Genomic DNA, 57671 nt, shown 5'->3' with positions numbered 1-57671 from the left:
TTCCCCCCGCACGCAGTCGCAGAGCTTCTTCGAGACGGGCTACGCCAAAGGCGTCAGCATCGGGGAGCGTTCGCGCGGTCTCAAGAAGACCGTGACCATAAGCGTTCGCTTTCACCACCGCAACCATTTTACTGGCAGGAGCCAGTTCACGAAGACGTTGCAGGTTGTGTCGCAGAGCGCGGCGGTTAATCACAACAGTTGCCGCTTGCATTTGTGTTCCTTGATAAGTGTTTGCTTTAATTACCTAATTCATAAAATAATTATTATTCGTCGTCGTACTGCGGCCCCGCATAGTTGTCGAAGCGCGACCATTGACCGTTAAAGGTCAGGCGTACCGTCCCGATTGGGCCGTTACGTTGTTTACCGATAATAATTTCCGCGATGCCTTTTAAATCACTGTTTTCGTGATACACCTCATCACGATAGATAAACATGATCAAGTCCGCATCCTGCTCGATAGAGCCAGATTCACGCAGGTCGGAGTTGACCGGGCGTTTGTCGGCACGTTGTTCCAGAGAACGGTTCAACTGGGACAGCGCCACCACCGGCACGTTCAATTCTTTCGCCAGTGCTTTCAGCGAGCGGGAGATTTCTGCAATTTCCAGCGTACGGTTATCGGAAAGCGCCGGTACGCGCATCAGTTGCAGGTAGTCGATCATGATAAGCCCGATGCCGCCGTGTTCACGGGCAATACGGCGCGCGCGGGAACGCACTTCCGTTGGCGTCAGGCCGGAGGAGTCATCGATATAGATATTACGTTTTTCGAGCAAAATACCCATGGTGCCGGAAATGCGCGCCCAGTCTTCATCATCGAGCTGCCCGGTACGGATTTTAGTCTGGTCAACGCGCGACAGCGACGCCAGAGTACGCATCATAATCTGTTCTGATGGCATCTCCAGCGAGAAGATAAGTACCGGTTTATCCTGCAACATCGCCGCGTTTTCGACGAGGTTCATCGCAAATGTCGTTTTACCCATCGACGGACGCGCGGCGACGATGATCAAATCCGACGGCTGCAAGCCAGCGGTTTTTTTGTTGAGATCGTCATAACCGGTGTTTACCCCGGTAACGCCATCGTGTGGCTGCTGAAACAACTGCTCAATACGCGCCACCGTGGCGTCGAGCACATCAGCGATGTTCTTCGGCCCTTCGTCTTTGTTTGCACGACTTTCGGCAATTTTAAAGACGCGGGATTCAGCCAGGTCCAGCAGATCTTCGCTGGTGCGCCCCTGCGGATCAAAACCGGCTTCGGCAATCTCATTCGCAACCGAAATCATCTCGCGAACAACGGCACGTTCACGCACGATGTCCGCATAGGCACTGATGTTCGCTGCACTTGGCGTATTTTTTGACAACTCTGCCAGATAAGCAAAACCACCGACGCTATCGAGTTGCCCCTGGCGTTCCAGCGATTCCGCAAGGGTAATCAGATCGATAGGACTACCGCTTTCCTGCAAACGCGCCATTTCAGTAAAGATATGACGGTGTGGGCGGGTGTAAAAATCGTCTGCCACCACACGCTCGGCTACATCGTCCCAGCGTTCGTTATCCAGCATTAAACCGCCCAACACCGACTGCTCCGCTTCGATCGAGTGCGGAGGCACTTTCAGCCCGGCAACTTGTGGATCGCGTTCGCGGGGTTCAGCCTGCTGTTTGTTGAAGGGTTTATTTCCTGCCATAGTGAATGGAGTTACCGAGATAAAGAATGGGTCGAAACTTTACCATATGAAGCAGACCCTGACGATACGTTCTGGAGGACACATGGCAACACGAATTGAATTTCACAAGCACGGTGGCCCGGAAGTACTTCAAGCCGTAGAGTTCACTCCTGCCGATCCGGCGGAGAATGAAATCCAGGTCGAAAATAAAGCCATCGGCATCAATTTTATCGACACGTATATCCGCAGCGGCCTTTACCCGCCGCCATCACTACCCTGCGGATTAGGCACCGAAGCGGCAGGCATCGTGAGTAAAGTCGGCAGTGGTGTAAAGCATATTAAGGCAGGCGATCGCGTAGTCTATGCGCAGTCGGCGTTAGGCGCTTACAGCTCTGTGCATAACGTTAATGCGGATAAAGCGGCGATTCTGCCTGCGGCAATTTCTTTTGAGCAAGCTGCAGCATCCTTCCTGAAAGGCTTAACGGTTTATTATCTGCTGCGCAAAACCTATGAAATTAAACCTGATGAGCAGTTCCTGTTCCACGCAGCGGCTGGCGGCGTTGGCTTAATTGCTTGCCAGTGGGCAAAAGCCCTTGGGGCGAAACTTATCGGCACCGTGGGAACCGCGCAAAAAGCGCAGAGTGCGCTAAAAGCGGGCGCATGGCAGGTTATTAACTATCGCGAAGAGAATCTGGTCGAGCGGTTAAAAGAGATCACCGCTGGCAAGAAAGTGCGCGTGGTGTACGATTCCGTGGGCAGAGACACCTGGGAACGGTCGCTGGATTGCCTGCAACGCCGCGGCTTAATGGTGAGCTTTGGCAACTCATCAGGTGCGGTTACCGGTGTGAACTTAGGCATTCTCAATCAGAAAGGCTCGTTGTATGTGACACGCCCTTCCCTGCAAGGCTATATCACCACGCGGGAGGAATTAACCGAGGCCAGTAATGAACTGTTCTCTTTGATTGCCAGCGGTGTGATTAAGGTCGATGTCGCCGAGCAGCAGAAATATCCGCTGAAGGATGCGCAGCGTGCGCATGAGATTCTGGAAAGCCGGGCGACGCAAGGTTCCAGCCTGTTGATTCCATAAAAGAAATAGGGCTTCCACCTGGGAAGCCCTTTCTTTTTATAGTTCGGCTGTATGTAGGGTACAGCACGATGAATCTGTTAGAGGCGCAATAGTGACAGATTTGATTATCAATTCCTATTTTGTTCTAAGGATAAAACCTTAGGTTGTGATCATCCGCACAATCCCTTAGTAACGCCAGCGGTCATAACGCTGATATTTAGGCACTTTTGGTGCTTTAATCGCCTTAATAACCCACACCACCGCAATCGCCAGTAGTAACCACGGCAGCAACTTAATCATCAATGCCAGCATACCGCCGAGGAACATAATGGCCGTCGCCACAACCAGCGCAGCGATAATACCCAGCAACGAAACGCCGGTGACCATCAGCATGACAAAAAAGCCAATCACAAAAAGTAGTTCCAGCATGATGCTCTCCCAAATATGAAATCTCTTGCTGGCATTACAAGAATCATGCCAAAAATAATCTATTGATTTAACAGCAAAACGCCCCGCGACGGTGCGCAGGGCGTGGTGAATTTGACTACTTTTTGGTGAAAAGTTAACGCTTATCTGCCACCAGTTTGAGCGCGTGTTCCAGCACATTAATGTCTGCACCCGCTTTATGGGCATTTTCACTTAAATAACGCCGCCACTGCCGCGCGCCAGGAATACCCTGGAACAGGCCCAGCATATGCCGGGTAATATGGCCAAGATACGTCCCCTGGCTGAGTTCACGCTCAATGTACGGATACATGGCGCGCACTACCGCCACCGGATCGGCATCGGTATCCGAAGAACCAAAAATCTCTCGGTCTACCGCCGCCAGAATACCCGGATTCTGATACGCTTCGCGCCCGACCATCACGCCATCCATATGTTGCAAATGCGCTTTAGCCTCTTCCAGCGACTTGATACCACCGTTAATCGACATTGTCAGATGCGGAAAGTCACGCTTCAGTTGATACACACGCGGATAATCGAGCGGCGGGATTTCACGGTTTTCTTTCGGGCTTAACCCCGAAAGCCAGGCTTTACGTGCGTGGATGATGAACATCTCACACTCGCCTTTGCCGGAAACGGTGTTGATGAAATCGCAGAGAAATTCATAGCTGTCCTGGTCGTCGATGCCAATACGCGTTTTCACCGTCACCGGAATCGACACCACATCGCGCATCGCTTTCACGCAGTCGGCAACCAGCTGCGCATTACCCATCAGACACGCCCCAAACATGCCGTTCTGCACCCGGTCAGACGGGCAGCCGACATTCAGGTTGATCTCATCATATCCGCGCGCTTCTGCCAGCTTCGCACACTGCGCCAGCGCCGCCGGATCGCTACCGCCGAGTTGCAACGCTACCGGATGTTCTTCTTCACTGTACGCCAGATAATCACCTTTACCGTGAATAATCGCCCCTGTGGTCACCATTTCGGTATACAGCAACGTATTGCGGGAAAGCAGACGCAAGAAATAGCGGCAATGTCTGTCCGTCCAGTCGAGCATTGGTGCAACGCTAAACCGACCACTCCAGTGAACGTCAGTTTTTTCAGGCATTGCGCTGGTTTGGTTGATTTTTTGCATTTCAGAATTACCGTGCATTTTCAAATGTAGAGATTATTTTATCGATATATCATTGAGTTATGTTATTCAGCATCACAGTTCAGGAGGCTCAATAGCGGGGTACTATACCATAACAACAGGAAGCGCCTGTCTCATTGCAAAAGAAAATTGAGATCCTCTCAAGGCATGAAGTTCTCACGAAGTGATGGAAATAATCTTATTAGCCGTTAGCTTTGTTAAGGCCAATGATAAACAATCCAGGTTCGACGATAAATAAAAATCACACATTAAACTACGGTGATATCTCTCCCTGCTAATAGCACTGATAGAGAAAAAAGAACCCAATCAATATTGGGTTCTTTTATGTAAAAACTTCTATGCTATAGGGAAAATTCACATTTTATTTTTCTAACTCAGTACCTAATAGGACATAAATGAACTTAATAATATCTTCGTTAATTAGATCGTTGTCATTTATATTTTTGTTATCCATATCTTTACCAATTATAATTGGTCCCGTTGAGTCCGGGTCAAATGATTGAATAAATTTAATTAAAGTCTCACCTGCAGCCTGCATTTTTGTAATGTTTTTGATGTCTTCTTTTTCTTCTCCGGCCTGATTTTTCATCTCCTGCAGAATTACATTAAAATCCAATTCTTTTTTATCTATCAAGTCTTTCATCTCCGCCAGGTTTTTTTTCATCACTTGACGAGATAATATTTTTATCTGACTTTTTATGTAGTTTTCACAATCATCATTAACTCTCTGTGCTGCTCCTATGATATCTGCTGATGCACTATCATATGAAAATGAAAGTAAAAGGGAGGCCAGGGGTTTTAAGCGAGTATCTTTCTTTACATTATATGCATTTTCCAAATTTAAAAAGCCTTCGCTTACTGTTTTTAGATGTAATGACGCTACAGGTGCTTTACAATAGGATTTATCATAAAATAGCTGAATCGTGGAGGGAAGGCCATTATGATTTATTACGTCGAAAGTACACTTGTCTATTAGAGTTACATCACTATTTTCCATTGGATTACAAACAAAATTCATCGCGTAATGAAAAATCGCCCGATCCACAAATGCAGAAATATAGTCACGATCACCTAATTGCTCATTAGTGCACTGATCAATACACTCCTCAACCCAATTTTTGAGAGCATCTATTCGCTTAATTAAGGAAACATTATTATCACTTGCAGTCCATAAATTATGGGTAATTCTCTGAATAAACAAATCTATTTTTGCAATAATCGCAGCGCGATTACTCATCGTTGCATAATCAACCGATTTATTATATATATCCTTTATTTTTTCTTTGCTCGCATCTTTAATTTCGTATTGATTTGAATGGAGTGTATTATTGAAGAATTCTGTTGCACTTGAAATTATACCTGACATGATATACGCACCTTTTTTGTCGTACCGTGTCCTCCTTATAATTCTTTTGCCATCTGCTCACTATCAAAAATCGCTCATATTTTTCTGAACTGCGGGTATGCGATCAAACCCAGTTAAATAAATAGCGAGTTAACTTGAAGCAATTTATTTAAAAATGAATTATTAATTATTATCGTGTAGATAATGGTACTACCAGGCAACACAACACCTTACCGACAAATCAAAAAATCAACATTACGGCAACATTAAGGGTTCTCGGTGTTTTTCCTGGAACATGGTAAAGTAAGGACATTCTTAACCCCCACTTTGAGGTGCCCGATGGAAAAGACCACAACGCAGGAGTTATTAGCGCAGGCTGAAAAAATCTGTGCGCAGCGTAATGTGCGCCTGACCCCACAGCGCCTGGAAGTGTTGCGCCTGATGAGTCTGCAGGATGGCGCTATCAGCGCTTATGATCTGCTTGATTTGCTGCGCGAAGCTGAACCGCAAGCCAAGCCGCCAACGGTTTATCGCGCGCTGGATTTTCTGCTTGAGCAAGGTTTTGTGCATAAGGTGGAATCCACCAACAGTTATGTGCTCTGTCATCTGTTCGACCAGCCCACTCATACTTCAGCCATGTTTATTTGCGATCGCTGCGGCGCAGTGAAAGAAGAGTGTGCAGAAGGCGTGGAAGACATTATGCATACGCTGGCGGCAAAAATGGGGTTTGCCCTGCGGCATAATGTGATTGAAGCACACGGGCTCTGTGCGGCATGTGTGGAAGTAGAAGCGTGTCGTCATCCTGAACAGTGCCAGCATGATCACTCTGTGCAGGTGAAAAAGAAACCGCGTTAAGAGGGCGTACATCCTTGTACACGTCGGGCAGGAGGGATTAATTACCAGCGATATTCATTGCGGGTTTCCCAATCCACGACCTCTTTTTCTGCCTGATCTTTCTGATAACCATAACGTTCCTGGATTTTACCGACCAGTTGATCACGTTTACCTTCAATGATCGTCATATCATCATCGGTCAGTTTGCCCCATTGCTCTTTCACTTTACCTTTAAACTGTTTCCAGTTACCGCCGGCTTCATCTTTATTCATAATCAAGACCTCATCGTTAGGTTGTGAATGAGAGTACGTTCACTTTTCTTCTGAACGTGAGATTAAGTGTAGTCAGCAATTTGGCTTAGGATTATTTATTCAGAATTTTTAACCGTCACGTTGCGGCAAACCAGGTACCGTTGCGCCAGTGACGCCGCCAGATAGCCGCCAGAGAAAGCCCGCGCAAAGCCAGAAAGACGGTTAATGCCAGCCACAAAGCATGATTGCCCAGCCACGGCAGCGTAAGGAGCGTCAGCGCAAAACCTGCGGCGGCCACCGCCATACTGTTACGCATTTCGGCGGCGCGCGTTGCACCTATAAACATGCCGTCGAGCAGATAACACCAGACGCCGACCAACGGCAAAATCACCTGCCAGATAAGATAGCGGTCGGCCAGCTGCTGAATCTGGGTTAACGACGTCAGCAATGCAATGATGTGTTCCCCTGCCAGCAAATAAACCACCGAAAACAGTAACGCTACAATCCCCGACTGGCGGCACGCTGCCCGCCAGACATCCAGTAACTGGCTACCGTCGCGCGCACCGTACGCCTGACCAGAATGTGCTTCAACCGCGTAGGCAAAACCATCCAGCGCATAGGCGGTAAAGGTGAGTAACGTCATCAGAACCGCGTTAACAGCGATAATGTCACTCCCCAGTCGCGCGCCAAGTACGGTGATCGCGCCGAAACAGAGTTGCAACAACAGCGAGCGCAGCATGATATCGCGGTTAAGCGCCAGCAAGCGACGGAAGTTTCCTCGCCAGGCAGTTTTCAGCATTTCGCCGGATATTCCGCGAAGTTTGAGGATTTTACGCACCATTAGCAGACCAATCAGCAATGTTGCATATTCCGCAATAACCGTCGCCAGCGCCGCGCCCTGCACGTTCATATGCAGCCCCATCACCAGCCAGACATCCAGCACAATGTTGAGGATATTGCCGACCACTAACAAAATTACTGGTGCACGGGCATATTGCACGCCGAGTAACCAACCAAGTAATACCAGATTCGCCAGCGACGCCGGTGCGCTTAACCAGCGGATTTCAAGAAAGCGACGCGCCTGTTCTAGCACCGCTTCGCTGCCGCCAACAATATGCAGCGCCAGATCGATAATCGGCGTACGCAGCAGCGCAATTAACGCCCCGGCCCCCAACGCCAACAGCAACGGTTGCACCAGCGCACGGGCTAATGCCTGAGGATTTTTGGCACCATAAGCCTGCGCAGTCAGCCCGGTGGTGCTCATGCGCAAAAACAGCAACAGCATAAAGAGAAAGCTGGTCGCCGTTGCACCAACCGCCACGCCGCCCAAATAAACCGGGCTATCAAGATGACCAATTACCGCCGTATCGACCAGTCCCAGCAACGGAACGGTGATATTGGAGAAAATCATGGGTAAGGCGAGATGCCAGAGTGCTTTATCAGATGAAGTGAGGAATGCCATGCAGACAAGCCTGATGAAGAGAGATGAAAAACAAACCGCGACGCCTGGCGGCATCGCGGTCTCAGAGATATGTTACAGCCAGTCGCCGTTGCGAATAACCCCAACCGCCAGCCCTTCAATGGTGAAGCTCTGCTGACGAAGGTCAACGACAATTGGTTTAAACTCGCTATTTTCTGGCAACAGTTCGACTTTATTGCCCTGTTTTTTCAGGCGCTTAACGGTAACTTCGTCATCAATACGTGCGACAACGACCTGACCGTTACGTACATCCTGAGTTTTATGCACTGCCAGCAAGTCGCCATCCATAATGCCGATATCTTTCATCGACATCCCGCTGACGCGCAGCAGGAAATCAGCATTCGGCTTGAATAAGGAAGGATCGACCTGATAATGACCTTCAATATGCTGTTGCGCCAGAAGCGGTTCACCGGCAGCCACACGACCTACCAGCGGCAACCCTTCTTCCTCTTCCTGCAACAGACGAATCCCGCGTGATGCGCCGGAAACAATTTCAATAACGCCTTTGCGTGCCAGCGCCTTCAGATGTTCTTCAGCCGCGTTTGGGGAACGGAACCCCAAACGCTGCGCGATTTCCGCACGCGTCGGCGGCATACCTGTCTGGCTGATGTGATCACGGATGAGATCAAACACCTCTTGTTGCCTGGCCGTTAACGCTTTCATTCCGCCCCCTGGGTGTATATACAGTTATGCTGTGAGTATATACAGCAAAAGGCGATTTTGGAACCATAAACTGCACAATAAACCAGAGATTTATCGAAATCTGGAAGGGTTATCCAAAATGCGACCATAACAGGATGCACCAGGTAATCACGGCGACGATAATCGCAATCAGCACCGCGGCGGATCCCATATCTTTAGCGCGTCCGGATAGCTCATGGTATTCAGAGCCAATTCGGTCAACCACTGCTTCGATGGCGCTATTGAGGATTTCCACAATCATCACCAGCATCACGGAGCTGATAAGCAGCACGCGGGTAATTGCGTCCACATCCATCCAGCAGGCGATGACCACCGCCAACAATACCGCTACGCCTTCCTGACGGAATGCCGCTTCGTTGATCCATGCAGCGCGTAAACCTTTCCAGGAATAGCCAGCAGCTTTGATAATTCGGGTGAGTCCAGTGGTATTATTGGCCATTGAAAGAACCTTTTTACATTATGAGCGTCAATATCAGTGTACCGTTAAATCCGATGATTCGGGTTTGCGTAACGCCGCGCGAAACATGAGCGGATACCACAGAATTTCCCATGACTTTCTGCTATCCTTGCCGCGCATTTGCATTATTAACCAGAGGCTTTACATCGTTTATGTCCGGCTGGCCACGAATTTACTACAAATTACTGAATTTACCATTAAGCATCCTGGTAAAAAGCAAGTCTATTCCGGCAGATCCTGCCCCGGAACTGGGGCTGGATACCTCTCGTCCAATTATGTACGTTTTACCGTACAACTCGAAAGCAGATTTGCTGACGTTGCGCGCCCAGTGTCTGGCACATGACCTGCCTGACCCGTTAGAGCCGCTGGAAATCGACGGCACGCTACTGCCGCGCTATGTGTTCATTCACGGCGGGCCGCGTGTATTCACCTATTACACGCCGAAAGAAGAGTCTATTAAGCTGTTCCACGACTATCTCGATTTGCACCGTAGCAACCCAAATCTGGATGTGCAGATGGTGCCAGTGTCGGTGATGTTTGGTCGCGCGCCGGGGCGTGAAAAAGGCGAAGTGAACCCGCCGCTGCGTATGCTTAACGGCGTACAGAAATTTTTCGCTGTACTGTGGCTCGGTCGCGACAGTTTTGTGCGTTTCTCACCGTCAGTTTCGCTGCGCCGTATGGCGGATGAACACGGCACGGATAAAACTATCGCGCAGAAACTGGCGCGCGTGGCGCGTATGCACTTTGCCCGTCAACGTCTGGCTGCCGTAGGCCCACGTTTGCCTGCTCGTCAGGATCTGTTTAATAAGCTGCTCGCCTCCCGCGCCATTGCCAAAGCGGTAGAAGATGAAGCGCGCAGCAAAAAAATCTCCCATGAAAAAGCGCAGCAGAACGCGATTGCACTGATGGAAGAGATTGCGGCGAATTTCTCTTACGAGATGATTCGCCTGACTGACCGTATTCTGGGCTTCACCTGGAACCGACTTTACCAGGGTATCAACGTCCATAACGCCGAGCGCGTTCGCCAGTTGGCCCACGAAGGTCATGAGCTGGTGTATGTGCCTTGCCACCGCAGTCACATGGACTACCTGCTGCTTTCTTACGTGCTGTATCACCAGGGGCTGGTGCCGCCGCATATCGCCGCCGGGATCAACCTGAACTTCTGGCCGGCCGGGCCGATTTTCCGCCGTCTGGGTGCGTTCTTTATTCGCCGTACGTTTAAAGGCAATAAGCTCTATTCCACCGTTTTCCGTGAGTATCTCGGCGAACTGTTCAGCCGTGGTTATTCCGTCGAGTATTTCGTGGAAGGCGGTCGTTCCCGTACGGGGCGTTTGCTGGATCCGAAAACCGGTACGCTGTCGATGACCATTCAGGCGATGCTGCGTGGCGGCACGCGTCCGATTACGCTGATTCCGATCTACATCGGTTATGAGCACGTCATGGAAGTGGGTACTTACGCCAAAGAACTGCGCGGTGCAACGAAAGAGAAAGAGAGCCTGCCGCAGATGCTGCGCGGTTTAAGCAAGCTGCGTAATCTCGGTCAGGGTTACGTCAACTTCGGTGAACCAATGCCGTTGATGACCTACCTTAACCAGCACGTACCAGACTGGCGTGAATCTATCGATCCCATCGAAGCGGTGCGTCCGGCATGGTTAACGCCGACGGTCAATAATATTGCTGCCGATCTGATGGTACGCATTAACAACGCAGGCGCGGCAAACGCCATGAACCTGTGCTGTACTGCGCTACTGGCGTCACGTCAGCGCTCACTCACCCGCGAGCAGTTAACCGAGCAACTCAACTGCTACCTGGATCTGATGCGCAACGTACCTTACTCCACGGACTCTACCGTTCCTTCAGCCAGCGCCAGCGAGCTTATCGATCACGCGCTGCAAATGAACAAGTTTGAAGTTGAGAAAGACACTATCGGCGACATCATCATTCTGCCGCGCGAGCAAGCGGTGCTGATGACCTACTATCGCAACAACATTGCGCATATGTTGGTGCTGCCTTCGCTGATGGCGGCAATTGTCACCCAGCATCGCCACATCTCCCGCGACGTATTGATGGAGCACGTCAATGTGCTTTACCCAATGCTGAAAGCGGAGCTGTTCCTGCGCTGGGATCGCGACGAGTTGCCGGACGTTATTGATGCACTGGCAAATGAGATGCAACGTCAGGGGCTGATTACCCTGCAAGATGATGAGTTGCATATCAACCCGGCGCATTCTCGCACGCTACAGCTGCTGGCCGCAGGCGCGCGCGAAACGCTGCAACGTTATGCCATTACCTTCTGGCTGTTGAGCGCCAACCCGTCGATCAACCGCGGTACGCTGGAGAAAGAGAGCCGCACCGTCGCGCAACGTCTCTCCGTGCTGCACGGTATCAACGCGCCGGAGTTCTTCGACAAGGCGGTGTTCAGTTCTCTGGTGCTAACACTGCGTGATGAAGGGTATATCAGCGATAGCGGCGACGCCGAACCGGCAGAAACGATGAAGGTGTATCAGTTGCTGGCGGAGTTGATTACATCAGACGTGCGTTTGACGATTGAGAGTGCGACGCAGGGCGAAGGGTAATCAGGGAGAATTGCCGGATGCGGCGCAAACGCCTTATTCGGCCTACCATGATCTGCAAATTCAATAAATTGCGATATGTTGTGTAGGCCTGAGAAGCGCAGCGCATCAGGCAACCCAGAAGGAAGCCGGATGATCATCCGGCTTTTTTACATCATCAGAAATGCCAGTAACTCATTGCCAGCCCTAAAAACAGTACCAGACCAACATAGTTATTATTCATAAATGCTTTAAAGCAGGCTTCACGCTCGCGGTTGGCAATCAGTTTTTGTTGATAAACAAACAGCGCGCCAGCCACCAGAATTGACCAGTAATATCCCCAGCCTAAGCCATTTAACTCACCGATAATCGCCATCAACGCCAGTACGCCAATCTGCAATATACCAATAATCAATTTATCGTATTGGCCGAACAGGATTGCGGTGGATTTAATGCCAATCTTCACATCATCATCGCGGTCAACCATCGCATACTGCGTGTCGTATGCCACCGCCCAGAGAATATTGGCGAGGAACATTAACCAGCAACTCAATGGCACCGACTCACTCACAGCAGCAAAAGCCATTGGAATCGACCAGCCAAACGCCGCGCCCAGCACCACTTGCGGTAGATGGGTATACCGCTTCATAAACGGGTACACCCACGCCAACGCCAGCGCGGCAATCGACAACAGAATGGTCATCGTATTCAGCGTCAGCACCAGTAAAAACGAAATCAGTACCAGCACTACAAACAGCGCGCGCGCCTCTTTCTCCGTTACCGCGCCGCTGGGAAGCGGTCGGTTCGCCGTGCGCTTAACATGACCATCAAACTTGCGGTCAGCATAATCATTCACCACGCAACCAGCAGCGCGCATCAGCCAGACACCCGCGACAAACACCGCCAGGATCCAGAGCTGGGGAACGCCCGGTGTCGCCACCCACAACGCCCATAATGTTGGCCAGAGCAGCAGTAACGCGCCAATTGGCTTATCCGTACGCATTAAGCGATGAAACGCCAGCAGCTTATTCTGCGTCAGACTCCACTCCATATTTTTTTCCTCTTAGTACAACGGTGACGCCGGTAAAAACAGTTCTGTTAGCAACAGCGGTTTACCGCTTAATCGCAGGCGGGAACGTCGCCCCCACAGTCCGGCATCACGGCCTATCTCAATAAAGTCCCGGGTTAATGTCGATGATGTGAACAGATAGCGTCCTAACGGCGTTTTACCTAATTTTTGTAACGCCAGCTCCGGCCCGCTTAACGTTGACACAGGAACGACGGTACGACCGGCAAGCCACGGTTCACCATCGGCACATAACAAAATTTCACGTAACCAGTAACGAGACTCTTTCGGCAGCAGCGGCAGTTCTTCGGGGATTTCATTCTGCTCGACAAACCCTTCGCGGATCATCGTCACGCTCACCGTTTTTCCCTGCTGTTCAAAACGTTTTGTCATGGAATCTTCCAGCAACAGCCAGTCGAGCAGTTGCGTATCCAGGGCAGGGATCTCTGTAAAATAGCGCAGCGCACGCAGTTGCGTTAACGCGGGGTGTGACATGCCGAACTCTCCGTTACATAACGTAAAGGCATTGTATCGCAGAAAAGTGTTTACGGGAGATGTAAAGCAAATTAAGTGATCTAATGCGCAACAAAAACGCAACAATCGCATGAAGTGGTAAAACGCTGTTGAACCTTACGCTTTGCCGATGCCCGTGCTGGCGAAGGCAACCATAGGGGCATCACCGCCCAGGATGCCAGGAACGGTGATGTTTTCCTTTACTTAAATACCTTTATTCTTTATACGATTAGCTCGCCAACTCGCAGTAAAAATGGGGAAAAGCGCATGTTTATCCTGAGATTTGGAGCCGAAAAGTCTTTCCGGAGTAAGATTAACAGGCAACATCTCATGTCTGGATTTGTAGATATACGTGGAATTCCAATTGGTATCTTTTGTAGGATTCAACATATCATGTAAGCGCTGGGAGCTTACCACCATAACTGGCCCATCATAGACAGAGGAGAACAGGATAAAGATATTATCGTTTCGTGTTAATTCATTCGTGTTAAAGGTTCTTAAATTATCTTCAATTTCTATAAATAAAGGTGAAACATCATCACTACGAATCCACTCTTTATAAAGATGCCAGGCATTTTCTTTGATCGTATCATTCGTTGATCGTAGAGCCTGATCGATAAGTTGGATAAAAAAATTGTTATTTTGATCAATCAGCCATTTATTCATATTAAATCTGTTAATAAAATCGATCATCTGTTGGGTATCGAAATGCATCTTACTGAATCGATTTTGACGCATAAAATTATCGAACTTGTTATCTTCATCAGGATGGATATAACTACGTATAATTGGATCTTTTATATAAGGACAATGGCTAAATATTTTCTTCATATTCTCAATAAAGTTTTTATTAACAATATTAAGAATTTTTAATTGCATCACCAATTTTACTGCCAGAACGGATTTCAATATCGCTGGATCATCTGGCAATGTATCAATCATTTTTATAATGTTATTGATATAACCATCGAGATATTCATTTCCAAATATATCTGAGTAATCAATAGATAATACCATTCGTTGTGTAACGCTGTCTTTAAAATTCCCTGTCGATATTCGCACATGATCAAACACGACAGCTGTCAAATTCGATTTAATAAATGATATTTCTTTGTCAGAAAGAAATTCTGCTCTGGTGAAGTGCGAAGCATAAAGATAACAATTATTGAACTTTGAATTTCTAATCTGACATTCACGAAAATTACTATGAGTAAGCTGGCTCCGCGAGAAGTCAACTGTATCAAGAATACTTTGGCTAAAATCGACATATTCGCCACTCGCTTTGATAAAAATCACATTGTGTAAACGTCGACATTTAAATATGACATTATCAACTGTTGCAGTAGTAAAATTGCAATCCCCTATTTCTTTACATTCGAATGTTACATGTTGTAGATTTGACGATAAAAAAGACACCTTCGAAATAACGTCACCTTTAAAATGACAACTTGTTAAATCCAAATCAGACAGGTCAGTATCCCCCTGCGCATCTTTATCCATCAGAAAATCACAAGCACATTCTATTTCTTCATTTCTATAGAATTTTACGCTTATAATATCATTACTGATTGAGACTTCACGAAACATATTTATTGCATGATTTTTTTCGTTCCGTTGTTTTATATTTAAAAATATATCACTGATATAAATAAAGTTTTCTCGATTTAACCCTGGCACCCCATTAAAATTACGTAGTAAATCAAGATCTAATTTATTATTTCCTTGCACCACATCATGTTTTATCAAAGAGTTATTGCCGTCAAACTTTGAGATATGACCTAACATAAAACCTCTGCATTACAGAAATGAAATAACTGGAAAAAGTAGCCTGAGCGTCCAGACACTACCGGCGAAAGGAAAAGAATCTCTGATAATGCATTGAGATAATGGATATTCTTAGTGAAGAAGAAGTGAAGTACTATAAAAAATCGCTCATATCCCTGGAATGAAGCATAAAAAAAGGTGCGCCAGGAGACGCACCAGTTGTTGCAAAATCAGCACTGTGGGGCGTAATTACCCCTTGCCTTTTACACTGCTGATAAAGGTGGAACGGGCAGATGTTGACCCCAGGCGTTCAGCTTCATCAAGCAGTTTTAACGCCTTATCAACATCACCTTTCGCGACAGCGTTTTTGATCGCGGTATTAAAATAACTTTCCGTGTCGTTGAGCATCGGCTCGCTTTTCTTCACCGGTGCCGGAGCGGGTGCAGCCACAGCTGGTGCCGCCGTGTTGCCTACCGTAACCGGAGCTGGAGCGGAAGAACCAAATAGTGGCCCGACCAACACGCTGGAACTGGAGTTCGTTTTGACTTTCAGTTTCAGTAAGCCATCGGTGGTATGACGAGCAACCGGGTCAGGAATATCCGGGATCGAGTTACCGACGCCTTTGGCATAGGCTTTAGCCGGGTCGAGCAGTTGGGTCGTCTGCTGGAGATCTTTTTCCGTGGTAAAGACCAGAACATAAAGTTTTTGCTGCCCCAACGCCGGTGTCAGGCGCATAACGCCTTCCAGACGATCTGCACTCATCACGCCTGGTTCCTGGTAGGTGAAATAACTGCTGGGGAAGAAGGCTGATGGGGTCATATTCTGATCAAGAATCAGCACGTTCGGCGCAAATACGCTAGTTTGTTTGTTCACTTCGCTGGTCAGCGTTAGGGTCAGTTCGCCAATGTTTGCCGGGACGCTGTACGCAGCAACCGGACCACTGATGCCGGGAACGTTCAGTTGTTGGCCGCCAGTCGCCAGTTGGGTGGTCTGGGTTTTAGATTGATCGACCGGTGTCCAGGTGAGTTGTTGCAGCGCGGCAGATGGAATGGCTGGCGCGTCGCTGGTGTTTTGCGGTACGTAGTTAACATCGGCAAGGCTGATTCCAGGCGCGCTTGCCAGCAACCCTGCTGATAAACAGAGGGCGATGAGACTTTTATTCATTTTCATTGTTTCACCTCAAAATCTGGAGCTCAGCGGTAGCCAGGCAATAGCGCGCTAAACCCGATAATCAGAGGGGCTTTCGCCCCTTTCAGATAATGACAACCTGTTTTTATGCCGGATGCGGCGCAAGCACCTTATCCGGCCCAGGTTTTGCTATTACCACCAGATTTCCATCTGGGCACCGAAGGTCCACTCGTCGCTGTCACCACGGCCGAAGCTGCCGCCGTTGAAATCAGCAGGAACGGCTTTGCCGAAGTTCGCGTTGGTATCAGCGTTACCGGTGTAGTCGTAACCCCATTTCTCATCCCACTTGGCGTAGGTTGCGAAGACACGAATAGCCGGGCGTGACCTGATGCTGTCGCCAGCCTGCCATTGTTGTGCGAGGGTAATTTTGTACTGATTGTTCTTGTCGCCGGTGCGCTGGGATTCGACGTTGTCGTAGCCGATTTCCATCACGGTGCTCATGATTGGTGTCCACTTGTACATCGGGCGAATACCGACGGTCCACCACTTGGTGCCGTTGTCGTTATCCCAGTTGATATCCTGGTACATACCCACGTACATCATGTCCCAGTTATCGCCCATGGAGATCGCACCGTGGTCGAGGATACGCAGCATGTGACCGTTGTTGTTGATATTGTAGGCAAATTTTTCGTTATCAAACGCGACGCCAGAACCCTGCGACAGACCTTTACCCTGCGAGGTCATCGAGTCAGTAGCGTACTGAACAACAAACTTGTTAAAGCCCTTCAGGACACTCTGAGTATGTTCAGCAGTGAATAACCAACCGTCTTTCGATGCGCCATCAACCAGACGATAGTTATCACGCAGGTTGGCACGACCGTAGTCGACACCCAGTTCTAATGTGCCGCCCGGGTTGATTTCCATCTGCGCTAAACGCACGTCGAAAACGTCGTTCGCGGTTTCGTTGGTATAGTCATAAATATTGTTGCTGGCGAAAGAGGAAGAACCACCAGCTTCAGAGGAGCGGGTTGCTGCCAGAGAGAGTTTACCGAAGCCAACATCGATGTTTTCCAGACCGGCACCAGGACCAGAAATATCCCAGTAGTAGAAGTCGATCATATGAACGTCATGACGTTGGTAGAAGCGCTTACCTGCCCAGATGGTGGAGCCTGGCAGCCATTCGATCAGGTTTTTACCCTGCACGTTTGCTTCACGGAAGGCCGGATCGGTAGCTTCCCAGTCATTCTGTTGTGCGACGGAATAGGCCACGTTAGTGTCGAAATAGAAGCTCTTATCGCCCTCTTTCCACACTTCCTGACCCAATTTTAATTCAGCATAAGTTTCACATTCGTTGCCAAGACGGTATTTACTTTGAGCACCGGTAGTCTGGAAACACTGTTGTTCACCGCCGCTACCTGTCCAGCCAATACCGGAACGTGCATAGCCGTGGAAATCAACAGCCATTGCCTGAGCAGACATTACGCCCGCTGCGACGGCAACCGCCAGAGGAAGTTTGCGCAGAGTAATCATCATTCTATCTCCTGAGTCATTGCTTTTCTTTTTTCACATCACCTGTGACAGGCTTTGTGTGTTTTGTGGGGTGCTTAAACGCCCGGCTCCTTATGCAGTCGACGACATGCAGTGCCATCCTCACGGAACAGATGGCAACGCTCTGGCGGCAGGCCGATAGCGAATGTGGCACCTTCTTCTACCAACACCACGTCGTTCTGGCGGTACACCAGGTTTTGACGAATGGAAGGGATCTGGATATGGATTTGGGTTTCGTTGCCGAGTTGCTCGACGACCTGAACTTCACCCTCAAGGATGACGTCAGCGATATCACTCGGCAGTAGATGTTCCGGGCGAATACCCAGCGACATATTGGCTCCAACCTGGACATCACGGCTTTCAACCGGCAGCCAGACTTGCTGACGATTTGGCATCGGCAGCTCCACCTGCACTTGATCGATTGCGGTGGCAGTCACTTTTACCGGCAGGAAGTTCATCTTTGGCGAACCGATAAATCCGGCGACAAAACGGTCTGCCGGATAGTGGTACAGCTCCAGCGGTTTCCCAACCTGCGCCACGCGACCGGCGTCCAGCACCACGATTTTGTCGGCTAGTGTCATCGCTTCGACCTGATCGTGGGTGACGTAAATCATTGTGCGGCCCAGGCGTTTATGCAGACGGGAGATTTCGATACGCATTTGCACACGCAGTGCAGCATCGAGGTTGGAGAGCGGTTCATCGAGCAAAAATACGCTTGGCTCGGCCACCAGCGTACGGCCAATCGCCACACGCTGACGCTGACCACCGGAGAGCGCTTTCGGTTTGCGATCCAGCAAATGCGCCAGTTGTAGCACTTCCGCCACCTGGTTGACGCGTTGGTTAATCACCTCTTTTTTTGCGCCTGCCAGTTTCAGGCCAAATGACATGTTTTCTGCTACTGACAGGTGGGGATAGAGCGCGTAAGACTGAAACACCATACCAACGCCGCGTTCTGCTGGCGGAGTGTCATTCATCCGTTTCTCACCGATGAACAGGTCGCCGCTGGTGATCGTCTCAAGCCCGGCAATCATGCGCAGTAAAGTCGATTTACCGCAGCCAGACGGTCCGACAAACACCACGAATTCACCTTCATGGATATCGAGATTGATATCTTTCGATACCACGACCTCGCCCCAGGCTTTCGTTACATTTTGCAGCTGTACGCTCGCCATGCCCTTCTCCCTTTGTAACAACCTGTCATCGACAGCAACATTCATGATGGGCTGACTATGCGTCATCAGGAGATGGCTTAAATCCTCCACCCCCTGGCTTTTTTATGGGGGAGGAGGCGGGAGGATGAGAACGCGGCTTCTGTGAACTAAACCGAGGTCATGTAAGGAATTTCGTGATGTTGCTTGCAAAAATCGTGGCGATTTTATGTGCGCATCTCCACATTACCGCCAATTCTGTAACAGAGATCACACAAAGCAACGGTGGGGCGTAGGGGCAAGGAGGATGGAAAGAGGTTGCTGTATAAAGAAACTAGAGTCCGTTTAGGTGTTTTCACGAGCACTTCACCAACAAGGACCATAGATTATGAAAATAAAAACAGGTGCACGCATCCTCGCATTATCCGCATTAACGACGATGATGTTTTCCGCCTCGGCTCTCGCCAAAATCGAAGAAGGTAAACTGGTAATCTGGATTAACGGCGATAAAGGCTATAACGGTCTCGCTGAAGTCGGTAAGAAATTCGAGAAAGATACCGGAATTAAAGTCACCGTTGAGCATCCGGATAAACTGGAAGAGAAATTCCCTCAGGTTGCGGCAACTGGCGATGGCCCTGACATTATCTTCTGGGCGCACGACCGCTTTGGTGGCTACGCTCAATCTGGCCTGTTGGCTGAAGTCACCCCGGACAAAGCGTTCCAGGACAAGCTGTATCCGTTTACCTGGGATGCCGTACGTTACAACGGCAAGCTGATTGCTTACCCGATCGCTGTTGAAGCGTTATCGCTGATTTATAACAAAGATCTGCTGCCGAACCCGCCAAAAACCTGGGAAGAGATCCCGGCGCTGGATAAAGAACTGAAAGCGAAAGGCAAGAGCGCGCTGATGTTCAACCTGCAAGAACCGTACTTCACCTGGCCGCTGATTGCTGCTGACGGGGGTTATGCGTTCAAGTATGAAAACGGCAAGTACGACATTAAAGACGTGGGCGTGGATAACGCTGGCGCGAAAGCGGGTCTGACCTTCCTGGTTGACCTGATTAAAAACAAACACATGAATGCAGACACCGATTACTCCATCGCAGAAGCTGCCTTTAATAAAGGCGAAACAGCGATGACCATCAACGGCCCGTGGGCATGGTCCAACATCGACACCAGCAAAGTGAATTATGGTGTAACGGTACTGCCGACCTTCAAGGGTCATCCATCCAAACCGTTCGTTGGCGTGCTGAGCGCAGGTATTAACGCCGCCAGTCCGAACAAAGAGCTGGCGAAAGAGTTCCTCGAAAACTATCTGCTGACTGACGAAGGTCTGGAAGCGGTTAATAAAGACAAACCGCTGGGTGCCGTAGCGCTGAAGTCTTACGAGGAAGAGTTGGCGAAAGATCCACGTATTGCCGCCACCATGGAAAACGCCCAGAAAGGTGAAATCATGCCGAACATCCCGCAGATGTCCGCTTTCTGGTATGCCGTGCGTACTGCGGTGATCAACGCCGCCAGCGGTCGTCAGACTGTCGATGAAGCCCTGAAAGACGCGCAGACTCGTATCACCAAGTAATGCTGTGAAATGCCGGATGCGGCGTGAACGCCTTGTCCGGCCTACAAAACCGAAACGTATGTAGGCCTGGTAAGGCGCGTCAGCGTCGCATCAGGCAGTTGTTGTCGGATAAGGCGTGAAAGCCTTATCCGTCCTGGAATGAGGAAGAACCCCATGGATGTCATTAAAAAGAAACATTGGTGGCAAAGCGACGCGCTGAAATGGTCAGTGTTAGGTCTGCTCGGCCTGCTGGTGGGTTACCTTGTTGTTTTAATGTACGCACAAGGGGAATACCTGTTCGCCATTACCACGCTGATATTGAGTTCAGCGGGGCTGTATATTTTCGCCAATCGTAAAGCCTACGCCTGGCGCTATGTTTACCCGGGAATGGCTGGAATGGGATTATTCGTCCTCTTCCCTTTGGTCTGCACCATCGCCATTGCCTTCACCAACTACAGCAGCACTAACCAGCTGACTTTTGAACGTGCGCAGGAAGTGTTGTTAGATCGCTCCTGGCAAGCAGGCAAAACCTATAATTTTGGTCTTTACCCGGCGGGCGATGAGTGGCAACTGGCGCTCAGCGACGGCGAAACCGGCAAAAATTACCTCTCCGACGCGTTTAAATTTGGCGGCGAGCAAAAACTGCAACTGAAAGAAACGACCGCCCAGCCCGAAGGCGAACGCGCGAATCTGCGCGTGATTACCCAGAATCGTCAGGCGCTGAGTGACATTACCGCCATTCTGCCAGATGGCAACAAAGTGATGATGAGCTCCCTGCGCCAGTTTTCTGGCACGCAGCCGCTCTACACACTCGACGGTGACGGCACGTTGACGAATAATCAGAGCGGCGTGAAATATCGTCCGAATAACCAAATTGGCTTTTACCAGTCCATTACCGCCGACGGCAACTGGGGTGATGAAAAGCTAAGCCCCGGTTACACCGTGACCACCGGCTGGAAAAACTTTACCCGCGTCTTCACCGACGAAGGCATTCAGAAACCGTTCCTCGCCATTTTCGTCTGGACCGTGGTGTTCTCGCTGATCACTGTCTTTTTAACGGTGGCGGTCGGCATGGTTCTGGCGTGTCTGGTGCAGTGGGAAGCGTTGCGCGGCAAAGCGATCTATCGCGTCCTGCTGATTCTGCCCTACGCGGTGCCATCGTTCATTTCAATCTTGATTTTCAAAGGGTTGTTTAACCAGAGCTTCGGTGAGATCAACATGATGTTGAGCGCGCTGTTTGGCGTGAAGCCCGCCTGGTTCAGCGATCCGACCACCGCCCGCACGATGCTGATTATCGTCAACACCTGGCTGGGTTATCCGTACATGATGATCCTCTGCATGGGCTTGCTGAAAGCGATTCCGGACGATTTGTATGAAGCCTCAGCAATGGATGGCGCAGGTCCATTCCAGAACTTCTTTAAGATTACGCTGCCGCTGCTGATTAAACCGCTGACGCCGCTGATGATCGCCAGCTTTGCCTTTAACTTTAACAACTTCGTGCTGATTCAACTGTTAACCAACGGCGGCCCGGATCGTCTTGGCACGACCACGCCAGCCGGTTATACCGACCTGCTTGTTAACTACACCTACCGCATCGCTTTTGAAGGCGGCGGGGGTCAGGACTTCGGTCTGGCAGCAGCAATTGCCACGCTGATCTTCCTGCTGGTGGGCGCGCTGGCGATAGTGAACCTGAAAGCCACGCGAATGAAGTTTGATTAAGGGAGATAACAAAAATGGCAATGGTCCAACCGAAATCGCAAAAAGCACGTTTGTTTATTACTCACCTGCTACTGCTACTTTTTATCGCGGCGATTATGTTCCCGCTGCTGATGGTCGTCGCTATCTCACTGCGCCAGGGGAACTTTGCGACCGGCAGCCTGATCCCGGAGCAAATCTCCTGGGATCACTGGAAACTGGCGTTAGGTTTTAGCGTAGAACAGGCTGATGGTCGCATTACGCCACCGCCATTCCCGGTACTGCTGTGGCTGTGGAACTCGGTAAAGGTCGCCGGGATTTCCGCGATTGGCATTGTGGCGCTCTCCACCACCTGCGCCTACGCTTTCGCCCGTATGCGCTTTCCAGGCAAAGCGACGCTGCTGAAAGGAATGCTGATTTTCCAGATGTTCCCGGCAGTACTTTCACTGGTCGCGTTGTATGCGTTGTTTGATCGTTTGGGTGAGTACATTCCATTCATTGGCCTGAATACTCACGGCGGCGTAATTTTCGCGTATCTGGGTGGGATTGCGCTGCATGTCTGGACCATCAAAGGCTATTTCGAAACCATCGACAGTTCGCTGGAAGAAGCGGCGGCGCTGGATGGTGCGACACCGTGGCAGGCCTTTCGCCTTGTCCTGTTGCCGCTGTCAGTACCGATTCTGGCGGTGGTATTCATCCTGTCGTTTATCGCTGCCATTACTGAAGTTCCGGTCGCGTCGCTGTTACTGCGTGACGTAAACAGCTACACCCTGGCCGTGGGGATGCAGCAATACCTCAACCCGCAAAACTACCTGTGGGGTGACTTTGCCGCCGCTGCCGTGATGTCTGCATTACCGATCACCATCGTCTTCTTGCTGGCTCAACGCTGGCTGGTCAACGGCCTGACGGCAGGTGGTGTGAAAGGTTAAAGATGTTGTTCTGCCAATGTTATGCCGCTGCACCCTCAACTTACGTTATCCCAACTTGTGACTGTTATTCGGCGCTCCACGGAGCGCCTTTTTTTACTCCCGCTTCAACCGTTTCGAATTACATAACCACAGGGTGATCACCAGTAACAGGATCGCTGCCGAGTAGATCAACACATCCAGTGGCGATTTATGATCGACGATGATCAAGCGCACAATGGCGGTGATCCCAATATAGACAAAGTAACGTAGCGGGAAGTGAAAACCGGACTGAAAGTACTTCACAATCAGCGCGATAAATTCGAAATAGAGAAAGTAAACCACCAGCCCTTCTACCAGCTCATATTTGCTGGTTTGTTCTGGCGCGAACAGCACATCAGCCAGATGCACCGTTTCTTTGCCGAGGAAGACAACCAAAATCAGGCCGAGGCACAGCAGGCCAAGATTGAGTACGGTCTGCAAAATGGTGGAGATAAACTCCACGCGCGGACGAGAGAGTGACGTCATAGCAGTACCTCCTTCACAGTGGCGAGCTTCCTGTATAACGCAAAAATGTGACGGAGATCTATATTTTTTGTGTATGTTTTGTTCAACCTGGATTAAGTGGCATCTCCCATCAACATCGTATCTGGCAAAACACACTGTCCAAAAAATCACCCATTCAGGTGATTCCCAGCCACCAGCAATGCGCGAAAAATCGACAATGTTCCTCTGGAACAAATGAAACGTAACCTGATAAAGGTGGTAAAAATGAAGCCTTATTTTGCTGCTTTGATGTTATCAGTCTCTGTTCTTCCTGCTTATGCTGGTCCGCTCGGTACTGCTGATAAAGCCGACTTACCGCAAAGCAATGTCTCCAGCCCAATGATGGCCCAGTCGCTCAGGCAACCAGACCTGCAACCGATATCGACGGACAGGAAGACAGAATGTTTTCGCCTTTACACACCAGATCGCAAACCGGGGGTGAACTGCGTTCCTGATGGCTCGACAGGCCATTAAGAATAAAGGTGCCAGTGAGTGCGAAAACTGGCACCTTTTCCATGACTTAGCGGAAATTGACGCTACGGTCGCTGGTCATGTCATACAACTGGAACTTACGCCCAAGTTGCTGACCACCGTCACGCGTCAGCGGCGTCCAGCCAATTGCCGCACGGCTGCGTGTCGGGCCAGACGAGAAGAGATCCAGCGGTACAGAGACATACACGCCTTTGGTGAAGTCCCCTTCGCCGTACTCCTCTTTCGAAACATTGGTGATCGTGGCATAGCCACCCACCACCACGCCGCTATCAAAGCGTTTGGCGATCTCCAGCGTGCCGCCTTTATCCCCAGCCAGATACTGCCCGACGCTCACTTTCACTAACACATCCTGAGCGAAAGATGGCGTCCAGTAGGCGGTCAGATGTCCGGTTTTCACGCTGTAGTCGGTGAATTTCATCATATCTTTTGCACTACGCCAGTCGCGCTGTTTAACGTAGTTGGCATCCAGACCAAACGCCCAGTTGCTGTCCAGCGGGCGATACAACACTTCTGCCCCCGCACCGCCAAACATGGTTTCGAGATAACCACCGTAGACCTGACCGTAGAAGCCGTTGCCCAGATGCTGGAAGTAGTTGGCTTGCAGGTTATTCACATAGACATCGTTCTGCACATACTCGCGCACATGGGTACGAACGCGCGGTAAGTGCGAGTCCTGCGGCGGATTGGTGTAGTTAAACTTGTCGTAGTTGTTGGCAAGATTTGCAAACAGGCTGCCGGTGGTCAGCAGATGGTCCGTCAGCCACAAATCTGCCGTTCCCATCACGCCCAGCTGATACATGTAAAAGTTTTCCGGGCCACCGACCGACTGGTTCAGCACCGGATCGATATGGAAATCAAAGCGTGATTTGTCGATATACCAGCCCTGCTCGGTGGACTGTGGAACCACTGGCTCGACGCGTTTTTGCGCCAGCGTCGTTTCGTGGCCCAACGGCTCTCCGGCGAGATGATTTTTCAGGCTGGCGACATCGGTTTCCGTCGTCACCTGCGGCATGTTAAGGCGATTTTCCGTAATGCGGATCGTTTTGATCCCATCCGGCAGATCGTTCATCACGATCCGATTAGCACGGATGATCCCTTCGCGCGAATCACGATATTTCACCTGCTCGCCGGTAACATACAGCGTATCGCCTTTCGCCTGGATCTGTGGATCGGCAAGTCCGGCATTGTATTTCAACAGCGTTAACTGATTCGCCACCACCGAATGCTGCAAAATGGCATCCTGCGGCTGCGGTTGATATTGCGGGCGGGCGTTATCGTTGTAAGACGGGCGCAGATCGTTAAAGTTGGTGCGCAACGTAACGCCAAACATAAAGGTGTTGCCACGTTCATAGCTAAGGTTAACGTCGGCCCAATCGGTAACGCGATAAATCGCACCGACGTTAAACTTACTTTTTTGCTCCAGCTTCCCGGCAAAATCCTGCTGATAATTATTGCCTTCATACTCCAGTTTCAGGCGCAGCGGTTGCCAGGGCGTCTGGTATTCCACGCCGCCAAACAGTGAGGCAGGACCGTGGAACATCTGGCTACCGTCGATAGATCCCGCCTGTTTGTAGCTGTTATCGCGATAGCAATATTTATCACTGGCTGAACAGAGCGGATTTTTCACATTACCGCTGGTGCCCAGATATCCCCAGCCCAGGCCGAGCGTAAAATCGAACGGCCCCCAGGCTTTGCTGGCAACAAGATATTCCGCATCAAACAGCCCCGTACCGCCGATATCCCGCGCACCAACCGCCACTTGCGGCAGCCAGTAACTCTCTTCCCACAAACGCAGTTTGAGATCGAAGGCTTTATCTTTATACGTTTGATCGCCAGAGAACGCTTCGACGCTGCTGTACTGCCGGGTGCGCACGTCGGTGTAGCGCAGCGTTGTTTCTAGCCACGGGAAGAGTTGCACTGAAGCTGAGTAATAACGGTACTGATCGTTATCGCGATAGTTCAGACTCAACTCCCCTTCCCGTGCCATACGCGCGGTGGGCGTTTGTAATAATCCTACGCCACCGAAATCCGACTGCGACGGACCAATGGGCGCAGGATATGTTTCGCCGTAGCAAGCTGTGCTAATGCCCAGCGCCAGTAAGCTAAGCAGATGTCTTTTTTTCATTATTGAGGTATCCGCTGCGTCAGAGTCTGAAGAATGTCGGCGTTAAGGGCATCAGGCGTCTCACTCCAGACGGAGTCCGCGAGGCCAACATAAATAATGCTGCCGGGCATCGGCTCTACGTGACGCTTGTTCCAGTAAGCCACCGGCGCTTTTTGCGTGCGTCCGTCCGGGTAAACCACCCACGCGTAGCTGCGATCCGCACCGCTAAGCAGGTTCTGCCCGGAGAGATAGCTCGCCACGTCGCGACCTGGAGTGAATGGCTGCTTGCCAGGACGGCTGATAAGCCCGAACAACGTGACCGTGGACGGCGGTGGTCCGACCCACAGCGTGTAGTTGCCCTGCAACGGCGGGTTACCGCGTTCGGCAACGCGGACGATATCGGGATCAAGATTGATTTTTTGCCTGCCCGTCACTTTCAACGCCTGAATTTGCTGGCGTAAGGCGTTAATCGCAGCGGCATCGTCGGCGCTGGAATCTGCGCCCTGTTCTGCCAGCCGTGTCAGCAACGCCTGCTGCTGACGCAATGCTGCCGCCGTTGCCAGCTCTTCGCTAATCACCGCACCGGGCCACCAACTGTTTGCCAGCCGCGGTTGGCCTACCAGATCGATTAAATGCTCTGCCCCCGTCAGCGTTTTGGCCTCACTGCTGCCATTGCTGAATACCTTGACGGTTCCCGCCGCGAAGACCGATGACGCCCCCACACTCAAAATCAATGCGACAATAGTTTGTTTAATCATTGTTTTGCCGCCTTGATGAGAGTGGTTTTCACCGGGAAATAATCCGCGCCGAGATACTGTTCCGACTGGCGAATTTGCCCTTCGCTGTCGATCCAATAGCGGTTATGCCAGCGCGCCTGGTCGGTGGAGACGTCTTCGTCCAGCACGCGAACCGGAGTTTCATCGCTGCCGACTTTGACGGTATCGGTGCCATCCCATTTGAAGACTGAGCGTGCGGTGGCGTAGCGTACCTGCTGGTACTCGGTCCAGCCCATCGTGCGCGTCCATGTTGCACCATCAACAATTTGTGCGGGTTTAATCAGCGGGTCGGCGGCAAGGTTATTCACGTCAATCAGGTTGTCGCCGCCAAGCAAAGTCTTCACCAGACGACCATGTTGTGTGACGAGAGTGGCCTGATCCTGAGTGACCCATTTTTGTTGTCCGTCTTCAGCAAAGGCCAGCACCACAAACAATTGCGGCCCGCCATTAAGCTGCATGTACTGGCTGGCGTAGGGCATATTTTGAATATCATCGTCCGTCAGCTGTACGCCTGGCGTGCCGAACAGACTGTCCCACAGCGAATTGCCCAGCTCTTTAGTCGTGGCTGAACAGGCCTGTAATAGCAGGCAGATAAGAATGAGTGCAGGTCGCTTCACGACTCTTCTCCAGAGGGGCAGAATAACCACACCGGAGTGTGGTTATGGTAAATCCCTTCATACTTCAAGCCACAGATGCAATGACTCGAATTATTTTGGGGATACATACTTTATTACTGGGTACTGGTGGTCGTGGTTGTTGTGGTCCCGGTATTAGAACCATCACCGCCACCGGTTGCCGCGAGCGCGACACCCACCGCCGAGCTTACGGTGCTGACGCTGGTCGCGGAGGAACTCCCCGCCGAAACCGACGTTGCTGCCGACCCTGCCGCTTCGCCCACCTGTACAGGTGCAGCCCACGCAGAAGTCGCCGCAAGCGCAGATATGGCAAAAATGCCATACAGAACTTTTTTCATAACAATTTCCCTTCATTGAATGAATGGAGATTTACCCAAAAACATTTCGGGCGGGATCGAGTATACACAACTAAAGCATGCGAATTACGGTGTGGGGAATTAGCGATGGGGTTTTAGGATAATTGGAATGAATATCAAATATAAGTTTCAACTTATATATAAATAAGATTAAAAATCAAAAAGTTAAAATAAAAACAAAAGTAATTAATCTGCGTATTTTCCGAAATAAACAACGATTAAAAATCTATTTTAGGATTAACCTCACGGTATGATTTCCGTTAAATCACAGACAAGGGGATTTATCTGATAAAAAAATGCCGACATAACGTCGGCATTTTTATTGTGCACAGAAAACCCCCAGCTAGGTTGGGGGTTCCGGAAAGCTTTCAGCTTTGAGCCAGTTATTAAAACCCCTTTTGATTTGTTAAAACACCTTGCGGTCTGGCAACTGCAAGTGTCAAACAAGAAATCAAAAGGGGGTCCCAATGGGGGACGAAAAGAGCTTAGCGCACACCCGCTGGAACTGTAAATATCACATAGTTTTTGCGCCGAAATACCGAAGACTGGCGTTTTACGGAGAGAAGCGTAGGGCGATAGGCAGTATTTTGAGAAAGCTGTGTGAGTGGAAAAGCGTACGGATTCTGGAAGCAGAGTGCTGCGCAGATCATATCCATATGCTTGTGGAAATCCCACCCAAAATGAGCGTATCCGGCTTTATGGGATATCTGAAAGGGAAAAGCAGTCTGATGCTTTACGAGCAGTTTGGGGATTTGAAATTCAAATACAGAAACAGGGAGTTCTGGTGCCGAGGGTACTATGTCGATACGGTGGGTAAGAACACGGCGAAGATACAGGACTACATAAAGCACCAGCTTGAAGAGGATAAAATGGGGGAGCAGTTATCGATTCCATATCCGGGCAGCCCGTTTACGGGCCGTAAGTAACGAAGTTGAATGCAAATGTCAGATCGTATGCGCCTGTTAGGGCGCGGCTGGTAACAGAGCCTTACAGGCGCATTTGAAAAACCTCCGGCTATGCCGGAGGATATTTATTAAGGTTTTTAAATTAACCGCGCCACGCTTTATAGCGGTTAATCAGACCATTGGTCGAGCTATCGTGGCTGCTGATTTCTTTATCATCTTTCAGCTCTGGCAGAATACGGTTCGCCAGTTGTTTACCCAGCTCCACGCCCCACTGGTCGAAGGTGAAGATGTTCAGAATCACGCCCTGAGTAAAGATTTTGTGCTCATACAGCGCAATCAACGCACCCAGGCTGAACGGAGTGATTTCGCGCAGCAGGATGGAGTTGGTCGGACGGTTACCTTCGAACACTTTGAACGGCACCACGTAGTCAAGCGTTGCCGGATCTTTACCCTGATCACGATATTCCTGCTCAACCACTTCGCGGGATTTACCAAACGCCAGCGCTTCGGTCTGAGCAAAGAAGTTAGACAGCAGTTTCTGGTGATGATCAGAGAGTGGGTTATGGGTGATAGCCGGGGCGATGAAATCGCACGGTACCATTTTGGTTCCCTGGTGGATCAGCTGGTAGAACGCGTGCTGACCGTTTGTGCCTGGTTCACCCCAGATAATCGGGCCAGTCTGGTAATCCACAACGTTACCGTTACGGTCAACATACTTACCGTTGGACTCCATATTGCCCTGCTGGAAGTACGCCGCGAAACGGTGCATATACTGGTCATACGGCAGAATCGCTTCAGTTTCCGCACCAAAGAAATTGTTGTACCAGATGCCAATCAGCGCCAGCAGGACAGGCAGGTTTTTCTCGGCAGGCGTGGTGGAGAAATGCTTGTCCATCGCGTGTGCGCCAGAAAGCAGTTCAACAAAATTATCAAAGCCGATGGAGAGAACAATCGACAAGCCAATCGCTGACCACAAAGAGTAACGGCCGCCAACCCAGTCCCAAAACTCGAACATGTTGGCAGTATCAATACCAAACTCGCCAACGGCTTTGGCATTGGTTGAGAGCGCCGCAAAGTGTTTTGCAACGTGTTTTTCATCACCTGCCGCTTTCAGGAACCAGTCACGCGCGCTATGGGCGTTGGTCATAGTTTCCTGAGTGGTGAAGGTTTTAGAGGCTACCAGGAACAGCGTGGTTTCCGGGTTTACTTTTTTCAGCACTTCCGCGATGTGAGTCCCATCGACGTTAGAAACAAAGTGCATGTTCAGGTGATTTTTGTACGGACGCAGTGCTTCGGTCACCATGTACGGGCCGAGGTCAGAACCACCGATCCCGATGTTCACTACGTCAGTGATTGCTTTGCCGGTATAACCCTTCCACTCACCGGAAATAATCGCTTCCGAGAAGGTTTTCATCTTCTCCAGCACCGCGTTGACTTCTGGCATTACGTCTTTGCCATCAACCAGAATCGGGGTATTGCTACGGTTACGCAGCGCTACGTGCAGCACGGCGCGGTTTTCAGTGCGGTTGATCTTCTCGCCAGAGAACATCGACTTAATCGCGCCCGCCAGATCGCACTCTTTCGCCAGATCTTGTAATTTCGCCAGCGTCTCTTCAGTGATGCGGTTTTTGGAGTAATCCACCAGCATCTGATCGTCGAAGGTTGCGGAGAACTTAGAAAAACGATCGCCGTCTTTAGCAAAAAGATCGGCGATCGTAACGTCTTTCATTTCATCGAAGTGTTTCTGTAGTGCCTGCCAGGCAGCGGTCTGCGTTGGATTGATGTTTTTCATTAGCAATACTCTTCTGATTTTGAGAATTGTGACTTTGGAAGATTGTAGCGCCAGTCACAGAAAAATGTGATGGTTTTAGTGCCGTTAGCGTAATGTTGAGTGTAAACCCTTAGCGCAGTGAAGCATTTATTAGCTGAACTACTGACCGCCAGGAGTGGATGAAAAATCCGCATGACCCCATCGTTGACAACCGCCCCGCTCACCCTTTATTTATAAATGTACTACCTGCGCTAGCGCAGGCCAGAAGAGGCGCGTTGCCCAAGTAACGGTGTTGGAGGAGCCAGTCCTGTGATAACACCTGAGGGGGTGCATCGCCGAGGTGATTGAACGGCTGGCCACGTTCATCATCGGCTACAGGGGCTGAATCCCCTGGGTTGTCACCAGAAGCGTTCGCAGTCGGGCGTTTCGCAAGTGGTGGAGCACTTCTGGGTGAAAATAGTAGCGAAGTATCGCTCTGCGCCCACCCGTCTTCCGCTCTTCCCTTGTGCCAAGGCTGAAAATGGATCCCCTGACACGAGGTAGTTATGTCTGAAATTGTTGTCTCCAAATTTGGCGGTACCAGCGTAGCTGATTTTGACGCCATGAACCGCAGCGCTGATATTGTGCTTTCTGATGCCAACGTACGTTTAGTTGTCCTCTCGGCTTCTGCTGGTATCACTAATCTGCTGGTCGCTTTAGCTGAAGGACTGGAACCTGGCGAGCGATTCGAAAAACTCGACGCAATCCGCAATATCCAGTTTGCCATTCTGGAACGTCTGCGTTACCCGAACGTTATCCGTGAAGAGATTGAACGTCTGCTGGAGAACATTACTGTTCTGGCAGAAGCGGCGGCGCTGGCAACGTCTCCGGCGCTGACAGATGAACTGGTCAGCCACGGCGAGCTGATGTCGACCCTGCTGTTTGTCGAAATCCTGCGCGAACGCGATGTTCAGGCACAGTGGTTTGATGTACGTAAAGTGATGCGTACCAACGACCGATTTGGTCGTGCAGAGCCAGATGTAGCCGCGCTGGCGGAACTGGCCGCGCTGCAGCTGCTCCCACGCCTCAATGAAGGCTTAGTGATCACCCAGGGATTTATCGGTAGCGAAAATAAAGGTCGTACAACGACGCTTGGCCGTGGAGGCAGCGATTATACGGCAGCCTTGCTGGCGGAGGCTTTACACGCATCTCGTGTTGATATCTGGACCGACGTCCCGGGCATCTACACCACCGATCCACGCGTGGTTTCCGCAGCAAAACGCATTGATGAAATCGCGTTTGCCGAAGCGGCAGAGATGGCAACTTTTGGTGCAAAAGTACTGCATCCGGCAACGTTGCTACCCGCAGTACGTAGCGATATCCCGGTCTTTGTCGGCTCCAGTAAAGACCCACGCGCAGGTGGTACGCTGGTGTGCAATAAAACTGAAAATCCGCCGCTATTCCGCGCGCTGGCGCTTCGTCGCAATCAGACTCTGCTCACTTTGCACAGCCTGAATATGCTGCATTCTCGCGGTTTCCTCGCGGAAGTTTTCGGCATCCTCGCGCGGCATAATATTTCGGTAGACTTAATCACCACGTCAGAAGTGAGCGTGGCATTAACCCTTGATACCACCGGTTCAACCTCCACTGGCGATACCTTGCTGACGCAATCTCTGCTGATGGAGCTGTCTGCACTATGCCGGGTAGAAGTGGAGGAAGGTCTGGCGCTGGTCGCGTTGATTGGCAATGACCTGTCAAAAGCCTGCGGCGTTGGCAAAGAGGTATTCGGCGTACTGGAACCGTTCAACATTCGCATGATTTGTTACGGCGCATCCAGCCATAACCTGTGCTTCCTGGTGCCCGGCGAAGATGCCGAGCAGGTGGTGCAAAAACTGCATAGTAATTTGTTTGAGTAAATACTGTATGGCCTGGAAGCTATATTTCGGGCCGTATTGATTTTCTTGTCACTATGCTCATCAATAAACGAGCCTGTACTCTGTTAACCAACATCTTTATCGGAGAATAATTGCCTTTAATTTTTTTATCTGCATCTCTAATTAATTATCGAAAGAGATAAATAGTTAAGAGAAGGCAAAATGAATATTATCAGTTCTGCTCGCAAACGAATTCCCGTACACTGAACTCTCTGGCTCACTGAGGGCACCAGCATGGCACTCCCCCGTATTACCCAAAAAGAGATGACTGAACGCGAGCAGCGTGAACTTAAAACACTGCTGGATCGGGCGCGGATTGCGCATGGTCGCGTACTGACCAACTCCGAAACCAACAGCATTAAGAAAGAGTACATCGATAAATTAATGGTCGAGCGTGAGGCTGAAGCGAAAAAAGCCCGCCAGTTAAAGAAAAAGCAGGCTTATAAACCGGATCCTGAAGCGTCATTTAGCTGGTCAGCAAATACGTCGACGCGCGGCAGGCGCTGATTAGCGCCCCTTCTTTTTACGCCCCGGCGAGGTAAAACGCTTACCGTTGGACGCCGGGCGACCGCCTTTTTCCGCCGTTTTTTCCATCTTAACGACTGGACGTTTAATGCCTACAGTTTTCGGTTTGGCCTTCGCTTTAGGTTTTGCCTCGGAAGAGGAATTTTCAATGAGCTTAAAGAGGTCGATTAACTCATCGTCAGTTAAATCACGCCATTCCCCCAGCGGAATGCCGCTTAAACTAACGTTCATGATGCGCGTACGTTCCAGCTTTTTCACTTCGTAACCAAAGTGCTCGCACATGCGACGGATCTGACGGTTCAGCCCCTGCACCAGGGTAATGCGGAAGACAAACGGCGCTTCTTTTTTGACTTTACACTTTTTCGTCACCGTCCCGAGGATCGGCACTCCCGCCCCCATACCACGAATAAATTCATCGGTAATCGGTTTATCGACCGTCACCAGATACTCTTTCTCATGATCGTTACCCGCACGGAGGATCTTATTCACCAGATCGCCGTGATTGGTGAGGAAAATCAGCCCCTGGGAGTCTTTATCCAGGCGGCCAATCGGGAACACGCGTTTGCTGTGGTTAACGAAATCGACAATGTTATCGCGCTCGCCATCTTCGGTGGTGCTGACAATACCGACGGGCTTGTTCAGGGCGATAAGTACCAAATCTTCGGCTTCCCGAGGCTCAATCAACTGACCGTTTACTTTCACAACGTCGCCGGGTTTCACCTGATCGCCAATGGTGGCTCGCTTGCCATTAAGGAACACATTGCCTTGCTCGATATAGCGATCCGCTTCGCGGCGTGAGCAAATTCCGCTTTCGCTGATGTATTTATTTAAACGGACTGATGAGTCGGGCAGCATAAATTCTCCTGTAAAACGCGGAATATACCGTACCTCTTAGCGGGGAAAAACAGGGTTATGCGGCAACGTAGAAATTAAATGTGATCTGCCACGCCTTTTATCACAAAAGTGTCTCCGGAAGTACGATGCAAATTTGCCTGGCAAAATAAGGATAATCAACATATTACGAACCGCTGCACACCTGTGCTGATGACTACTACGCAGAGAAACAAATGTGCAAGAGAAAGCGCTATTTCTCCCCATGCAAAGAGTGAAAAATCGCTTTGAAAGGCCATCATGATGGGGTTATATCAGATCAAGCGGTGAGAAAGCGTATTTGCACAAATGTGCAGAACCAGGAGGCGGCAATGGAAAACAGTGACGATATCCGTTTGATTGTGAAGATTGCCCAACTCTATTACGAACAGGATATGACGCAGGCGCAAATCGCGCGCGAACTGGGTATTTACCGCACCACCATCAGCCGCTTGCTTAAACGAGGCCGCGATCAGGGAATTGTCACCATCGCCATCAACTATGACTACAACGAAAATCTCTGGCTGGAGCAGCAACTGAAGCAAAAGTTTGGCCTGAAAGACGTTGTGGTGGTGTCGGGAAATGATGAGGATGAAGAGACTCAACTGGCGATGATGGGGTTACACGGCGCGCAACTGCTGGATCGCTTGCTGGAACCTGGCGATATTGTCGGTTTTTCCTGGGGTCGCGCGGTGAGCGCACTGGTTGAAAACTTGCCGCAGGCGGGGCAATCGCGGCAGTTAATCTGCGTACCAATTATTGGCGGACCGTCCGGTAAACTCGAAAGCCGCTATCATGTAAACACATTAACCTACAGCGCGGCAGCGAAGTTGAAAGGGGAATCGCATCTCGCGGATTTTCCGGCTCTACTGGATAACCCCTTAATTCGTAATGGGATCATGCAGTCTCAGCACTTTAAAACCATCTCTGCCTACTGGGATAATCTGGATGTCGCCCTGGTGGGAATTGGCTCACCGGCCATTCGCGACGGCGCTAACTGGCATGCGTTTTATGGTGGTGAAGAGAGTGACGACCTGAATGCCCGCCAGGTTGCTGGCGATATTTGCTCGCGCTTTTTTGATATTCACGGCGCAATGGTTGAAACGAATATGAGCGAAAAAACACTCTCTATCGAAATGAATAAATTAAATCAGGCACGATATTCCATTGGCATTGCCATGAGTGAAGAAAAATACAGCGGAATTGTTGGTGCACTGCGTGGAAAATATATTAATTGTCTGGTAACGAATAGCAGCACAGCTGAACTATTACTGAAATAAAAATCTTCCCGATGTTTACCGTAATAAAAATTACGGCGGGTCCCTATTATCTAAAAACAGGAGTCTGTTATGCAAACGTGGTTAAATTTGCAGGATAAAATCATTATCGTCACCGGCGGCGCATCCGGTATTGGTCTGGCGATTGTAGAGGAATTATTAGCACAAGGCGCAAACGTACAGATGGTAGATATTCACGGTGGCGATGGACAATATGAAGGTCATAAAGGCTATCAGTTTTGGCCGACCGATATTTCCAGCGCCAAAGAGGTAAATCATACGGTAGCAGAAATTATCCAGCGTTTTGGTCGCATCGACGGTCTGGTTAACAACGCCGGGGTCAATTTTCCGCGTCTGCTGGTCGATGAGAAAGCGCCTGCCGGGCAGTATGAACTCAACGAAGCTGCATTCGAAAAAATGGTCAATATCAACCAGAAAGGCGTTTTTCTGATGTCGCAGGCGGTGGCGCGACAGATGGTCAAACAACACGATGGCGTGATTGTGAATGTTTCCTCAGAAAGTGGGCTGGAAGGCTCAGAAGGCCAAAGCTGTTACGCCGCGACCAAAGCCGCGCTCAATAGCTTCACGCGCTCCTGGTCGAAAGAGCTGGGTAAGCACGGTATCCGTGTGGTCGGTATCGCGCCGGGGATTCTGGAAAAAACAGGACTGCGCACGCCGGAATATGAAGAAGCGCTGGCGTGGACGCGCAATATCACCGTCGAGCAGCTGCGTGAAGGCTATACCAAAAACGCCATTCCTATTGGGCGCGCCGGAAGATTAGCAGAAGTCGCTGATTTTGTTTGTTATCTGCTGTCTGAACGCGCCAGCTACATCACCGGAGTAACCACTAACATTGCGGGCGGCAAAACACGCGGATAAGGAGGCTTTATGGTCAACGCCATTTTTTGTGCCCACGGCAAATTAGCCTGCGCCATGCTGGAATCGGTTCAGATGGTTTACGGCAACGCCAATGTTGAAGCCGTTGAATTTGTACCCGGCGAGAACGCCGGAGACATTGTGGCAAAGCTGGAGAAGTTAGTGAGCATTCACAATCATGACGAGTGGCTAATCGCCGTGGATTTACAGTGCGGTAGCCCGTGGAATGCAGCAGCGACGCTTGCGATGCGCAATCCGCACCTGCGGGTGATCAGCGGCCTTTCCCTGCCACTGGCGCTCGAACTGGTCGATAACCAGGACAGCATGAACGTTGATGAACTGTGTGAACACCTGACGCAAATCGCAAAGCAAACCTGCGTTGTCTGGAAACAACTGGCAACGGCAGAGGAGGATTTCTGATGAACATTACGCTCGCCCGCATTGATGACCGCCTGATCCACGGTCAGGTCACTACCGTCTGGTCGAAAGTGGCTAACGCCCAGCGCATTATTATCTGCAATGACGAAGTTTATAACGATGAAGTTCGCCGGACATTATTGCGTCAGGCTGCGCCACCGGGAATGAAGGTTAACGTGGTCAATATTGAAAAAGCCGTCGCGGTTTATCACAACCCGCAATATCAGGACGAAACCGTTTTTTATCTTTTCACTCGCCCACAGGATGCCTTAGCGATGGTTCGCCAGGGGGTAAAAATAGGCACCCTGAATATTGGCGGCATGGCCTGGCGGCCCGGTAAAAAACAGTTAACCAAAGCGGTTTCATTAGATGATGATGATATTAACGCATTTCATGAGTTAAATAATCTTGGCGTCATACTGGATTTACGCGTCGTAGCGTCAGATCCCTCAATCAATATTATCGACAAAATAAACGAACAGTTAATCGCAAATTAAATAATAGCGCCTGTGTACATATGCTTTAACAGGCAGGGATGACGACACTTAAAAGGTGACAAATCATGGAAATAAGTACCCTACAAATCATTGCTATATTTCTTTTTTCCTGTATTGCCGGAATGGGCAGCGTGCTGGATGAATTTCAGACTCATCGCCCGTTAATTGCCTGTACGGTGATTGGTTTAATTCTCGGTGATTTAAAAACCGGAATAATACTCGGTGGTACGCTGGAATTGATAGCTCTCGGCTGGATGAACGTCGGCGCGGCGCAATCTCCAGATTCTGCACTCGCCAGCATAATCTCCGCCATTCTGGTTATCGTTGGTCAGCAAAGCATCGCCACCGGAATCGCCATCGCGTTGCCTGTGGCTGCGGCAGGCCAGGTGCTGACGGTGTTTGCCCGTACCATCACCGTAGTGTTCCAGCACGCGGCGGATAAAGCAGCGGAAGAGGCGCGGTTTCGCACTCTCGATATTCTGCATGTCTCCGCGCTTGGCGTGCAGGCGCTGCGCGTTGCTATTCCGGCACTGATTGTCTCGCTGTTCGTCAGCGCCGATATGGTCAGCAATATGTTAAACGCCATTCCCGAATTTGTGACCCGAGGACTACAGATTGCTGGCGGTTTTATCGTGGTGGTCGGTTACGCCATGGTGCTACGTATGATGGGCGTGAAATATTTGATGCCTTTCTTTTTCCTCGGTTTCCTCGCAGGTGGCTACCTCGATCTCAGTCTGCTGGCGTTCGGTGGCGTCGGCGTGATCATGGCCCTGGTCTACATCCAGCTAAATCCACAGTGGCGTAAAGCTGAACCTCAACTCCAGGCCACCGCCTCCACCGCCCTTGACCAACTTGACGATTAACGGAGCCATCATGGAACAGAGAAAAATTACACGCAGCGATCTGGTGAGCATGTTTCTGCGCTCCAACCTGCAACAGGCGTCCTTTAACTTTGAACGTATTCATGGGCTGGGTTTTTGCTACGACATGATCCCCGCCATCAAGCGACTTTACCCATTAAAAGAGGATCAGGTTGCGGCGCTCAGGCGACACCTGGTGTTCTTCAATACCACGCCAGCCGTATGTGGCCCGGTCATCGGCGTCACTGCCGCCATGGAAGAGGCGCGGGCCAACGGCGCGGAAATTGATGACGGTACCATTAACGGCATCAAAGTCGGTCTGATGGGACCATTGGCAGGAGTTGGCGATCCACTGGTCTGGGGAACGCTGCGCCCGATTACCGCCGCGCTCGGCGCATCTCTGGCACTTTCGGGCAACATTCTCGGCCCGCTGCTGTTTTTCTTTATTTTCAATGCGGTGCGTCTGGCGATGAAGTGGTATGGCCTACAGCTCGGCTTTCGCAAAGGGGTGAATATCGTCAGCGATATGGGCGGGAATGTGCTGCAAAAACTCACCGAAGGCGCGTCGATTCTCGGACTGTTTGTGATGGGCGTGCTGGTGACCAAATGGACGTCAATCAACGTACCGTTGGTGGTTTCACAAACGCATGCCGCCGATGGCTCCACCGTCACCATGACCGTGCAGAACATTCTCGACCAACTTTGCCCTGGTTTGCTGGCGCTCGGTCTGACGCTACTGATGGTTCGTCTGCTCAACAAAAAAATTAACCCGGTATGGCTGATTTTCGCCCTGTTTGGCTTAGGGATTATCGGCAATGCGCTGGGCTTCCTGTCCTGATTCTTCGCCCCGGCACGACTGCCGGGGCCATCGCTCAACATGAGGTGGTTTATGAAAACAACAGCTCTGCGTCTTTATGGTAAACGTGATTTACGCCTGGAAACCTTTGATCTTCCTGAAATGCAGGAGGATGAAATCCTCGCGACGGTGGTCACCGACAGCCTGTGCCTCTCTTCCTGGAAAGAGGCCAATCTGGGTGAAAACCATAAAAAAGTACCCGACGATGTGGCGACCAACCCCATCATCATCGGCCACGAGTTTTGCGGCGATATTCTGGCCGTGGGTAAAAAGTGGCAGCACAAATTTCAGCCGGGCCAGCGCTATGTGATTCAGGCCAACCTGCAATTGCCGGATCGCCCGGACTGCCCCGGCTACTCCTTCCCGTGGGTGGGCGGCGAAGCCACGCATGTGGTTATTCCCAACGAGGTCATGGAACAAGATTGCCTGCTGGCATACGACGGCGAAACCTATTTTGAAGGCTCGCTGGTTGAACCGCTTTCCTGCGTGATTGGCGCGTTCAACGCCAACTATCATCTTCAGGAAGGTAGTTATAACCACACGATGGGGATTCGCCCGCAAGGGCGCACGCTGATCCTCGGCGGCACCGGACCAATGGGACTGTTGGCGATTGATTATGCGCTACATGGACCCGTTAACCCTTCGCTGCTCGTCATTACCGATACCGACAACGACAAATTGAGTTATGCGCGCAAGCACTATCCATCAGAACCGCAAACACTGATTCATTATCTCAATGCCGCCGATGCAGCATTTGATACGTTAATGGCACTGAGTGGCGGTCACGGCTTCGATGATATTTTCGTCTTTGTGCCTAATGAAGGACTGGTGACTCTCGCCTCTTCCTTGCTGGCGACAGATGGTTGTCTGAATTTCTTCGCCGGACCGCAGGATAAGCACTTCAGCGCGCCAATTAATTTCTACGATGTGCATTATGCATTTACCCACTACGTGGGCACGTCAGGCGGCAATACCGACGACATGCGCGCAGCGGTCAAATTGATTGAAGAGAAAAAAGTGCAGGCCGCAAAAGTGGTAACACATATTCTTGGGCTGAATGCCGCGGGCGAAACCACGCTTGAATTGCCTGCCGTCGGCGGCGGCAAAAAGCTGGTGTATACCGGGAAATACCTGCCGCTGACGTCACTCACGCAGATTCAGGATCAAGCACTGGCGGCGATTCTGGCGCGTCATCAGGGGATCTGGTCCGGTGAGGCGGAGCAATACCTGCTCACTCATGCAGAGGCAATTTCCCATGATTAATCGCGCTACTTAACTCTGCATGTCGCTGGCTGGTCGCCGCGGCAACTTCGCGACCTGATGTGCGGCTGATTGCTGAAGCGGCCCAATGTGCACGAGAAGGATAAAAAAACATCAGCGCCTTAAGGGGCGCTCAAATTGGTGGCAAAGTACACATTGTTTATGCCGGATGCGGAATAAAGCCTTATTCGGCCTACAAAATCGCGAAAATTCAAGACATTGCAATTAGCTTGTAGGCCTGATAAGCGTAGCGCATCAGGCAATGCTGTGTTTGTCATCAGGCTCAACGCCCGGTGCAATACGTGACATCGTGAGCCATGTCAGTAAGTGGTTAAATTCGCAGTGGTAGCATGCCTTCCGTGATTTCTTACTAACCGGAGAAGTAATGGAACTGCTTTTATTGAGTAACTCGACGCTGCCGGGTAAAGCCTGGCTGGAACATGCACTGCCGCTAATTGCTGAACAGTTGCAGGGTCGCCGCTCAGCGGTGTTTATCCCTTTCGCTGGCGTAACGCAGACCTGGGATGATTACACAGCGAAAACGGCTGCGGTTCTCGCTCCGCTGGGTGTTTCTGTCACCGGTATTCATAGCGTTGTCGATCCCGTTGCTGCGATTGAAAATGCTGAGATCGTGATTGTCGGCGGCGGTAATACTTTCCAGTTGCTGAAACAGTGCCGCGAGCGCGGGCTGCTGGCACCAATTACTGACGTGGTTAAACGTGGCGCGCTGTATATTGGCTGGAGCGCAGGCGCTAACCTTGCTTGCCCAACCATTCGTACCACCAACGATATGCCGATTGTCGATCCGCAAGGTTTCGATGCGCTAAATCTGTTCCCGCTGCAAATCAACCCGCACTTCACCAACGCGCTGCCGGAAGGCCATAAAGGTGAAACCCGTGAACAGCGTATTCGCGAACTGCTGGTCGTCGCGCCAGAACTCACAATTATTGGTCTGCCGGAAGGTAACTGGATCACAGTGAGTAAAGGTCACGCTACGCTGGGTGGTCCGAACACCACTTATGTGTTTAAGGCTGGTGAAGAAGCGGTTCCGCTGGAAGCGGGTCACCGTTTTTAAGTGAATTGCCGGATGCATGATCCGGCATCTTGTTCATAGTGCCTGATGCGACGCTTGACGCGTCTTATCAGGCCTACAGGATTCACAATATTAATACTCGTCCCGTCCTTCATCTTCATCCGGCTGTTCCAGCACACTGTAAGCCACCGAACAAAACAGCGAGTTCAGGCGCTGCATATCTCCCAGTAAGCCTAAATGTAGCGAACTGGTTTCAATGCTTTGCACGTTTTGCTGATGCAGGCGATCGACGTGAGCATGGGAATAGCGGCGATTAAGAATGCGAAAACGATGTTTGCTGCGGCGCAAACGACGGGCGCTGGTAACATCGCCAGAGAAGAAAACCGACATTGCCAGTTTTAAATTACTGAGCAATTGCTCATAGAGCGCATCCAGTTCCTTCAAGCCATCAAGCGAAAATGCTCGCCTTGCAGCCAGCGATTTGTCGGCAATTTCACTACCCATGCGCTCGACGATATCGGAGGCCTGTTCAAGGTTTAGCGACATTTCGATGATCTCCGCCCAGCGGCGCGACTCTTCTTCTGCCAGTTCCTCTTTTGGCATTCGCGCCAGATACAGCTTAATGGCGGTGTAGAGAACGTTGATATCATCTGCCAGCTTACGCAGCTCTTTCTCCTGCCGTGGCTCGCCGTGCATCACTTTATTCAACCCTTCCATCATCTGTTCCATGGCGTCGCCAATGCGCAGGGTTTCGCGCGCGGCGTTCGCCAGAGCAAGCGTGGGGGTATCCAGCGCGCTGACATCCAGATGTTTAGGCCGTAGCTGGGTATCCAGTTCCGGTTCATCGCGAATAATCGTTTTGCAAAACCGTGCCATCGGGTCAACGAATGGCAGCATGACCAGGCAGCGTACAAGGTTGTAGAAGACGTGGAAATAGATCACCAGTTCCGCTTTTGGCAATGACAACTTCCCCATTGTCTCTGCCAGCAAATGAACAAACGGCAGGATAATCAGGCTACCCACCAGCTTAAACAGCAGACTACCCAGCGCGACACGGCGGGCTGCGGCATTGGCGGCACTGTTGTTGAGCATCGCCAGCAGGCCGGAACCGAGGTTAGCACCAATCACCAGACAGAGCGCCACCGGGAAGGAGATAATGCCTGCGGCGGTCAGAGTCGCGGTCAGCAGTACAGCAGCAAGGCTGGAGTAGCTGATAATGGCGAACATCGCACCAATCAGCGCATCCAGCAAAATGTCGCCAGTCAGCGATGCAAAGATCACCTGAACGCCGTTTGCCTGAGTGATCGGCGTTACGGCCTGCACAATCAACTCCAGCGCCAGTAAAATCAGCCCAAGACCAATACCGACGCGGCCCAGTTGCCCGGCGCGTGACTGTTTGCGTCCGAGGAAAAAAATCACGCCGATAAAAATAAGTAATGGTGACAGCCAGGATAAGTCGAAGGTGAGAATACGCGCCATTAGCGCCGTCCCGACATCTGCACCCAGCACAATCACCAGAGCCGGTGCGAGGGCTACCAGATCCTGAGCGACGAACGAGGTCACCAGCATGGTGGTGGCATTACTGCTCTGTACCAGTGCGGTAACGCCGATCCCCGCGCAAAAGGCGAGCGGCTTTTTTTCGACGCTCCGGCTAAGGACAGTACGCAAACGCGCGCCGAAGACGCGCATTACGCCGGTTCGAACAATATGAGTCCCCCAGACCAGCAGGGCGACGGCAGAAAGCAGGTGAAGCAGCGTTAACACGAGTTCAGGTTCTCCTTATCGTTATATGTTCCTGAAGCAATTGAATGACCAAAGGACCGGAAACACGCTGACTGGCATCTTTACTGTGCCTTTTGACCTTCGTTTTTCCGGCTAAGATTATTCCAGCCTGATTCCAGTATAAGTGTTTCATATTAATAAAGAGACAGGGCACTCATTGAGCGCCCTGTTTGTTGTAAGGAAAAGTGACAGATTTGTGAATCAGTCCGCGTCATACCCCAGATTCGGTGCCAGCCAGCGCTCAACATCTGAGACGCTCATACCTTTACGGCGGGCATAGTCTTCAACCTGATCGCGCTGGATTTGCGCCACCGCGTAATACTTGCTGTCCGGGTGGCTGAAGTACCAACCCGAAACCGATGCACCAGGCCACATGGCGAAAGATTCTGTGAGTTTCATGCCAGTGTGTTTTTCCACTTCCAGCAGCTCCCAGATGGTGGCTTTTTCCGTATGTTCCGGGCAGGCCGGATAGCCCGGTGCCGGACGGATGCCCTGGTAGTTTTCGCGGATCAGTTCTTCGTTGCTGAGGTTCTCGTTCGGCGCATAGCCCCAGTAGACTTTACGCACACGCTCATGGAGATACTCCGCAAAGGCTTCGGCTAAACGGTCGGCAAGCGCTTTCACCATGATTTTGTTGTAATCATCGTGCTGCGCTTCAAAGGCATCAGCCAGTGCGTCCTCTTCCAGCCCGCCAGTCACGGCAAATGCGCCGATGTAATCTGCTTTACCAGAAAGCTTCGGCGCAACGAAGTCAGCGAGACAGTAGTTAGCGAATCCCGTTTTTTCGGTCTGTTGACGCAGATGGTGGCTGACGTTGATCACATGAGTGCGCGTTTCGTCACGGTAGATTTCAATGTCATCGCCCACACGGTTTGCCGGGAACAGGCCCACCACGCCACGCGGATTCAGCGTTTTTTCGGCGCTTAATTTATCCAGCATGTCGTTGGCGTCTTTAAACAGCCGCTGCGCCTCAACGCCCACCACTTCATCTTCCAGAATGCGCGGATACTTCCCGGCCAGCGACCAGGTCATAAAGAACGGTGTCCAGTCGATGTAATTACGCAGCGTTTCGATGCTGGCTTCGACTTCCTGCACGCCGAGACGGTGCGCCACCGGCGGCGTATAAGCCTGCCAGTCAAAAGCGAAGTCGTTATCACGCGCCGCTTCCAGCGTGACCGGTGGTGTGCGCGGTTTCTTGCGCCCGTGCTGAATACGTACGGTTTCGTACTCCTTGCGGGTACGAGCGACAAAATCATCACGCTGAGTATCGGAAAGCAGCGCCGCCACCACACCAACGGTGCGCGATGCGTTCTGTACATACACCGTCGGGCCGCTGTAGTTCTGCTCAATTTTCACCGCCGTGTGCGCTTTTGAGGTGGTCGCGCCGCCAATCAGTAACGGAATGGTGAAGCCCTGACGCTCCATCTCTTTCGCCACGTTAACCATCTCGTCCAGCGACGGCGTGATAAGCCCCGAAAGTCCAATCAGATCAGCATTCACTTCTTTAGCGGTACGGAGAATTTTTTCCGCAGGCACCATAACGCCGAGATCGACAATTTCGTAGTTGTTACATTGCAGCACCACACCAACGATATTTTTACCGATGTCGTGGACGTCGCCCTTCACGGTGGCGATCACCATCTTGCCGTTGGTTTTGCCCTGCTCTTTGCTGGCTTCAATAAACGGTTCGAGGTAGGCCACCGCCTGCTTCATCACACGCGCCGATTTGACCACCTGTGGCAGGAACATTTTCCCTTCGCCAAACAGATCGCCGACCACGTTCATGCCGTCCATCAACGGGCCTTCAATCACTTCAATCGGGCGCGTAGCCTGCTGGCGGGCTTCTTCGGTATCCTGCTCGATAAACTCGGTAATGCCTTTGACCAGCGAGTATTCCAGACGTTTATTCACTTCCCACGAGCGCCACTCCGCCTGCTGGGCGTTAGCGGTGTCGTCGGTTTTGCTGCCGCGATATTTCTCGGCAAGCTCCAGTAAACGCTCAGTGCCATCGTCGCGACGGTTAAGAATCACATCTTCCACCGCGTCGCGCAGTTCAGCGGGTAGGTCGTCGTAAATCGCCAGCTGCCCGGCGTTGACGATCCCCATATCCATGCCATTGCGAATAGCGTAGTAGAGGAACACCGCGTGAATGGCTTCGCGCACCGGATCGTTACCACGGAATGAGAAAGAAACGTTAGATACGCCGCCGGAAATCAGCGCGTGCGGCAGTTCGCGTTTGATGTCTTCACACGCGCCGATAAAGTCCTGCGCGTAGTTGTTGTGCTCTTCAATGCCAGTTGCGACCGCGAAGATGTTCGGGTCGAAGATGATATCTTCTGGCGGGAAGCCAACCTCTTCGGTGAGGATTTTGTACGCCCGACGGCAAATCTCGATTTTCCGTGCGCGGGTATCGGCCTGCCCCTGTTCGTCAAAGGCCATTACCACAACTGCCGCACCGTAACGACGCAACAATTTCGCGTGATGGATAAAAGCGTCGACGCCTTCTTTCATCGAAATAGAGTTAACAATGCCTTTGCCCTGGATACACTTCAGCCCTTTTTCAATGACATCCCATTTTGAGGAGTCGATCATAATCGGCACGCGAGCGATATCCGGTTCACCGGCAATCAGATTGAGAAAACGCACCATCGCCGCTTCGGCATCGAGCATCCCTTCATCCATGTTGATATCGATAATCTGCGCGCCGTTTTCCACCTGCTGGCGGGCCACATCCAGTGCCTCGCTGTATTTCTCTTCTTTGATCAGGCGCTTGAACTTAGCGGAACCGGTGACGTTGGTGCGTTCACCCACGTTCACAAACAGGCTATCTTCGCCAATGTTCAGCGGCTCCAGGCCGGACAAACGGCAGGCTACGGGGATTTCCGGCAGTTTGCGCGGCGCTAATCCTTCTACTGCACGACTCATCGCGGCAATATGTTGTGGCGTGGTGCCACAGCAGCCGCCGACGATATTGAGAAAGCCCGCTTGCGCCCATTCACGTATCTGTTTTGCCATCGTGTCGGCGTCGAGATCGTACTCACCAAAGGCGTTGGGTAGCCCGGCGTTCGGGTGCGCTGTGACGTAGCATTCCGCAATCCGTGATAATTCCTGCACGTACTGGCGCAGTTCGTCTGGCCCCAGCGCACAGTTAAGGCCGAAAGTCAGCGCTTCGGCGTGGCGCAAAGAGTTATAAAACGCTTCGGTGGTCTGCCCGGAGAGCGTGCGCCCGGAGGCGTCGGTGATGGTGCCGGAGATCATAATCGGCAGCTCAACGCCCAGCGCTTCAAACTCCGTTTTCACCGCAAAGACCGCCGCTTTGGCGTTAAGGGTGTCGAAAACGGTTTCAATCAGGATCAGATCCGCACCACCTTCCACCAGCGCTTTGGTGGATTCGCGATAGGCTGCCACCAGCTGGTCAAAAGTGATGTTGCGGAATGCCGGATCGTTGACGTCCGGAGAAATAGACGCCGTGCGGTTGGTCGGGCCGAGAACACCGGCAACGTAGCGCGGTTTCTCCGGCGTGCGCGCGGTCCACTCATCAGCACAGGCGCGCGCCAGTTTCGCCGCCGCAAAGTTGATTTCCGCCGACAGGGATTCCATCTGGTAATCCGCCATCGCAATGGTTGTGGAGTTGAAGGTGTTGGTTTCGATGATATCCGCGCCCGCTTCAAAGTAGGCGTTGTGGATAGCGGCGATCACTTCCGGTTTACTGAGTACCAGCAGGTCGTTGTTGCCTTTGAGGTCGCATGGCCAGTCGGCAAAGCGTTCACCACGAAAATCGGCTTCGTTCAGTCGATAGCTCTGGATCATGGTGCCCATACCGCCGTCCAGCACCAGAATACGTTCATTTAACTGCGCACGCAGTTGTTCCACTTTGCTGCTCACACTTGCTCCCGACACGCTCAACCCAGATTTAATAAAAATTCAACAAACCATACTGGCATAAACGCATCTGTGGTAAAAGCGACCACCACGCAACATGAGATTTGTTCAACATTAACTCATCGGATCAGTTCAGCAACTATTGCATTAGCTAACAATAAAAATGAAAATGATTTCCACGATACAGAAAAAGGAGACTGTCATGGTCGCACCCATTCCCGCGAAACGCGGCAGAAAACCCGCCGTTGCCACCGCACCAGCGACTGGACAGGTTCAGTCTTTAACGCGTGGCCTGAAATTACTGGAGTGGATTGCCGAATCCAATGGCAGTGTGGCACTCACGGAGCTGGCGCAACAAGCCGGGTTACCCAATTCCACGACCCACCGCCTGCTAACCACGATGCAACAGCAGGGTTTCGTGCGTCAGGTTGGCGAACTGGGACACTGGGCAATCGGCGCACATGCCTTTATGGTCGGCAGCAGCTTTCTTCAGAGTCGTAATCTGTTAGCCATTGTCCATCCTATTCTGCGCAATCTGATGGAAGAGTCCGGCGAAACCGTGAATATGGCGGTGCTGGATCAAAGCGATCATGAAGCGATTATTATCGACCAGGTACAGTGTACCCACCTGATGCGAATGTCCGCGCCTATCGGCGGTAAATTACCTATGCACGCTTCCGGTGCGGGTAAAGCCTTTTTAGCCCAACTGAGCGAAGAACAGGTGACGAAGCTGCTGCACCGCAAAGGGTTACATGCCTATACCCACGCGACGCTGGTGTCTCCTGTGCATTTAAAAGAAGATCTCGCCCAAACGCGCAAACGGGGTTATTCATTTGATGATGAAGAACATGCCCTGGGACTGCGTTGTCTCGCGGCATGTATTTTCGATGAGCACCGCGAACCGTTTGCCGCAATTTCAATTTCCGGACCGATTTCACGTATTACCGATGACCGCGTGACCGAGTTTGGCGCGATGGTGATTAAAGCGGCGAAGGAAGTGACGCTGGCGTACGGTGGAATGCGCTGACTTTTTCTGGCGGGCAGAGGCAATATTCTGCCCATCATACCTGAGTGGCAATAGAATAAGGGTGTCTGTTAATCGCATTGACGCCAAAATAACTTAATGTCATACACTTCACACACTTTTATTAACTCAGTATTATTTTTAAACATCAAACCACTTAATTATTAACAAAATCGCAAGATCTCATTCCACCGAAACTTTTACGGCTGCATTATGAGATTGAGCGATTTATGATATTTCTTTACTTGTAATCATATTAAATTTTTTCACTGTTCTGATAGTTAAAATTCAAGACATCAATAAACAATGAGATATTTAAATGATTACTCGTATTCCTCGTAGTTCTTTCTCTGCAAATATTAATAATACAGCCCAGACAAATGAACACCAAACCCTGAGTGAATTGTTTTATAAAGAACTCGAGGATAAATTTTCTGGCAAGGAGCTGGCGACGCCTCTATTAAAAAGCTTCTCAGAGAACTGTAGACAAAATGGTCGTCATATCTTTAGTAACAAGGATTTTGTCATTAAGTTTTCCACGTCCGTCTTACAGACTGATAAAAAAGAAATTACGATAATTAATAAAAATGAAAACACGACACTCACTCAAACCATTGCTCCAATATTTGAAGAATACCTAATGGAAATTTTACCTCAACGCTCAGACGCTCTTGATAAACAAAAATTAAATCTAAAATCAGATAGAAAAGAAAAAGAATTTCCAAGAGTTAAACTTAATGGTCAATGTTATTTTCCGGGGCGACCCCAAAACCGTATAGTATGCCGACATATTGCTGCGCAATATATTAATGATATTTATCAGAATGTTGATTACAAACCCCATCAAGATGATTATTATTCAGCTGAAAAATTTCTCACTCACTTCAACAAAAAATGCAAAAACCAGACTTTGGCGTTAATTTCCAGCCGTCCTGAGGGGCGTTGTGTTGCTGCCTGCGGTGATTTCGGTCTAGTTATGAAGGCATATTTTGACAAGATGGAATCAAATGGTATCAGTGTTATGGCAGCCATATTATTGGTGGATAACCATGCTTTGACGGCCCGGCTAAGAATAAAAAATACAACTGAAGGATGTACCCATTACGTGGTTTCGGTTTATGATCCTAATGTAACTAACGATAAAATAAGAATCATGAGCGAAAGTAAAGAGGATATTAAACACTATTCTCTGATGGATTTTATGAATGTAGATTATAGCCTCCTGAAATGGTCAAATGATCATGTTATTAACCAATCTGTTGCAATAATTCCAGCACTTCCGAAAGAACAGCTATTGATGTTAAAAGGATCTGTGGATGAAATACCCCCTCCATTATCACCTGCAACGATGAATTTGCTCATGGCAATTGGTCAGAATCACCAAATTACGCAACTGATGATTCAGCTCCAGAAAATGCCAGAACTACATAGAACAGAAACGTTGACTGCCTATAATAGTATTAACCTCCCCGGTTTATATTTGGCTATAAATTATGGTAATGCGGATATCGTTGAGACTATTTTCAATTCATTGTCAGAGCCAGGATATGAAGGGTTACTCTCGAAAAAAAATCTCATGCATATTCTGGAGGCAAAAGATAAAAATGGTTTTTCTGGATTATTTTTAGCGATATCACGTAAGGATAAAAATGTTGTAACCTCGATTCTGAACGCCTTACCTAAACTGGCCGCAACACATCATTTAGATAACGAACAAGTGTATAAATTCCTGAGTGCCAAAAATAGAACGTCCAGCCATGTTTTATACCATGTTATGGCGAATGGTGATGCCGACATGCTGAAAGTTGTTTTGGACGCATTACCGTTGTTAATTCGCACATGTCATTTGACTAAAGAACAGGTACTCGATCTCCTGAAGGCAAAGGATTTTTATGGTTACCCGGGGCTATACCTGGCGATGCAAAATGGGCATAGCGATATCGTGAGAGTTATACTCGAAGCATTGCCCTGTCTGGCCCAGGAAATTAACATTTCCGCTTCTGATATTGTAGATCTTCTGACCGCCAAAAATCTTGCGCGCGACACGGGTTTGTTTATAGCCATGCAGCGCGGACATATGAACGTTATTAAGACTATTTTTAACGCATTACCCACTCTGTTTAATACGTTTAAATTCGATAAAAAAAATATGAAGACCCTCCTCCTGGCAAATAATTCTAATGAATATCCCGGTTTGTTTTCAGCGATACAGCATAAACAACAAAACGTTGTAGAGACGGTTTATCTTGCTTTATCTGACCATGCGCGCCTGTTTGGATTTACCGCTGAAGATATTATGGATTTTTGGCAACATAAAGCGCCACAAAAATACTCTGCCTTTGAGTTGGCTTTTGAATTGGGTCACCGGGTTATTGCTGAATTAATCCTTAATACGTTAAATAAGATGGCTGAAAGCTATGGCTTTACGGATAACCCTCGATACATTGCGGAGAAAAATAAGATGGAAACTTTACTCAAAAAGCCATCTCCCCATACCGCACACTAAACCTCTGCCTGCGCCGATACGCATAAACATCTTCCACATGCCCGTCACGGATACGGTTTTGTAGCGCGCGCCAGTAGTCGGCGCGGAACAGGTCGGCGTGCATCTCTTCAAACAGTGGCCCAATACGCGGGTCGGCACATAGCCAGTGGCGAAACTCTTCCGGGAAAACATCGCCCGGCGAGACGCTGTACCACGGTTCGCTGGCAAGTTCGTCCTCCGGGTAGCGCGGCGGCGGGATGTCGCGGAAATTCACTTCCGTCATGTAGCAAATTTCATCGTAATCATAAAACACCACACGCCCGTGACGGGTGACACCGAAGTTTTTAAACAGCATGTCGCCAGGGAAAATGTTAGCAGCGGCAAGCTGGCGAATAGCGTTACCGTATTCTTCAATGGCATCGCGCAACTGCTGACCTTCCACTTGTTCCAGCCAGATATTGAGCGGCACCATCCGCCGCTCAATATAAAGATGGCGAATCACAATTTGTTCGCCGAGATCGGTGATTTTTTCCGCTGCTTCCTGGAGCAGTAATGCCATTAATGCCGGGGAAATATGCCGCTTCTCCAGCACAAAGTTTTCAAACTCCTGGGTGTCCGCCATTCGGCCCACGCGATCGTGCTCTTTCACCAGTTGATAGCAGGCGCGAACGTGAGCGGCAGACATCTCTTTCTGCGGCGCGAACTTGTCTTTGATGACTTTGAATACCCGATCAAAGCCCGGCAGCGTAAACACCAGCATCACCATGCCACGAATACCCGGCGCTTCAATGAACTGCTCATTACAGCCCTGTAGATAAACGAGATATTCGCGGTAGCTTTCGGTTTTGGCGTGCTTCTGGCAGCCAATAGCCATATACAATTCAGCGGTGGTTTTACCTGGCAGAATTTCCCGTAGCCACTCGACCAGTGCTGCGGGCAGCGGCGCGTAAACCATAAAATAAGAACGCGCAAAGCCAAAAACAATGCTCGCTTCGGCGGTCGTCGTCAGGCAGATATCAATAAATAACTCGCCGTCGTCCGTCTGGTGGATCGGCAGCAAAAATGGCAATGTGCCGGAAGGCGTGATCAGTTTGCCTACCAGCCAGGCGGCTTTATTGCGGTAAAACAGTTCGTTCGCCACCTGTAAATGACTTTCCGCGAGGTTGTCTGTCCCCAGCGTTTCCGTCAGATGGCGAATGATGTAATGAATGTCACGGCTTTTATTCTGCCAGCGCAGGCGCAGCGGCAGGTCGCTGATAACGCGCATCAGTAGAGATTCCCAGCCGTGATCGGGGTGAAAGTCTTTCGCCAGCGGGCGGGGAATGGTACGAAAGCGGCGCTCTGGCTGGGAGCTAAAGATAAAAAGCCGCTCGGGAGTAAGCGAGCGGTGGTCAAATAACCGACAGTACACGGAGTTAAAAAAGCTCTCCGCAATCTCGAAGCGCGGGTAATCCGGCAACAGCCGCGTGTAATGCTCTTTAACGCGCAGTAAAAATGCCGCGTCCGTACTTTGGCCGTTAGTAATGCAGCGCAGTTGCTCCACCACCAGACCCACGTGATGATCGTAAAGATGGATACGGTTTTTCATCGCCTGCTGGACAGCGTGCCAGTCGGCTTGTTCGAAACGCTGCTGCGCCCCGGAAGTCACTTCGAGGAATCGACCATACTGAGCGTCGAAGCCTTGCAGAATGGTTTGTGCAATCAGTAATTCCAGGCCACGCGGCATTTAGCGCCCTCATCAGGAGCAGAGAATTGCCGGATAAGACGCGCAAGCGTCGCATCAGGCATCGTGCGCCGATTGCCGGATGCGGCGTGAACGCCTTATCCGGCCTACAATCAGCAACGTTTGTAGGCATGATAAGACGCGCAAGCGTCGCATCAGGCATCGTGCACCGATTGCCGGATGCGGCGTGAACGCCTTATCCGGCCTACAATCAGCAACGGTTGTTGTTGCTTAGAACTGCGATTCTTCGGTGGAGCCGGTCAGAGCAGTAACTGAAGACGTACCGCCCTGAATAATGGTCGTCACTTTATCGAAATAACCTGTACCCACTTCCTGCTGGTGAGATACGAAGGTATAGCCATCTTTCGCGGCGGCAAATTCCGGCTGCTGCACTTTCTCAACGTAGTGCTTCATACCTTCGCCCTGCGCATAAGCGTTTGCCAGGTCGAACATGTTAAACCACATGCTGTGGATACCTGCCAGGGTGATGAACTGGAACTTGTAGCCCATATCCGACAGCTGCTGCTGGAAGCTGGCAATAGTTTTGTCGTCGAGGTTTTTCTGCCAGTTGAACGACGGCGAGCAGTTATAAGCCAGCAGTTTGCCCGGATATTTCGCGTGGATGGCTTGTGCAAAGCGACGCGCCAGTTCCAGGTCTGGCGTGGAGGTTTCACACCATACCAGGTCAGCATATGGCGCATACGCCAGGCCACGGCTGATCGCTTGCTCAATGCCCGCATGAGTACGGAAGAAACCTTCACTGGTACGCTCGCCGGTAATAAATTCGCTGTCATACGGGTCGCAATCGGAGGTAATCAGATCCGCCGCATCGGCATCGGTACGAGCAACCAGCAGGGTTGGAACGCCCGTCACGTCAGCTGCCAGACGCGCCGCGACCAGTTTCTGAATAGCTTCCTGAGTTGGCACCAGCACTTTGCCGCCCATATGACCGCATTTCTTCACTGATGCCAGCTGATCTTCGAAGTGAACTGCCGCTGCACCGGCTTCAATCATCGCTTTCATCAGTTCAAAGGCATTCAGGACACCGCCAAAACCGGCTTCCGCATCAGCAACGATCGGCAGGAAGTAATCGACATAGCGCGGATCGCCCGGCTCAATGCCCGCGGACCATTGGATCTGATCCGCACGGCGGAAAGTATTGTTGATCCGCTCCACCACAGCTGGCACCGAGTTTGCCGGATAGAGCGACTGATCCGGATACATGCTGGCCGCCAGGTTAGCGTCCGCCGCTACCTGCCATCCCGACAGATAGACTGCTTCAATACCCGCTTTCGCCTGTTGCAGCGCCTGACCGCCAGTCAGTGCACCGAGGCTGTTGATGTAGCCTTTTTTCGACTCGCCGTGCAGCAGACGCCACATTTTCGCCGCGCCCAGTTGCGCCAGCGTGCATTCAGGATTGACTGAACCGCGTAATTTCACCACATCTTCCGCGCTGTATGGCCGAGTAATGCCTTCCCAACGCGGTTGAGTCCACTCTTTCTGTAATTCTTCAATTTGTTGTGTACGGGTTTTCATGTGCAGATGCTCCATAGTTATGTGGTGGTTTACGCTAACAGGCGGTAGCCTGGCAGGGTCAGGAAATCAATTAACTCATCGGAAGTGGTGATCTGTTCCATCAAACGTGCGGCATCGTCAAAACGCCCCCGGGAGAAACGTTCTTCGCCCAGTTCGCTGGCAATGACTTTCATCTCTTCGCCCAGCATCTGGCGGAACAAGGCTTTGGTCACCGGTTTGCCATTGCTCAACGTTTTTTGATGATGGATCCACTGCCAGATTGAGGTACGGGAAATTTCAGCCGTCGCCGCATCTTCCATCAGGCCATAAATCGGCACGCAGCCGTTGCCGGAGATCCATGCTTCGATGTACTGCACAGCCACGCGAATGTTGGCGCGCATACCTTCTTCGGTGCGTTCACCATCACAAGGTGCCAGCAGCTGATCGGCAGTAATCGGCGCGTCTTGTTCGCGCATCACTTCAAGCTGATTTTTACGGGAGCCGAGAATGTCGTTGAATACCGCCATTGCCGTATCCGCAAGGCCTGGGTGGGCAATCCATGTGCCATCGTGACCGTTATTGGCTTCCAGCGCTTTATCCGCTTTTACTTTGTTGAGCACCTGGTTATTACGCTCTTCATCTTTGCTCGGAATAAACGCCGCCATGCCGCCCATCGCAAAAGCACCGCGTTTATGGCAGGTTTTAATCAACAGGCGTGAGTAAGCATTCAGGAAGGGTTTATCCATCGTCACTGCCTGTCTGTCTGGCAGGACGCGATCGGGATAGTTTTTCAATGTTTTGATATAGCTGAAGATGTAATCCCAACGACCGCAATTCAGACCAACAATATGGTCACGCAGCGCGTGAAGGATTTCGTCCATCTGGAACACGGCGGGCAGCGTTTCAATCAGCAACGTCGCCTTGATGGTGCCGCGCGGCAGATTAAAGCGATCTTCTGCATAGCTGAAGACTTCGCTCCACCAGGCCGCTTCCTGCCAGGACTGGGTTTTCGGCAGATAGAAATAGGGACCGCTGCCCTTTGCCAACAGTGCCTGATAGTTGTGGAAGAAATAGAGCGCAAAATCAAACAGGCTACCGGGGATTGCCTCACCACGCCAGGTGACATGTTTTTCCGGCAAGTGCAGACCGCGTACCCGACAAATCAACACCGCTGGATTGGGCTTGAGCTGATAAATTTTGCCTGCTTCATTGGTATAGCTGATGGTGCCGTTAACCGCATCGCGCAGGTTAATTTGCCCGTCGATCACTTTGTTCCAGTCTGGTGCCAGTGAATCTTCGAAATCGGCCATAAAGACTTTCACATTGGCGTTGAGCGCGTTGATCACCATCTTGCGCTCAACCGGGCCGGTAATCTCTACCCGACGATCTTCTAAGTCCGCAGGAATCCCGCGAATTTTCCAGTCATCATCACGAATGGAAGCTGTTTCCGAAATAAAATCAGGCAACGTTCCGTTATCGATATCCTGCTGCTGCTGAATGCGCGCTGCCAGAAGTTTATTGCGTTGTGGCGTAAAATGCGTCACCAGCTCAGTCAGAAATTCTACCGCTTCGGCAGTAAGAATTTGCTTCTCCTGCTCGCCATACGGCCTTATGAAAGCCAGTTCATCGGTTGTTGTTGCCTGTTCAGTCATCGTGCAGCTCCTCGTCATGGATCCGAAAACTTCCCCACTGTGAACGAAGGATCGTTGTGCGCTTTTCGTTCAGCACAACTAAGACTACTCATTTAAAATGCAAAATCAAAAACAATTTCCATTTTAATTAAAAATACTTGATAACTTATTGATAACAATATGAATAAAATTTATTCACCTGCTGAGGTGTGTTTCGGAAATAAAAAAGGCACCCGAAGGTGCCTGAGGTAAGGTGCTGAATCGCTTAACGATCGACTATCACAGAAGATTAATCCAGCGTTGGGTTCATGTGCCGTAGATCGTATGGCGTGATCTGGTAGACGTAATAGTTGAGCCAGTTGGTAAACAGCAAATTACCGTGACTACGCCAGCTCGCTCGCGGTGTATTTTGCGGATCATTATGTGGAAAATAGTTATACGGTACATCCGGGTCCAGTCCGGCTTCCACATCGCGGAAAAATTCCTGCGCCAGCGTTTGCGCATCATATTCGGGATGGCCCGTCACAAAGGCAATTCGCTTATCTTTGCTGGCAAACAGATATGCATCCCCTTCTTCCGTCTCTGCCAGAATTTCCAGATCGGTGTAATCACGAATCAACGCTGCCGGAAAGTCAGCATAGCGCGAATGCGGTGCCAGGAATGAATCATCAAAGCCACGCGTCAGAAGCGCATGAGGATGGAGAATATGATGCTCGTAAACGCCAGAGAGTTTGTCGGTGCGAGTTTGCTTAGGAATGCCGTAGAGGATATTGAGCGCGGCCTGTACCGCCCAGCAGACAAACAGCGTCGAGGTGACGTGATCTTTCGACCACTCCAGCACCTGTTTGATCTGCGGCCAGTAAGCGACATCATTAAACTCCACCAGGCCCAGCGGCGCGCCGGTAACTATCAGACCGTCAAAGTTTTGTTCCTGAATATCTGCAAAGTCACAGTAGAAGTTATTCAGATGCTCTGCGGGCGTGTTGCGCGATTCACGGGAATCGATGCGCAACAGCTGAATATCGACCTGCAAAGGTGAGTTTGAAAGCAGGCGCAGAAACTGATTTTCAGTTTCGATCTTCTTCGGCATCAGGTTAAGGATAAGCACCTTTAGCGGACGAATTTCCTGACCAGACGCGCGAGAAGTTGTCATCACAAAGACGTTTTCTTCACGCAAGAAATTGACGGCGGGTAGCTCGTCCGGCACACGAATCGGCATAACCTGATTACCTCACTACATACGCTTATACGTTTAGACATCCAGATAGCTGAAGATAACCAGAAAATTTGCCAATGTCGAGCCTGCATGTTGAAGGTGAGAAAGTTTCAAGGAAAAGGCTACGTTAGAATATAAGAATGACGAAAAGGAGAGAAAATGGTTATTAGTATTCGCCGCTCACGGCATGAGGAAGGGGAGGAACTGGTTGCGATTTGGTGCCGTTCTGTCGATGCCACTCACGATTTTTTATCAGCAGAGTATCGGGCCGAGCTGGAAGAGCTGGTGCGTTCCTTTCTGCCGGAAGCACCGTTGTGGGTCGCGGTTAATGAGCGGGATCGGCCGGTTGGGTTTATGTTGTTAAGTGGGCAGCATATGGATGCGCTGTTTATCGATCCTGATGTGCGCGGCTGCGGCGTGGGTCGGATGCTGGTGGAACATGCGCTCTCGATGGCACCGGAAATGACAACCAATGTTAATGAGCAAAATAAGCAGGCTGTTGGGTTCTATAAGAAGATGGGTTTTAAGGTTACGGGACGCTCTGAGGTGGACGATTTGGGGAAACCGTATCCGTTGCTGAATCTGGCGTATGTGGGGGAATAAGCTGCCCCTGCCGTGCCTGCCCAGGCTGGAGAAGACGCGCCAGCGTCGCATCCGGCATTTTTTTTGCACCAACGCAAAAAGGCCATCCTGACGGATGGCCTTTCGCTTAATTTGATGCCTGGCAGTTTATGGCGGGCGTCCTGCCCGCCACCCTCCGGGCCGTTGCTTCGCAACGTTCAAATCCGCTCCCGGCGGATTTGTCCTACTCAGGAGAGCGTTCACCGACAAACAACAGATAAAACAAAAGGCCCAGTCTTTCGACTGAGCCTTTTGTTTTATTTGATGCCTGGCAGTTCCCTACTCTCGCATGGGGAGACCCCACACTACCATCGGCGCTACGGCGTTTCACTTCTGAGTTCGGCATGGGATCAGGTGGGACCACCGCGCTAAGGCCGCCAGGCAAATTCTGTTTATCAGACCGCTTCTGCGTTCTGATTTAATCTGTATCAGGCTGAAAATCTTCTCTCATCCGCCAAAACATCTTCGGCGTTGTAAGGTTAAGCCTCACGGTTCATTAGTACCGGTTAGCTCAACGCATCGCTGCGCTTACACACCCGGCCTATCAACGTCG

Annotated in this window: 49 protein-coding genes, 2 rRNA genes and 1 riboswitch (1 of these 52 running past the window's edge); of the genes, 21 read left to right on the top strand and 30 right to left on the bottom strand. The window is 50.6% G+C overall.

Translation table 11 applies throughout. From position 1 onward, the window contains the following. Together alr and dnaB are read right to left on the bottom strand one after the other, a co-directional pair. Positions 1-211: the 5' portion of an alanine racemase gene (gene alr / locus ACJHYR_RS18015; protein ID WP_001147321.1), read on the bottom strand. It extends 869 nt beyond the left edge of the window; only the first 211 of its 1080 coding nucleotides appear in the window; the start codon lies at positions 209-211; its stop codon lies beyond the left edge, outside the window. 52 nt (positions 212-263) lie between these two features. Further along, positions 264-1679: a replicative DNA helicase gene (dnaB, locus tag ACJHYR_RS18010; protein WP_000918364.1), complete on the bottom strand. Its 1416-nt coding sequence runs from the start codon at positions 1677-1679 to the stop codon at positions 264-266. Between the two features lie 82 nt (positions 1680-1761). On the opposite strand from dnaB, the gene ACJHYR_RS18005 reads away from it, so the two are divergent. After that, positions 1762-2745: a quinone oxidoreductase gene (locus ACJHYR_RS18005; protein WP_042028556.1), complete on the top strand. Its 984-nt coding sequence runs from the start codon at positions 1762-1764 to the stop codon at positions 2743-2745. Between the two features lie 165 nt (positions 2746-2910). Here ACJHYR_RS18005 and pspG read toward each other — a convergent pair whose 3' ends face one another. The 3 genes from pspG to ACJHYR_RS17990 all read right to left on the bottom strand — a co-directional run bounded on the left by pspG (position 2911) and on the right by ACJHYR_RS17990 (position 5690). Next, positions 2911-3153, bottom strand: coding sequence for an envelope stress response protein PspG (gene pspG / locus ACJHYR_RS18000; RefSeq protein WP_000891404.1), 243 nt, complete (start codon positions 3151-3153; stop codon positions 2911-2913). 133 nt (positions 3154-3286) lie between these two features. After that, the gene (dusA, locus tag ACJHYR_RS17995) at positions 3287-4324 is read right to left on the bottom strand and encodes a tRNA dihydrouridine(20/20a) synthase DusA (protein WP_001298868.1); all 1038 of its coding nucleotides are present in this window, start codon (positions 4322-4324) and stop codon (positions 3287-3289) included. 361 nt (positions 4325-4685) lie between these two features. Beyond that, positions 4686-5690 (bottom strand): DUF2713 family protein, encoded by a 1005-nt coding sequence (locus tag ACJHYR_RS17990; protein ID WP_000014229.1) that lies wholly within the window; start codon positions 5688-5690, stop codon positions 4686-4688. A 318-nt stretch (positions 5691-6008) separates the two neighbouring features. Between ACJHYR_RS17990 and zur the strand changes: the two genes are divergently transcribed. Further along, on the top strand, positions 6009-6524 hold the full coding sequence (zur, locus tag ACJHYR_RS17985) for a zinc uptake transcriptional repressor Zur (RefSeq protein WP_001295691.1): 516 nt from the start codon (positions 6009-6011) through the stop codon (positions 6522-6524). Positions 6525-6565: 41 nt separating this feature from the next. On the opposite strand, the gene ACJHYR_RS17980 is transcribed toward zur, so the two are convergent. The 4 genes from ACJHYR_RS17980 to dgkA form a co-directional block, all read right to left on the bottom strand. After that, entirely contained in the window at positions 6566-6775 is a 210-nt protein-coding gene (locus ACJHYR_RS17980; RefSeq protein ID WP_001030593.1) for a CsbD family protein, read from the bottom strand. Between the two features lie 115 nt (positions 6776-6890). After that, positions 6891-8216 (bottom strand): MATE family efflux transporter DinF, encoded by a 1326-nt coding sequence (gene dinF, locus ACJHYR_RS17975; protein WP_001308275.1) that lies wholly within the window; start codon positions 8214-8216, stop codon positions 6891-6893. A 72-nt stretch (positions 8217-8288) separates the two neighbouring features. Next, complete coding sequence (gene lexA / locus ACJHYR_RS17970) at positions 8289-8897, bottom strand: transcriptional repressor LexA (protein WP_000646078.1); 609 nt, start codon at positions 8895-8897, stop codon at positions 8289-8291. A 109-nt stretch (positions 8898-9006) separates the two neighbouring features. Further along, positions 9007-9375 carry a diacylglycerol kinase gene (dgkA, locus tag ACJHYR_RS17965; protein ID WP_001589535.1) on the bottom strand — a complete coding sequence of 123 codons (369 nt, stop codon included), beginning with the start codon at positions 9373-9375 and terminating at the stop codon, positions 9007-9009. Positions 9376-9545: 170 nt separating this feature from the next. On the opposite strand from dgkA, the gene plsB reads away from it, so the two are divergent. Then, positions 9546-11969, top strand: a complete 2424-nt coding sequence (gene plsB / locus ACJHYR_RS17960; protein ID WP_021564781.1) for a glycerol-3-phosphate 1-O-acyltransferase PlsB — start codon at positions 9546-9548, stop codon at positions 11967-11969. Between the two features lie 154 nt (positions 11970-12123). On the opposite strand, the gene ubiA is transcribed toward plsB, so the two are convergent. The 6 genes from ubiA to malK form a co-directional block, all read right to left on the bottom strand. Further along, positions 12124-12996, bottom strand: coding sequence for a 4-hydroxybenzoate octaprenyltransferase (gene ubiA, locus ACJHYR_RS17955; RefSeq protein ID WP_000455227.1), 873 nt, complete (start codon positions 12994-12996; stop codon positions 12124-12126). A 12-nt stretch (positions 12997-13008) separates the two neighbouring features. Further along, complete coding sequence (gene ubiC / locus ACJHYR_RS17950) at positions 13009-13506, bottom strand: chorismate lyase (protein WP_001468913.1); 498 nt, start codon at positions 13504-13506, stop codon at positions 13009-13011. Between the two features lie 222 nt (positions 13507-13728). Further along, the gene (locus tag ACJHYR_RS17945) at positions 13729-15309 is read right to left on the bottom strand and encodes a SopA family protein (RefSeq protein WP_410233127.1); all 1581 of its coding nucleotides are present in this window, start codon (positions 15307-15309) and stop codon (positions 13729-13731) included. Between the two features lie 228 nt (positions 15310-15537). Continuing rightward, the gene (gene malM / locus ACJHYR_RS17940) at positions 15538-16458 is read right to left on the bottom strand and encodes a maltose operon protein MalM (RefSeq protein ID WP_000783444.1); all 921 of its coding nucleotides are present in this window, start codon (positions 16456-16458) and stop codon (positions 15538-15540) included. A gap of 150 nt (positions 16459-16608) precedes the next feature. Beyond that, positions 16609-17949: a maltoporin LamB gene (lamB, locus tag ACJHYR_RS17935; RefSeq protein ID WP_410233126.1), complete on the bottom strand. Its 1341-nt coding sequence runs from the start codon at positions 17947-17949 to the stop codon at positions 16609-16611. 71 nt (positions 17950-18020) lie between these two features. After that, on the bottom strand, positions 18021-19136 hold the full coding sequence (gene malK, locus ACJHYR_RS17930) for a maltose/maltodextrin ABC transporter ATP-binding protein MalK (protein WP_000179165.1): 1116 nt from the start codon (positions 19134-19136) through the stop codon (positions 18021-18023). Positions 19137-19500: 364 nt separating this feature from the next. Between malK and malE the strand changes: the two genes are divergently transcribed. The 3 genes from malE (at position 19501) to malG (ending at position 23294) form a co-directional block, all read left to right on the top strand. Further along, entirely contained in the window at positions 19501-20691 is a 1191-nt protein-coding gene (gene malE, locus ACJHYR_RS17925) for a maltose/maltodextrin ABC transporter substrate-binding protein MalE (RefSeq protein ID WP_059327785.1), read from the top strand. A gap of 153 nt (positions 20692-20844) precedes the next feature. After that, a complete protein-coding gene (gene malF, locus ACJHYR_RS17920; RefSeq protein ID WP_001586549.1) occupies positions 20845-22389 on the top strand; it encodes a maltose ABC transporter permease MalF in 1545 nt (514 codons plus the stop codon). Positions 22390-22403: 14 nt separating this feature from the next. Next, positions 22404-23294, top strand: a complete 891-nt coding sequence (malG, locus tag ACJHYR_RS17915; RefSeq protein ID WP_001252058.1) for a maltose ABC transporter permease MalG — start codon at positions 22404-22406, stop codon at positions 23292-23294. A gap of 93 nt (positions 23295-23387) precedes the next feature. Here the strand turns inward: malG and psiE are convergent, their stop codons facing one another. Then, positions 23388-23798, bottom strand: coding sequence for a phosphate-starvation-inducible protein PsiE (gene psiE / locus ACJHYR_RS17910; protein WP_000202902.1), 411 nt, complete (start codon positions 23796-23798; stop codon positions 23388-23390). A gap of 213 nt (positions 23799-24011) precedes the next feature. Here psiE and ACJHYR_RS17905 point away from each other — a divergent pair, with 213 nt between their 5' ends. After that, on the top strand, positions 24012-24290 hold the full coding sequence (locus ACJHYR_RS17905; RefSeq protein WP_001295279.1) for a periplasmic protein: 279 nt from the start codon (positions 24012-24014) through the stop codon (positions 24288-24290). 46 nt (positions 24291-24336) lie between these two features. Here ACJHYR_RS17905 and ACJHYR_RS17900 read toward each other — a convergent pair whose 3' ends face one another. From ACJHYR_RS17900 to yjbE, 4 genes are all read right to left on the bottom strand, one after another. Beyond that, positions 24337-26433: a YjbH domain-containing protein gene (locus tag ACJHYR_RS17900; protein ID WP_000745777.1), complete on the bottom strand. Its 2097-nt coding sequence runs from the start codon at positions 26431-26433 to the stop codon at positions 24337-24339. Then, positions 26433-27170: a capsule biosynthesis GfcC family protein gene (locus ACJHYR_RS17895; protein WP_000595531.1), complete on the bottom strand. Its 738-nt coding sequence runs from the start codon at positions 27168-27170 to the stop codon at positions 26433-26435. Before ACJHYR_RS17895 ends, ACJHYR_RS17900 begins: the two co-directional genes overlap by 1 nt. Then, positions 27167-27805: a YjbF family lipoprotein gene (locus tag ACJHYR_RS17890; protein WP_001305725.1), complete on the bottom strand. Its 639-nt coding sequence runs from the start codon at positions 27803-27805 to the stop codon at positions 27167-27169. Before ACJHYR_RS17890 ends, ACJHYR_RS17895 begins: the two co-directional genes overlap by 4 nt. Positions 27806-27918: 113 nt before the next feature. Beyond that, positions 27919-28161 carry an exopolysaccharide production protein YjbE gene (yjbE, locus tag ACJHYR_RS17885; RefSeq protein WP_000757333.1) on the bottom strand — a complete coding sequence of 81 codons (243 nt, stop codon included), beginning with the start codon at positions 28159-28161 and terminating at the stop codon, positions 27919-27921. Between the two features lie 485 nt (positions 28162-28646). Between yjbE and tnpA the strand changes: the two genes are divergently transcribed. After that, on the top strand, positions 28647-29105 hold the full coding sequence (gene tnpA, locus ACJHYR_RS17880) for an IS200/IS605 family transposase (protein WP_000502112.1): 459 nt from the start codon (positions 28647-28649) through the stop codon (positions 29103-29105). Positions 29106-29226: 121 nt separating this feature from the next. Here the strand turns inward: tnpA and pgi are convergent, their stop codons facing one another. After that, positions 29227-30876, bottom strand: coding sequence for a glucose-6-phosphate isomerase (gene pgi, locus ACJHYR_RS17875; protein ID WP_000789986.1), 1650 nt, complete (start codon positions 30874-30876; stop codon positions 29227-29229). A 236-nt stretch (positions 30877-31112) separates the two neighbouring features. Further along, positions 31113-31309: riboswitch (Lysine riboswitch) on the top strand. 91 nt (positions 31310-31400) lie between these two features. Here pgi and lysC point away from each other — a divergent pair. Both lysC and ACJHYR_RS17865 read left to right on the top strand, forming a co-directional pair. Further along, the gene (lysC, locus tag ACJHYR_RS17870) at positions 31401-32750 is read left to right on the top strand and encodes a lysine-sensitive aspartokinase 3 (RefSeq protein ID WP_001290322.1); all 1350 of its coding nucleotides are present in this window, start codon (positions 31401-31403) and stop codon (positions 32748-32750) included. A gap of 252 nt (positions 32751-33002) precedes the next feature. Further along, positions 33003-33275 carry a DUF3811 domain-containing protein gene (locus ACJHYR_RS17865; RefSeq protein ID WP_001207638.1) on the top strand — a complete coding sequence of 91 codons (273 nt, stop codon included), beginning with the start codon at positions 33003-33005 and terminating at the stop codon, positions 33273-33275. Here the strand turns inward: ACJHYR_RS17865 and rluF are convergent, their stop codons facing one another. Further along, a complete protein-coding gene (gene rluF / locus ACJHYR_RS17860) occupies positions 33276-34148 on the bottom strand; it encodes a 23S rRNA pseudouridine(2604) synthase RluF (protein ID WP_000936365.1) in 873 nt (290 codons plus the stop codon). A 347-nt stretch (positions 34149-34495) separates the two neighbouring features. Here rluF and ACJHYR_RS17855 point away from each other — a divergent pair, with 347 nt between their 5' ends. The 8 genes from ACJHYR_RS17855 (at position 34496) to pepE (ending at position 41281) form a co-directional block, all read left to right on the top strand. Then, complete coding sequence (locus tag ACJHYR_RS17855; RefSeq protein WP_059327786.1) at positions 34496-35443, top strand: sugar-binding transcriptional regulator; 948 nt, start codon at positions 34496-34498, stop codon at positions 35441-35443. 69 nt (positions 35444-35512) lie between these two features. Continuing rightward, entirely contained in the window at positions 35513-36319 is an 807-nt protein-coding gene (locus ACJHYR_RS17850; RefSeq protein WP_001195423.1) for an SDR family oxidoreductase, read from the top strand. A gap of 9 nt (positions 36320-36328) precedes the next feature. Next, positions 36329-36736: a mannose/fructose/sorbose PTS transporter subunit IIA gene (locus tag ACJHYR_RS17845; protein WP_025210098.1), complete on the top strand. Its 408-nt coding sequence runs from the start codon at positions 36329-36331 to the stop codon at positions 36734-36736. Then, complete coding sequence (locus ACJHYR_RS17840; RefSeq protein WP_001027853.1) at positions 36736-37230, top strand: PTS system mannose/fructose/N-acetylgalactosamine-transporter subunit IIB; 495 nt, start codon at positions 36736-36738, stop codon at positions 37228-37230. The genes ACJHYR_RS17845 and ACJHYR_RS17840 overlap by 1 nt, the downstream gene beginning before the upstream one ends. Positions 37231-37295: 65 nt before the next feature. Beyond that, complete coding sequence (locus ACJHYR_RS17835) at positions 37296-38093, top strand: PTS mannose/fructose/sorbose transporter subunit IIC (protein WP_000406317.1); 798 nt, start codon at positions 37296-37298, stop codon at positions 38091-38093. 10 nt (positions 38094-38103) lie between these two features. Next, positions 38104-38928, top strand: coding sequence for a PTS system mannose/fructose/sorbose family transporter subunit IID (locus ACJHYR_RS17830; RefSeq protein WP_000437902.1), 825 nt, complete (start codon positions 38104-38106; stop codon positions 38926-38928). Positions 38929-38979: 51 nt separating this feature from the next. Further along, positions 38980-40209, top strand: a complete 1230-nt coding sequence (gene sorE / locus ACJHYR_RS17825) for an L-sorbose 1-phosphate reductase (protein ID WP_000858559.1) — start codon at positions 38980-38982, stop codon at positions 40207-40209. Positions 40210-40591: 382 nt separating this feature from the next. Further along, positions 40592-41281 carry a dipeptidase PepE gene (gene pepE / locus ACJHYR_RS17820; RefSeq protein ID WP_000421763.1) on the top strand — a complete coding sequence of 230 codons (690 nt, stop codon included), beginning with the start codon at positions 40592-40594 and terminating at the stop codon, positions 41279-41281. A gap of 90 nt (positions 41282-41371) precedes the next feature. Here the strand turns inward: pepE and ACJHYR_RS17815 are convergent, their stop codons facing one another. Both ACJHYR_RS17815 and metH read right to left on the bottom strand, forming a co-directional pair. Then, complete coding sequence (locus ACJHYR_RS17815; protein ID WP_000956830.1) at positions 41372-43003, bottom strand: Na/Pi cotransporter family protein; 1632 nt, start codon at positions 43001-43003, stop codon at positions 41372-41374. A 219-nt stretch (positions 43004-43222) separates the two neighbouring features. Continuing rightward, positions 43223-46906, bottom strand: a complete 3684-nt coding sequence (gene metH / locus ACJHYR_RS17810; RefSeq protein ID WP_000096053.1) for a methionine synthase — start codon at positions 46904-46906, stop codon at positions 43223-43225. Between the two features lie 199 nt (positions 46907-47105). On the opposite strand from metH, the gene iclR reads away from it, so the two are divergent. Together iclR and espL4 are read left to right on the top strand one after the other, a co-directional pair. Then, positions 47106-47930, top strand: a complete 825-nt coding sequence (iclR, locus tag ACJHYR_RS17805; RefSeq protein ID WP_000226403.1) for a glyoxylate bypass operon transcriptional repressor IclR — start codon at positions 47106-47108, stop codon at positions 47928-47930. 316 nt (positions 47931-48246) lie between these two features. Further along, positions 48247-50433: a type III secretion system effector EspL4 gene (gene espL4, locus ACJHYR_RS17800; protein WP_072837434.1), complete on the top strand. Its 2187-nt coding sequence runs from the start codon at positions 48247-48249 to the stop codon at positions 50431-50433. On the opposite strand, the gene aceK is transcribed toward espL4, so the two are convergent. The 4 genes from aceK to metA form a co-directional block, all read right to left on the bottom strand. Further along, positions 50402-52138 carry a bifunctional isocitrate dehydrogenase kinase/phosphatase gene (gene aceK, locus ACJHYR_RS17795; protein WP_001137210.1) on the bottom strand — a complete coding sequence of 579 codons (1737 nt, stop codon included), beginning with the start codon at positions 52136-52138 and terminating at the stop codon, positions 50402-50404. The two genes, espL4 and aceK, sit on opposite strands and share 32 nt — an antisense overlap. A 228-nt stretch (positions 52139-52366) precedes the next feature. After that, positions 52367-53671, bottom strand: coding sequence for an isocitrate lyase (aceA, locus tag ACJHYR_RS17790; protein WP_000857856.1), 1305 nt, complete (start codon positions 53669-53671; stop codon positions 52367-52369). Between the two features lie 29 nt (positions 53672-53700). Then, on the bottom strand, positions 53701-55302 hold the full coding sequence (gene aceB, locus ACJHYR_RS17785; protein ID WP_000138871.1) for a malate synthase A: 1602 nt from the start codon (positions 55300-55302) through the stop codon (positions 53701-53703). 268 nt (positions 55303-55570) lie between these two features. Continuing rightward, a complete protein-coding gene (gene metA / locus ACJHYR_RS17780) occupies positions 55571-56500 on the bottom strand; it encodes a homoserine O-succinyltransferase (RefSeq protein ID WP_001122775.1) in 930 nt (309 codons plus the stop codon). 156 nt (positions 56501-56656) lie between these two features. Here metA and ACJHYR_RS17775 point away from each other — a divergent pair, with 156 nt between their 5' ends. Next, a complete protein-coding gene (locus ACJHYR_RS17775) occupies positions 56657-57100 on the top strand; it encodes an acetyltransferase (protein WP_000236986.1) in 444 nt (147 codons plus the stop codon). A 284-nt stretch (positions 57101-57384) separates the two neighbouring features. On the opposite strand, the gene rrf is transcribed toward ACJHYR_RS17775, so the two are convergent. Both rrf and ACJHYR_RS17765 read right to left on the bottom strand, forming a co-directional pair. Continuing rightward, a 5S ribosomal RNA gene (gene rrf, locus ACJHYR_RS17770) occupies positions 57385-57500 on the bottom strand. 93 nt (positions 57501-57593) lie between these two features. Next, positions 57594-57671 (bottom strand): 23S ribosomal RNA (locus tag ACJHYR_RS17765); the annotation flags it as partial.

The organism is Escherichia sp. WS1450 (assembly GCF_046487395.1).
Classification (GTDB): Bacteria; Pseudomonadota; Gammaproteobacteria; order Enterobacterales; family Enterobacteriaceae; genus Escherichia; species Escherichia coli.
Note: the sequence above shows the minus strand (reverse complement) of the source record. Positions and strands in the feature narration are given on the sequence as shown.

Excerpts from the sequence above, each read along its gene's own strand:
- dnaB (WP_000918364.1), bottom strand. The coding sequence starts at position 1,679 with ATGGCAGGAAATAAACCCTTCAACAAACAGCAGGCTGAACCCCGCGAA.
- ACJHYR_RS18005 (WP_042028556.1), top strand. The coding sequence starts at position 1,762 with ATGGCAACACGAATTGAATTTCACAAGCACGGTGGCCCGGAAGTACTT.
- pspG (WP_000891404.1), bottom strand. The coding sequence starts at position 3,153 with ATGCTGGAACTACTTTTTGTGATTGGCTTTTTTGTCATGCTGATGGTC.
- dusA (WP_001298868.1), bottom strand. The coding sequence starts at position 4,324 with ATGCACGGTAATTCTGAAATGCAAAAAATCAACCAAACCAGCGCAATG.
- ACJHYR_RS17990 (WP_000014229.1), bottom strand. The coding sequence starts at position 5,690 with ATGTCAGGTATAATTTCAAGTGCAACAGAATTCTTCAATAATACACTC.
- zur (WP_001295691.1), top strand. The coding sequence starts at position 6,009 with ATGGAAAAGACCACAACGCAGGAGTTATTAGCGCAGGCTGAAAAAATC.
- ACJHYR_RS17980 (WP_001030593.1), bottom strand. The coding sequence starts at position 6,775 with ATGAATAAAGATGAAGCCGGCGGTAACTGGAAACAGTTTAAAGGTAAA.
- dinF (WP_001308275.1), bottom strand. The coding sequence starts at position 8,216 with ATGGCATTCCTCACTTCATCTGATAAAGCACTCTGGCATCTCGCCTTA.
- lexA (WP_000646078.1), bottom strand. The coding sequence starts at position 8,897 with ATGAAAGCGTTAACGGCCAGGCAACAAGAGGTGTTTGATCTCATCCGT.
- dgkA (WP_001589535.1), bottom strand. The coding sequence starts at position 9,375 with ATGGCCAATAATACCACTGGACTCACCCGAATTATCAAAGCTGCTGGC.
- plsB (WP_021564781.1), top strand. The coding sequence starts at position 9,546 with ATGTCCGGCTGGCCACGAATTTACTACAAATTACTGAATTTACCATTA.
- ubiA (WP_000455227.1), bottom strand. The coding sequence starts at position 12,996 with ATGGAGTGGAGTCTGACGCAGAATAAGCTGCTGGCGTTTCATCGCTTA.
- ubiC (WP_001468913.1), bottom strand. The coding sequence starts at position 13,506 with ATGTCACACCCCGCGTTAACGCAACTGCGTGCGCTGCGCTATTTTACA.
- ACJHYR_RS17945 (WP_410233127.1), bottom strand. The coding sequence starts at position 15,309 with ATGTTAGGTCATATCTCAAAGTTTGACGGCAATAACTCTTTGATAAAA.
- malM (WP_000783444.1), bottom strand. The coding sequence starts at position 16,458 with ATGAAAATGAATAAAAGTCTCATCGCCCTCTGTTTATCAGCAGGGTTG.
- lamB (WP_410233126.1), bottom strand. The coding sequence starts at position 17,949 with ATGATGATTACTCTGCGCAAACTTCCTCTGGCGGTTGCCGTCGCAGCG.
- malK (WP_000179165.1), bottom strand. The coding sequence starts at position 19,136 with ATGGCGAGCGTACAGCTGCAAAATGTAACGAAAGCCTGGGGCGAGGTC.
- malE (WP_059327785.1), top strand. The coding sequence starts at position 19,501 with ATGAAAATAAAAACAGGTGCACGCATCCTCGCATTATCCGCATTAACG.
- malF (WP_001586549.1), top strand. The coding sequence starts at position 20,845 with ATGGATGTCATTAAAAAGAAACATTGGTGGCAAAGCGACGCGCTGAAA.
- malG (WP_001252058.1), top strand. The coding sequence starts at position 22,404 with ATGGCAATGGTCCAACCGAAATCGCAAAAAGCACGTTTGTTTATTACT.
- psiE (WP_000202902.1), bottom strand. The coding sequence starts at position 23,798 with ATGACGTCACTCTCTCGTCCGCGCGTGGAGTTTATCTCCACCATTTTG.
- ACJHYR_RS17905 (WP_001295279.1), top strand. The coding sequence starts at position 24,012 with ATGAAACGTAACCTGATAAAGGTGGTAAAAATGAAGCCTTATTTTGCT.
- ACJHYR_RS17900 (WP_000745777.1), bottom strand. The coding sequence starts at position 26,433 with ATGAAAAAAAGACATCTGCTTAGCTTACTGGCGCTGGGCATTAGCACA.
- ACJHYR_RS17895 (WP_000595531.1), bottom strand. The coding sequence starts at position 27,170 with ATGATTAAACAAACTATTGTCGCATTGATTTTGAGTGTGGGGGCGTCA.
- yjbE (WP_000757333.1), bottom strand. The coding sequence starts at position 28,161 with ATGAAAAAAGTTCTGTATGGCATTTTTGCCATATCTGCGCTTGCGGCG.
- tnpA (WP_000502112.1), top strand. The coding sequence starts at position 28,647 with ATGGGGGACGAAAAGAGCTTAGCGCACACCCGCTGGAACTGTAAATAT.
- pgi (WP_000789986.1), bottom strand. The coding sequence starts at position 30,876 with ATGAAAAACATCAATCCAACGCAGACCGCTGCCTGGCAGGCACTACAG.
- lysC (WP_001290322.1), top strand. The coding sequence starts at position 31,401 with ATGTCTGAAATTGTTGTCTCCAAATTTGGCGGTACCAGCGTAGCTGAT.
- ACJHYR_RS17865 (WP_001207638.1), top strand. The coding sequence starts at position 33,003 with ATGGCACTCCCCCGTATTACCCAAAAAGAGATGACTGAACGCGAGCAG.
- rluF (WP_000936365.1), bottom strand. The coding sequence starts at position 34,148 with ATGCTGCCCGACTCATCAGTCCGTTTAAATAAATACATCAGCGAAAGC.
- ACJHYR_RS17855 (WP_059327786.1), top strand. The coding sequence starts at position 34,496 with ATGGAAAACAGTGACGATATCCGTTTGATTGTGAAGATTGCCCAACTC.
- ACJHYR_RS17850 (WP_001195423.1), top strand. The coding sequence starts at position 35,513 with ATGCAAACGTGGTTAAATTTGCAGGATAAAATCATTATCGTCACCGGC.
- ACJHYR_RS17845 (WP_025210098.1), top strand. The coding sequence starts at position 36,329 with ATGGTCAACGCCATTTTTTGTGCCCACGGCAAATTAGCCTGCGCCATG.
- ACJHYR_RS17840 (WP_001027853.1), top strand. The coding sequence starts at position 36,736 with ATGAACATTACGCTCGCCCGCATTGATGACCGCCTGATCCACGGTCAG.
- ACJHYR_RS17835 (WP_000406317.1), top strand. The coding sequence starts at position 37,296 with ATGGAAATAAGTACCCTACAAATCATTGCTATATTTCTTTTTTCCTGT.
- ACJHYR_RS17830 (WP_000437902.1), top strand. The coding sequence starts at position 38,104 with ATGGAACAGAGAAAAATTACACGCAGCGATCTGGTGAGCATGTTTCTG.
- sorE (WP_000858559.1), top strand. The coding sequence starts at position 38,980 with ATGAAAACAACAGCTCTGCGTCTTTATGGTAAACGTGATTTACGCCTG.
- pepE (WP_000421763.1), top strand. The coding sequence starts at position 40,592 with ATGGAACTGCTTTTATTGAGTAACTCGACGCTGCCGGGTAAAGCCTGG.
- iclR (WP_000226403.1), top strand. The coding sequence starts at position 47,106 with ATGGTCGCACCCATTCCCGCGAAACGCGGCAGAAAACCCGCCGTTGCC.
- espL4 (WP_072837434.1), top strand. The coding sequence starts at position 48,247 with ATGATTACTCGTATTCCTCGTAGTTCTTTCTCTGCAAATATTAATAAT.
- aceK (WP_001137210.1), bottom strand. The coding sequence starts at position 52,138 with ATGCCGCGTGGCCTGGAATTACTGATTGCACAAACCATTCTGCAAGGC.
- aceA (WP_000857856.1), bottom strand. The coding sequence starts at position 53,671 with ATGAAAACCCGTACACAACAAATTGAAGAATTACAGAAAGAGTGGACT.
- aceB (WP_000138871.1), bottom strand. The coding sequence starts at position 55,302 with ATGACTGAACAGGCAACAACAACCGATGAACTGGCTTTCATAAGGCCG.
- metA (WP_001122775.1), bottom strand. The coding sequence starts at position 56,500 with ATGCCGATTCGTGTGCCGGACGAGCTACCCGCCGTCAATTTCTTGCGT.
- ACJHYR_RS17775 (WP_000236986.1), top strand. The coding sequence starts at position 56,657 with ATGGTTATTAGTATTCGCCGCTCACGGCATGAGGAAGGGGAGGAACTG.